This is a genomic window from Croceibacter sp. (genome assembly GCF_002716225.1).
Classification (GTDB): Bacteria; Bacteroidota; Bacteroidia; order Flavobacteriales; family Flavobacteriaceae; genus Croceibacter; species Croceibacter atlanticus.
The window spans coordinates 1-57,671 of record NZ_PAZX01000004.1 but is presented as its reverse complement, the minus strand read 5'-3'; the positions used below and the strand labels follow the sequence as shown (position 1 = coordinate 57,671).

51 protein-coding genes (1 of these 51 running past the window's edge) are annotated in these 57,671 nt (G+C 33.0%); 29 read left to right on the top strand and 22 right to left on the bottom strand.

Going from position 1 to position 57,671, the window contains the following annotated elements:
• The 11 genes from secDF to CL818_RS01270 all read right to left on the bottom strand — a co-directional run.
• Nucleotides 1-2,088: the 5' portion of a protein translocase subunit SecDF gene (gene secDF, locus CL818_RS01320; protein WP_272974298.1), read on the bottom strand. 918 nt of this gene lie to the left of the window's left edge; only the first 2,088 of its 3,006 coding nucleotides appear in the window; its start codon is at nt 2,086-2,088; its stop codon lies beyond the left edge, outside the window.
• Between the two features lie 182 nt (nt 2,089-2,270).
• On the bottom strand, nt 2,271-3,197 hold the full coding sequence (mdh, locus tag CL818_RS01315; RefSeq protein ID WP_013187494.1) for a malate dehydrogenase: 927 nt from the start codon (nt 3,195-3,197) through the stop codon (nt 2,271-2,273).
• 197 nt (nt 3,198-3,394) lie between these two features.
• Entirely contained in the window at nt 3,395-5,074 is a 1,680-nt protein-coding gene (locus tag CL818_RS01310) for a hypothetical protein (RefSeq protein WP_286971215.1), read from the bottom strand.
• Nucleotides 5,062-6,285: a DUF4249 domain-containing protein gene (locus CL818_RS01305; RefSeq protein ID WP_272974300.1), complete on the bottom strand. Its 1,224-nt coding sequence runs from the start codon at nt 6,283-6,285 to the stop codon at nt 5,062-5,064. The genes CL818_RS01310 and CL818_RS01305 overlap by 13 nt, the downstream gene beginning before the upstream one ends.
• A 41-nt stretch (nt 6,286-6,326) precedes the next feature.
• Nucleotides 6,327-9,080 carry a TonB-dependent receptor gene (locus CL818_RS01300; RefSeq protein WP_272974301.1) on the bottom strand — a complete coding sequence of 918 codons (2,754 nt, stop codon included), beginning with the start codon at nt 9,078-9,080 and terminating at the stop codon, nt 6,327-6,329.
• Nucleotides 9,081-9,094: 14 nt separating this feature from the next.
• Nucleotides 9,095-9,814 (bottom strand): hypothetical protein, encoded by a 720-nt coding sequence (locus tag CL818_RS01295; RefSeq protein WP_272974302.1) that lies wholly within the window; start codon nt 9,812-9,814, stop codon nt 9,095-9,097.
• Nucleotides 9,815-9,907: 93 nt separating this feature from the next.
• Entirely contained in the window at nt 9,908-11,230 is a 1,323-nt protein-coding gene (locus CL818_RS01290; RefSeq protein WP_272974303.1) for a sugar MFS transporter, read from the bottom strand.
• Between the two features lie 6 nt (nt 11,231-11,236).
• On the bottom strand, nt 11,237-12,241 hold the full coding sequence (locus CL818_RS01285) for an isoaspartyl peptidase/L-asparaginase family protein (RefSeq protein WP_272974304.1): 1,005 nt from the start codon (nt 12,239-12,241) through the stop codon (nt 11,237-11,239).
• On the bottom strand, nt 12,241-15,171 hold the full coding sequence (locus CL818_RS01280) for a GH92 family glycosyl hydrolase (RefSeq protein WP_286971214.1): 2,931 nt from the start codon (nt 15,169-15,171) through the stop codon (nt 12,241-12,243). The genes CL818_RS01285 and CL818_RS01280 overlap by 1 nt, the downstream gene beginning before the upstream one ends.
• Nucleotides 15,172-15,307: 136 nt before the next feature.
• Nucleotides 15,308-15,766, bottom strand: coding sequence for a hypothetical protein (locus CL818_RS01275; protein WP_013187486.1), 459 nt, complete (start codon nt 15,764-15,766; stop codon nt 15,308-15,310).
• A 214-nt stretch (nt 15,767-15,980) separates the two neighbouring features.
• The gene (locus tag CL818_RS01270) at nt 15,981-16,331 is read right to left on the bottom strand and encodes a 4Fe-4S dicluster domain-containing protein (RefSeq protein ID WP_013187485.1); all 351 of its coding nucleotides are present in this window, start codon (nt 16,329-16,331) and stop codon (nt 15,981-15,983) included.
• A gap of 74 nt (nt 16,332-16,405) precedes the next feature.
• Here CL818_RS01270 and CL818_RS01265 point away from each other — a divergent pair, with 74 nt between their 5' ends.
• The 3 genes from CL818_RS01265 to CL818_RS01255 all read left to right on the top strand — a co-directional run bounded on the left by CL818_RS01265 (nt 16,406) and on the right by CL818_RS01255 (nt 19,583).
• The gene (locus tag CL818_RS01265) at nt 16,406-17,449 is read left to right on the top strand and encodes an acyl-CoA reductase (protein WP_272974306.1); all 1,044 of its coding nucleotides are present in this window, start codon (nt 16,406-16,408) and stop codon (nt 17,447-17,449) included.
• Between the two features lie 71 nt (nt 17,450-17,520).
• Entirely contained in the window at nt 17,521-18,588 is a 1,068-nt protein-coding gene (gene serC, locus CL818_RS01260; RefSeq protein ID WP_272974307.1) for a 3-phosphoserine/phosphohydroxythreonine transaminase, read from the top strand.
• 38 nt (nt 18,589-18,626) lie between these two features.
• Nucleotides 18,627-19,583 (top strand): D-2-hydroxyacid dehydrogenase, encoded by a 957-nt coding sequence (locus CL818_RS01255; RefSeq protein WP_272974308.1) that lies wholly within the window; start codon nt 18,627-18,629, stop codon nt 19,581-19,583.
• Between the two features lie 166 nt (nt 19,584-19,749).
• Here the strand turns inward: CL818_RS01255 and CL818_RS01250 are convergent, their stop codons facing one another.
• Nucleotides 19,750-20,472: a response regulator gene (locus CL818_RS01250; protein WP_013187481.1), complete on the bottom strand. Its 723-nt coding sequence runs from the start codon at nt 20,470-20,472 to the stop codon at nt 19,750-19,752.
• The gene (locus tag CL818_RS01245; protein WP_083798870.1) at nt 20,469-22,469 is read right to left on the bottom strand and encodes a sensor histidine kinase; all 2,001 of its coding nucleotides are present in this window, start codon (nt 22,467-22,469) and stop codon (nt 20,469-20,471) included. Before CL818_RS01245 ends, CL818_RS01250 begins: the two co-directional genes overlap by 4 nt.
• A gap of 155 nt (nt 22,470-22,624) precedes the next feature.
• Here CL818_RS01245 and CL818_RS01240 point away from each other — a divergent pair, with 155 nt between their 5' ends.
• From CL818_RS01240 to CL818_RS01215, 6 genes are all read left to right on the top strand, one after another.
• Nucleotides 22,625-23,257 (top strand): DUF937 domain-containing protein, encoded by a 633-nt coding sequence (locus CL818_RS01240; protein ID WP_013187479.1) that lies wholly within the window; start codon nt 22,625-22,627, stop codon nt 23,255-23,257.
• Between the two features lie 90 nt (nt 23,258-23,347).
• Complete coding sequence (locus CL818_RS01235) at nt 23,348-23,764, top strand: DUF6146 family protein (RefSeq protein WP_013187478.1); 417 nt, start codon at nt 23,348-23,350, stop codon at nt 23,762-23,764.
• A gap of 17 nt (nt 23,765-23,781) precedes the next feature.
• Nucleotides 23,782-24,084 (top strand): DUF6787 family protein, encoded by a 303-nt coding sequence (locus tag CL818_RS01230; protein ID WP_013187477.1) that lies wholly within the window; start codon nt 23,782-23,784, stop codon nt 24,082-24,084.
• Between the two features lie 8 nt (nt 24,085-24,092).
• A complete protein-coding gene (locus CL818_RS01225) occupies nt 24,093-24,413 on the top strand; it encodes a hypothetical protein (RefSeq protein WP_013187476.1) in 321 nt (106 codons plus the stop codon).
• 68 nt (nt 24,414-24,481) lie between these two features.
• Nucleotides 24,482-26,881 carry a TonB-dependent receptor gene (locus CL818_RS01220; protein WP_272974309.1) on the top strand — a complete coding sequence of 800 codons (2,400 nt, stop codon included), beginning with the start codon at nt 24,482-24,484 and terminating at the stop codon, nt 26,879-26,881.
• Nucleotides 26,882-26,981: 100 nt separating this feature from the next.
• Nucleotides 26,982-27,548, top strand: coding sequence for a type 1 periplasmic binding fold superfamily protein (locus tag CL818_RS01215; protein ID WP_272974310.1), 567 nt, complete (start codon nt 26,982-26,984; stop codon nt 27,546-27,548).
• A 120-nt stretch (nt 27,549-27,668) separates the two neighbouring features.
• Here the strand turns inward: CL818_RS01215 and CL818_RS01210 are convergent, their stop codons facing one another.
• From CL818_RS01210 to msrA, 3 genes are all read right to left on the bottom strand, one after another.
• Nucleotides 27,669-27,977 (bottom strand): hypothetical protein, encoded by a 309-nt coding sequence (locus CL818_RS01210; RefSeq protein ID WP_219359592.1) that lies wholly within the window; start codon nt 27,975-27,977, stop codon nt 27,669-27,671.
• A gap of 69 nt (nt 27,978-28,046) precedes the next feature.
• The gene (gene folE, locus CL818_RS01205) at nt 28,047-28,646 is read right to left on the bottom strand and encodes a GTP cyclohydrolase I FolE (protein ID WP_272974311.1); all 600 of its coding nucleotides are present in this window, start codon (nt 28,644-28,646) and stop codon (nt 28,047-28,049) included.
• 3 nt (nt 28,647-28,649) lie between these two features.
• Nucleotides 28,650-29,189 carry a peptide-methionine (S)-S-oxide reductase MsrA gene (msrA, locus tag CL818_RS01200; protein WP_219359594.1) on the bottom strand — a complete coding sequence of 180 codons (540 nt, stop codon included), beginning with the start codon at nt 29,187-29,189 and terminating at the stop codon, nt 28,650-28,652.
• A gap of 143 nt (nt 29,190-29,332) precedes the next feature.
• Between msrA and CL818_RS01195 the strand changes: the two genes are divergently transcribed.
• Entirely contained in the window at nt 29,333-31,765 is a 2,433-nt protein-coding gene (locus CL818_RS01195; RefSeq protein WP_272974312.1) for a DUF5916 domain-containing protein, read from the top strand.
• A 24-nt stretch (nt 31,766-31,789) separates the two neighbouring features.
• Nucleotides 31,790-32,458, top strand: coding sequence for an ABC transporter ATP-binding protein (locus CL818_RS01190; protein WP_272974313.1), 669 nt, complete (start codon nt 31,790-31,792; stop codon nt 32,456-32,458).
• Between the two features lie 7 nt (nt 32,459-32,465).
• On the opposite strand, the gene CL818_RS01185 is transcribed toward CL818_RS01190, so the two are convergent.
• Nucleotides 32,466-33,614 carry a cysteine desulfurase family protein gene (locus CL818_RS01185; protein WP_272974314.1) on the bottom strand — a complete coding sequence of 383 codons (1,149 nt, stop codon included), beginning with the start codon at nt 33,612-33,614 and terminating at the stop codon, nt 32,466-32,468.
• Nucleotides 33,615-33,714: 100 nt separating this feature from the next.
• Between CL818_RS01185 and CL818_RS01180 the strand changes: the two genes are divergently transcribed.
• Nucleotides 33,715-34,605, top strand: a complete 891-nt coding sequence (locus CL818_RS01180) for a hypothetical protein (protein WP_272974315.1) — start codon at nt 33,715-33,717, stop codon at nt 34,603-34,605.
• On the opposite strand, the gene CL818_RS01175 is transcribed toward CL818_RS01180, so the two are convergent.
• Nucleotides 34,602-35,156, bottom strand: a complete 555-nt coding sequence (locus CL818_RS01175) for a DUF8465 domain-containing protein (RefSeq protein WP_272974316.1) — start codon at nt 35,154-35,156, stop codon at nt 34,602-34,604. The two genes, CL818_RS01180 and CL818_RS01175, sit on opposite strands and share 4 nt — an antisense overlap.
• Entirely contained in the window at nt 35,146-35,346 is a 201-nt protein-coding gene (locus tag CL818_RS01170) for a hypothetical protein (RefSeq protein WP_013187465.1), read from the bottom strand. The genes CL818_RS01175 and CL818_RS01170 overlap by 11 nt, the downstream gene beginning before the upstream one ends.
• Before the next feature lie 85 nt (nt 35,347-35,431).
• On the opposite strand from CL818_RS01170, the gene CL818_RS01165 reads away from it, so the two are divergent.
• The 3 genes from CL818_RS01165 to CL818_RS01155 are packed head-to-tail and all read left to right on the top strand — an operon-like array spanning nt 35,432 to nt 38,079.
• Nucleotides 35,432-37,411 carry a DUF8693 domain-containing protein gene (locus CL818_RS01165; RefSeq protein WP_272974317.1) on the top strand — a complete coding sequence of 660 codons (1,980 nt, stop codon included), beginning with the start codon at nt 35,432-35,434 and terminating at the stop codon, nt 37,409-37,411.
• A 3-nt stretch (nt 37,412-37,414) separates the two neighbouring features.
• Entirely contained in the window at nt 37,415-37,687 is a 273-nt protein-coding gene (locus tag CL818_RS01160) for a DUF2752 domain-containing protein (RefSeq protein WP_013187463.1), read from the top strand.
• Nucleotides 37,688-37,743: 56 nt separating this feature from the next.
• Nucleotides 37,744-38,079: a CCC motif membrane protein gene (locus CL818_RS01155; protein WP_013187462.1), complete on the top strand. Its 336-nt coding sequence runs from the start codon at nt 37,744-37,746 to the stop codon at nt 38,077-38,079.
• Between the two features lie 75 nt (nt 38,080-38,154).
• On the opposite strand, the gene rocD is transcribed toward CL818_RS01155, so the two are convergent.
• Nucleotides 38,155-39,432, bottom strand: a complete 1,278-nt coding sequence (gene rocD / locus CL818_RS01150) for an ornithine--oxo-acid transaminase (RefSeq protein ID WP_272974318.1) — start codon at nt 39,430-39,432, stop codon at nt 38,155-38,157.
• A gap of 210 nt (nt 39,433-39,642) precedes the next feature.
• Here rocD and rlmD point away from each other — a divergent pair, with 210 nt between their 5' ends.
• The 3 genes from rlmD to CL818_RS01135 are packed head-to-tail and all read left to right on the top strand — an operon-like array spanning nt 39,643 to nt 42,272.
• Nucleotides 39,643-41,055 carry a 23S rRNA (uracil(1939)-C(5))-methyltransferase RlmD gene (rlmD, locus tag CL818_RS01145; RefSeq protein WP_272974319.1) on the top strand — a complete coding sequence of 471 codons (1,413 nt, stop codon included), beginning with the start codon at nt 39,643-39,645 and terminating at the stop codon, nt 41,053-41,055.
• 1 nt (nt 41,056) lies between these two features.
• On the top strand, nt 41,057-41,572 hold the full coding sequence (locus CL818_RS01140; protein WP_272974320.1) for a DUF6452 family protein: 516 nt from the start codon (nt 41,057-41,059) through the stop codon (nt 41,570-41,572).
• Complete coding sequence (locus CL818_RS01135; protein ID WP_272974321.1) at nt 41,538-42,272, top strand: DUF6048 family protein; 735 nt, start codon at nt 41,538-41,540, stop codon at nt 42,270-42,272. Before CL818_RS01140 ends, CL818_RS01135 begins: the two co-directional genes overlap by 35 nt.
• Here the strand turns inward: CL818_RS01135 and CL818_RS01130 are convergent.
• On the bottom strand, nt 42,269-43,432 hold the full coding sequence (locus CL818_RS01130; RefSeq protein ID WP_041240970.1) for a THUMP domain-containing class I SAM-dependent RNA methyltransferase: 1,164 nt from the start codon (nt 43,430-43,432) through the stop codon (nt 42,269-42,271). The two genes, CL818_RS01135 and CL818_RS01130, sit on opposite strands and share 4 nt — an antisense overlap.
• A 45-nt stretch (nt 43,433-43,477) precedes the next feature.
• On the opposite strand from CL818_RS01130, the gene CL818_RS01125 reads away from it, so the two are divergent.
• The 5 genes from CL818_RS01125 to CL818_RS01105 all read left to right on the top strand — a co-directional run bounded on the left by CL818_RS01125 (nt 43,478) and on the right by CL818_RS01105 (nt 50,169).
• On the top strand, nt 43,478-44,209 hold the full coding sequence (locus CL818_RS01125; protein WP_013187456.1) for a class I SAM-dependent DNA methyltransferase: 732 nt from the start codon (nt 43,478-43,480) through the stop codon (nt 44,207-44,209).
• The gene (locus tag CL818_RS01120; RefSeq protein ID WP_272974322.1) at nt 44,206-44,877 is read left to right on the top strand and encodes a ZIP family metal transporter; all 672 of its coding nucleotides are present in this window, start codon (nt 44,206-44,208) and stop codon (nt 44,875-44,877) included. The genes CL818_RS01125 and CL818_RS01120 overlap by 4 nt, the downstream gene beginning before the upstream one ends.
• Nucleotides 44,878-44,972: 95 nt before the next feature.
• Nucleotides 44,973-48,398, top strand: coding sequence for a DUF2135 domain-containing protein (locus tag CL818_RS01115; RefSeq protein ID WP_272974323.1), 3,426 nt, complete (start codon nt 44,973-44,975; stop codon nt 48,396-48,398).
• 74 nt (nt 48,399-48,472) lie between these two features.
• Nucleotides 48,473-49,948: a M28 family metallopeptidase gene (locus tag CL818_RS01110; protein WP_286971196.1), complete on the top strand. Its 1,476-nt coding sequence runs from the start codon at nt 48,473-48,475 to the stop codon at nt 49,946-49,948.
• Entirely contained in the window at nt 49,948-50,169 is a 222-nt protein-coding gene (locus tag CL818_RS01105; protein WP_013187453.1) for a hypothetical protein, read from the top strand. Before CL818_RS01110 ends, CL818_RS01105 begins: the two co-directional genes overlap by 1 nt.
• Before the next feature lie 63 nt (nt 50,170-50,232).
• On the opposite strand, the gene sucC is transcribed toward CL818_RS01105, so the two are convergent.
• Nucleotides 50,233-51,426 (bottom strand): ADP-forming succinate--CoA ligase subunit beta, encoded by a 1,194-nt coding sequence (gene sucC / locus CL818_RS01100; protein WP_013187452.1) that lies wholly within the window; start codon nt 51,424-51,426, stop codon nt 50,233-50,235.
• Between the two features lie 220 nt (nt 51,427-51,646).
• On the opposite strand from sucC, the gene lysA reads away from it, so the two are divergent.
• From lysA to CL818_RS01070, 6 genes are all read left to right on the top strand, one after another.
• On the top strand, nt 51,647-52,867 hold the full coding sequence (gene lysA / locus CL818_RS01095; RefSeq protein ID WP_286971192.1) for a diaminopimelate decarboxylase: 1,221 nt from the start codon (nt 51,647-51,649) through the stop codon (nt 52,865-52,867).
• 139 nt (nt 52,868-53,006) lie between these two features.
• The gene (locus CL818_RS01090) at nt 53,007-53,483 is read left to right on the top strand and encodes a heme-binding domain-containing protein (protein ID WP_286971190.1); all 477 of its coding nucleotides are present in this window, start codon (nt 53,007-53,009) and stop codon (nt 53,481-53,483) included.
• 157 nt (nt 53,484-53,640) lie between these two features.
• Nucleotides 53,641-54,870, top strand: a complete 1,230-nt coding sequence (locus CL818_RS01085; protein ID WP_272974326.1) for a DUF4856 domain-containing protein — start codon at nt 53,641-53,643, stop codon at nt 54,868-54,870.
• A gap of 76 nt (nt 54,871-54,946) precedes the next feature.
• Nucleotides 54,947-56,107 (top strand): imelysin family protein, encoded by a 1,161-nt coding sequence (locus CL818_RS01080; RefSeq protein WP_286971188.1) that lies wholly within the window; start codon nt 54,947-54,949, stop codon nt 56,105-56,107.
• 3 nt (nt 56,108-56,110) lie between these two features.
• Nucleotides 56,111-57,475 carry an HTTM domain-containing protein gene (locus tag CL818_RS01075; RefSeq protein ID WP_286971187.1) on the top strand — a complete coding sequence of 455 codons (1,365 nt, stop codon included), beginning with the start codon at nt 56,111-56,113 and terminating at the stop codon, nt 57,473-57,475.
• Nucleotides 57,476-57,479: 4 nt separating this feature from the next.
• Nucleotides 57,480-57,671 (top strand): hypothetical protein (locus tag CL818_RS01070; protein ID WP_286971185.1); only part of this gene is annotated, 192 nt, incomplete at its 3' end.

The following is a 57,671-nucleotide window of genomic DNA, read 5'->3' as shown; positions in this document are numbered from 1 at the left end:
TAAGCCTACAGCTATAATTACTGCAGAAATTACATAAGCAATTTTACGTTTTTTAAGGAAGTTTACATTTACGTTCTGGAACCATTTTTTAGTGATTGGTGTTGAGAATGCTAATGATTTTCCATTTTTACCATAACCGTCAATAAATAATCTTGTAATGAAAATTGCAGTAAATAATGATGTTGCAATACCTATTAATAACGTTGTTGCAAAACCTTTAATTGGTCCTGTACCAAATACTAATAATATAAGACCTGTTAGACCTGTTGTAATGTTTGCATCTAAAATTGAAGATAGTGCATTATTGAAACCATCTTTAATAGAGTCTTTCTGAGATTTTCCTTTTGCTAACTCTTCTCTAATACGTTCGAAAATAAGTACATTGGCATCAACCGATATACCTATTGTTAATACTATACCTGCAATACCTGGTAAGGTTAATACCGCTCCTAATCCTGCTAAAATTCCAAATATGAATAAAATGTTTACAACTAAAGCAACATCTGCATAAGCTCCTGCACGACCATAATAGAATATCATCCAAACTAATACAAATAACAATGCTATCACAAATGACATTAATCCACTATCAATTGCTTCTTGCCCTAATGATGGTCCTACTACTTCACTCTGTATAATATCTGCTGATGCTGGTAACTTACCTGCTCGTAAAACATTTGCTAAATCTTGTCCTTCTGCAACAGTAAAGCTTCCTGAGATCTCTGTACGACCTCCAGAAATTGCACCACTTGTAGATGATGGCGCAGAGTAAACCACATCATCAAGCACAATTGCTATTGTAGATTGTTGTTGGTAAGCACGACCAGTCATTTCTTCCCAGATCTTAGCTCCTTTTCCATTCATTTGCATAGAAACTGCTACTTGACCAGCTTGGTTATATACCTGTGCAGCATCTGTTACAACACCTCCACTTAGTTCTGGCTCATTATCACGGTTTCCTTTTACAGCGTATAACTGCACTAAACCATTCTCATCTTCTATTCCCCAAAGAAATTTAGTGTATTTCTGTTCTGCTGGTAATAATGCTTTTACTTGAGGTTTCTTTAAATAACTATTAACTTTAGCAGTATCCTTAGCGTTAAAAACAGCTATTACAGGACCACCTTGGTAACCTGGTGCTACTATAAGTTCTAATAATGGGTTATTACCTGATGCAACTTCTGTAGAGTCGTTTTCTTCAGCTAATAAATCTTCTAAATCATCTCCTGCAGCAGTTTCAGTAGAATCTGTTACTTGCTCTGCATTTTCAATTTCAGTAGAAGTTGTTTGAGTTTCTTTTATGTAAGCATCTGCATCAACTAAAAACTGACCAAAATTAGAGCCTACTAATCCATCCCAAAATTCCAATTGAGCTGTACTTTGTAATAGTGTTCTTATACGGTCTACATCTTTAGCTCCTGGTAATTCTACCAAGATACGTCCAGATTCTCCTAAACGTTGAATGTTTGGTTGTGTAACCCCAAACTTATCTATACGCTTACGTAATACCTCGAAAGCAGAAACAATGCTTTCATCAATTTTTTTCTTTAATACTGTTGCAACTTCAGCATTAGACATCTCGAAGTTAATCTCGTCGCTAAGTGTTTTATTAGCAAAGATATCTGGAGATGCTAATCTTGCATCTGGAATGTCATTAAATGCTTCAAGAAATAAATCGATATAATCGTCTTGAGCATCTTTTTGAGCTTCGTCTGCATTAGCCAAGGCTTGGTTAAATGCTGGATCTTTAGAGTTATTAGATAAACCTCTTAAGATATCTTTTACAGAAACTTGAAGAATAACGTTTATACCACCTTTAAGGTCAAGACCTTTATTAAGTTCTTTATCCTTAGATTCATTGTAAGTCATCCCTAAGAAACCTTCTTCGTTTCCTATAGAATCTAGATAACGAGTTTCTACCTCTTCACGAAGAGCAGAGTAGTTTTCTGTACTCTCGCTAATTTGTTGCTTTGCAAATGCTTCTGCATCGCTTTCTGTCTTGTTAGTAAAAAAAGTAAATGAAAGTTGGTACAGAGAGACCAACCCAAACAAAATGGCAAATACTCTAATTAATCCTTTGTTCTGCATTATTCGATAATTTATTGACTTTAGCCTAGTTGCACGGCTAAATGTGCTCTTATTTTAAAAAACGGACAAATATAGGGTTTCAGTTAGGAATAGCCAATAATTTCTTTGGTGATGTTATTCACAAAAAAACCTGCTATATATTACTATATAACAGGCTTGTATCTAAAATTATTAAGACTTGCTTAAAATTCTAATGTGCCATTTGTTTTCTTAACAGCTTCTGCGCTTTCTGTAAGTTTAGTTTTTTCAGCGTCACTTAAATCTATCTCTACAATCTTCTCAATACCGTTTCTACCTAATATAACCGGAACACCGATAGCGATATCATTTAAATTATATTCTCCTTCTAACAATGCAGAACAAGGAAACATTTTTTGTTGGTCGCAAGCAATTGCTTGTACTAAAGCAGATACTGCTGCTCCTGGCGCGTACCAAGCAGATGTACCTAAAAGACCTGTTAATGTTGCTCCACCAACTTTAGTGTCTTCCATAACTTGATTTAAGCGGTCTTCAGATAAAAATTCTGAAGCTAATACAGAGTTACGTGTTGCCAAACGTGTTAAAGGCACCATACCTTTATCACTATGACCACCTATTACCATACCATCTACATCACTAATTGGTGCTTCTAAAGCTTCTGCTAGGCGGTACTTAAAACGTGCACTATCTAATGCGCCACCCATACCAATAATTCTGTTCTTTGGTAGGTCTGTAGTTTTATGTACTAAATATGTCATCGTATCCATTGGGTTACTAACCACAATGATAATTACGTTTGGTGAATGTTTTATTATGTTAGAAGATACATCTTTAACAATACCAGCATTTATACCTATTAACTCTTCACGAGTCATACCTGGTTTACGAGGAATACCACTAGTAATTACAGCTATGTCACTATTTGCAGTTTTACTATAGTCACTTGTAGATCCTGTTATTTTGGTATCAAAATGGTTTAAAGATGCTGTTTGCATCAAATCCATCGCTTTTCCTTCTGCGTAACCTTCTTTAATATCTAAAAGGACAACTTCACTAGCAAAATCTTTTATAGCAATATACTCGGCACAACTTGCACCTACTGCTCCTGCACCTACTACGGTAACTTTCATATTATTATATTTTATTTGGTTATTTTAATTGTTCTGCAAAGGTATGGAAATCTGTTGTTTTGGAATATTCAAGACCTTATAAAGTTGTATAAATTTTATAGACAACTACCATATTAATTTTGTGAAGGTGACTATATTTATATCGAATAAAAAAATCCTACTCGTTAAAATAGGATTTTTAAAAAGATTAGGGTTATTTATTTTTCTTGCACCTCAACATAGATAACATTTTCAAAAGGCTCTCCATTCTTTAATAATCCTGAGACATTTATTTCATAGCGACCCGTTTTATCTGCCGTTACAACTTTAAATGTAGTAGGCTTTAAAGGAATTGATGGTTTCCAAAAAAGTTGAGCTCTAAAATCTGGTATATTCTTTTCTGAATTTTCTTTGTAGTTTGGTGTAAAGTATGACTTATCGTACTCCAATGCTTGTAATGTAATCTCTTTAGCTGAAGCATCTAAAGTATTTGGGTAAAAGTCTTTTTCTTTAGTAACTACAGACACCACACCATTATAAATTTGACTACCTCGTCTATATTGCTCTGGCACAATAGTTATATTTTCTATTGTATAAGGGTCTAAGTTAATTAAGGCTTTGGTATTGTATTGCTTAAAACCATCAATCAAAATTAAAGGTGGTTCTTCAGATTGGCTCACAGTTTCATCTTCATTGTCATAATTATATACAAGAAGGTTATAACCATCATCTGTTTTTCTAAAACCCGCAAGGTTTATAACCTCAATAAAAGTTTCTCTTACAGTACCAAAACGTGTATATTCATCTAACACAAAGGTTTCTCCCAAAGGCTCATAAAATTTATCTGAAAATTTAGGCTCTAAGATTGTGTCTTTCTTTGCTTCATAAAATGCATTCTCAATTTGTAGGTCTATACTTTTTTGAAGCAACCAAGAGTTTACAGTCTCACTTACAGCCACAGTATTATAATTTAACTGATTTTTAAATTTAAATGCTTTGTCATCTAAGTTGATTGAAGCATTTGGAAAACTAGCCTCATTTATACTTACCACAGCATTTTGAGATTTATATGGCGCATTTAACACGAAATAAAATTTTCCGCTAGTATTTGTGATAGCCTGTAAGTTAATAAAATCTTCGCCAGGCATAGATAAACTCACATTTACATCTTGTAAATTGCCACTTGGGCCAGAAACTGTACCACTTATAATTTCTCCTCTTAATTCTGGAATAGCGTTATAGTTTGTTATTGGTTGTATGTTATCGGCATTTGTATCTTCATTAACTTTAATTGGAAGATCTTCTCTAACTGAAAGTGATGCAAACAAAATATCATCTTTCTTAGGCATTACATTTATAGTAAGCTCATCTCTCTTATTTAATGTTGAAGTAGAAGTCTCTATTGAAACTACAGAGGTTTTTGAACCCTTTACTACAGAATCGTATGCTATAGTTGCTGTACTGCGCTCCGGTTTGTTATATGTTTTAAACGTATTTATGACATAAACATCCTTTTCTGCAAAAGGTTGTTTTGCATTATATTGAGATAACATAGTGTAGGCTACCAATTTATAATGTCCTGTAGATAAACTTGTAGGTATAAAGTAGTCTGAGTTTGCCTTACCGTTTGCAACTTGTAGCTTATGCTTAAAGATGCTTGTGTTTGTCTCATCAAATAACTCAACGTAAAGCACTTTACTCAAGTAACTAGTTTCGTTATTATTTGTTAATACACACGAGTATAACAGCTTTTCTCCTGCAAGAAAAGTCTGAGAATTACTAGTAAGGTGTACCGTTTCTTCTGGCCACTCTTTTGCTAATTGCTGTGCTTGTATTGTACTACTGCTAATTATAAGCAGCAAACAAAATTGTAATGTTGTTTGTATTATTCTTCCCAAAATTCTGGTATTTCGTTAGAGTTAGCTATAGTTGTACAGTCGCCACATTCTGGCCTTACAAGAGTTACTTCTGGAAACTGAAAGTTTACCAATGTATATAAATCTGAATTTACAAGCTGTATGATAAAGTTACGCTCATTACGATCGCCATCTTGAGCAGAGTTATCGTTGTAGCTTAATAATATCTCTTCACATTCAAAAAAGTAATCTGGACGTGTTAAATTAAAATCTTCATAGTTAAAGAAAATGCGACTTTCGGTGTAACTGGCAACTTCAAAAAAGCCAATAATATTTTCATCTTCATCTGCTTCATTATTAATATTTCCTACTACAAATCCTGGCTGATTTTGAGATAAGAAACTTTCTAAATTTCCAAAGTCGTTTAAAATTCTATAAAATGAATTCGCTTCTATACTTTGAGAATATTGTTTTACCAATATACTGTACCGCTCTCGTATTATAGGATCTGTATTTGCTATAAAGCGAACCGGAACATTGTTAACAGATGCGCCTGTAACATTTGAAGTAGATGAGATTCTAATACCGAATGAAGGTGCTGTATTATAACACACTCGCTCTTCCTGTTCTCTTTCTGTTATTACTATATCATACTCAAACCCATTAACTGTATTATCCAGGTTCTGAATATCTATATCTTGATCTGAATGGCTTGGAGCTATTACCTTATATGTCTCATCGTATTCATACCTAAAGTAATTTACTTGATCACTTGACCCTGTAGAGTTTACAAAAATTTGCAATCCTTGAACATCGTTCTTAACAGCTGGCTCCACAAAAACAGAATCTATTTGGGCTGTTGCTGGCAGTGATTGCGCAGAAGAAGTACAGGTCTTACCGTTTACATTTATAGTTAATGTATAAGTAAGGTCTTGCTGTGCTGCATAAGCTTCTGTAGAGACGTAAATACCATCTACATCATATGTATATGAATAACTTTGACCATTAGATGCTGTCACAACAACACTCGCATTATCTACATATGCAGACTCTTGAGAGTTAAGTTCAACTGTTTGAGAGAGTTTTATTTGTTGTATCTCATTTACATCGGTTAAGGTAGCTTCAACCACTAACAACGTTTCAAAGTCGAAGGTTTCTAATGGGATTTCATCTTGGCAACTAATTCCTAAGAAAAGTATTCCCAAAACTGCAATTAGCTTAAGTGAATTAGTATATGTTTCTTTTAATTTCATAAGATATATTTTTCCTGGTATGCTTTGTTTTAAAAACATCCTTAAAATTTAAAGTTGTAAGTAATTGTAGGTACTGGCACAGAGAAAATAGATGTTTGGTACGCTTTAATTTCCTTATTATCGTTTACAAAGTACACAGAATATGGATTGTTTCTACCCAATACATTGTATATAGATATGTTCCAGAAACTGTGAGCTAATTTCATTTTCTTATGATTACCTTCTATATTAAATCCTATATCTAGTCTAAAATAATCTGGTATTCTAAAGTCATTTCTATCACTGTACACGACTTGCTCTTCTCCTGCAAATTCAAATTTTCCTACAGGATATGTAATTGGTCGTCCTGTTTGGTAAGATGCATTAAATGAAACACTGTAACGCTGTGTTATTTTATAGTTTGCAACTAGAGAAAAATCGTGCGGCTTATCATAGTTTGCAGGAAAATACTCTCCATTATTTACACGCTCATCTGGATTTTCACTATCTAATTTTATGAAGGTTCTAGAATAAGTATACCCAAAATACCCATTTAAATTACCTTTTTTCTTTTTCAATAAGAACTCAACCCCATAAGCTTGACCTTCACCTTGCAAAAGTTCTGTTTCTATATTTTCATTTAATGTAAGGTTAGCGCCGGTTTTATAATCTAAGATATCATCTAAAGATTTGTAATAACCTTCTAAACTTACTTCCAAGTCTTGATCATCAAAGTTTCTAAAGACTCCTAAAGAAAATTGAGAGGCTTTTTGAGGCTTTATATTTAAGTCTGAAAGCTTGTAAGTATCTGTAGGAGATATTGTGGTGTTGCTAGACAGCAAGTGTATGTATTGCAATGTCCTATTATAACCAGCTTTTAAAGATAGCTCTGGCGTAAGGAAGTAACGTCCAGAAAAGCGGTATTCTAAACCACCATAGGTTTCTACAACTTCATTATCATCATATGTGTTTTCACTTACTACTGTACTTTCATTTTTAGGCGCTCCATCTTGGTATTCACGTTGTACAGATGGACCTAGGTTTGCATAGTGAGAATAACGTAATCCTAAATTTAACTGAAGCTTCTTATTAACCTCATACTCATCAGATAAAAAGATAGCAGACTCCACAGCCCGTTCACTTTGTATGGATAAAGGCTGAATTGTCGAGCTTTCTCCTTTACCTTCAATATTACCTGGATCTATATTATAGTATTTTGCAGCACCACCATATAATAAGGTATGCTTAGGATCTATTTTATGGTTAAGGTTATATTTTAACTGAGATTCATTTATGGTATAATCAAACAAGAAGTCTTTATCACTATTGGCATCAAAATCTATTTCGAATTGATAGTTACTGTGAGAAAGAATTAATTCGCCTTTCTTCTTATCATTCCATTGGTGTGTATAGTTTACTGAAGCTAATGCATTATTATACCTATATAAAGAATCTGATGTAATACTAAATTTATCATCACTATAATATACAGATGCTTTTACTTGGTGCTTGTCGTTAATTTTATCATTATAATTAATGATACCATCGTAAAATGAAGCTTCACTATCTTTTAAAGATTCTTCAGAAAGTGATCTTAATATCCAGCCAGAATAGGTTGCTCTACCTCCAACAAGTATAGACGATCTATCTTTTACAACAGGCACCTCTAATGTTAAGTTACCTGTTACTGGACCAATTGATCCTTCTCCAGAAATCTTTTCTTTATTTCCAGCTTTTGTTTCAATATCGAAAACAGAAGACAAACGACCTCCAAACTCTGCTGGAATGTTTCCTTTATAAATATCTACAGATCCTGTTGTAAACGGGTTAATTCCTGAGAAAAATCCTAAAAAGTGAGATGGTGAATAAATAACAGCATCATCTAATAAAATTAAGTTTTGATCTGCTCTACCTCCACGAACATTGTAACCTATAGAGCCTTCACCTGCTTTTTGTATTCCTGGCAATGTTACTGCTACTTTAAGTACGTCTCTTTCTCCCAATACTAATGGAATAGTTTTTATTTCCTTCAAGTTAATTCTGGAAATACCAACGGTTGCTTCTCTAATGTTTTCACTTTTATTAGACTCAATAATAACTTCTTTTAAAAGCTGAGCATCTTCAACTAAATTAAAATTTAAAGAACCACTACCATACAGTACTATTGTTTTAGACTCTAAACCATATCCTAATCCAGAAGTTTCTACCCTATGTTGACCTGCTGGTAACCTTAAGGTGTAAAATCCGTTAGCATCTGTAGTAGTATAAATAGATTTATCATTAGCAGAAATAACCAAATTATCTATACCTGCGTTTGTTTTAGAATCTCTAATATAACCTGTTAGCTCATACTCACTACCAACTCTAGCAGAAGATCTTTTTCCAATTGTAATAACATTTCCATCTGTAATGTCTTGGTTAAACTCTTCAGCAAAAATGGGGTTTGCTTGTGTGTTGTTTCGCTTTAAACTATCTACAACAAAGCCTTTAGGCAGTTCACTTACGATAGAGTTGTTTTTTATTAAAACAACTTTATCTTCCGAGTATTTGTAAAAGTTTAGTGGTGTATCATCTAAAACCTCTTTAAGTAATGCCTCTAAAGTATATGTGTCTTTTACAACACTTGTCTTTTGATCTTTTATCCAATCTTCAATCACATAAAACTGAACATTAAACTGTGCTTCAATTTCAGACAGAATGTCTAAAATTGGCTCGTTTACAGCGGTAAAGGTTATTTCTTTTTTGTCTTGAGCTTGTAGGTTAACAGCAAATGATATTACTAAAAACACTATAAGTTTTCGTAAAAACTGATTCATAAAGTAGTGGTCTGCTAATTAATTGTAGTGAGTCTTTTGTCTATAAACCTAGCTAGGTTTACTAGGTATGCCTTTTCATCAGATTTTCTTAAAGATTTGTTGGCTTTATTATAGTCTTTAATCTGCTTTTCTAAGTCTGGAAATAGTTTTATAAAATCACGATGGTTAGAAACTTCAATAAACTCATTATTGTAGTTTAATAAGAAGGTAAATCCTTCAATAAATTTATAACTCACTAAAGAACTGTTTCCTAAAACAGATTTAGGTGTTTTTCTTAGGTCTACGTAAAAATTATAGTGATTACCGAGATAAGCAACTTCATAAAACGAATTGCCATCATTTATAACAGGTAGCTTAACAAATGAGGTGTTGTGAATTTTAAATTCTGAAACCTTAGAAGGTATAAGCTTAAGGTCAAAATAAGAAAGATTATCTTTTGTGTTAACCAATAACACATCTTCTATTAAATCATACCTTAGGTAAACATCTTGATAGGATTGGTTGTTATAGGTTACTTCTCCCAACTGGTATTGTAATTCTTTAAAATACCTATGTTCATTTGCATTACTTCTATATTCATCTTCAAAATTAACACCTTCAAGCAGGTTAATATTTTGTTGACCTAAAAGTTGATCGTGTTGTTGTAATGCTTTGGTTCTTGTTGAAGAATTTTGGGCAGAAAGCGAACCAATCGAAAGAAAAATAGAGACTATTAGAGCGTAATTTATATTCACTTAATAAAGATTTTAGCTTTTTGAGAAAGTGAATATAGTTGAAAAACATATATTATCTACGAAGTGCAATTGTTTTAACTTATTTTAACAATTTCACACTATTCTTACAGAGACTTTACTTTTTATCCAGCCAAAGTAAAGAATATAAGCATAGCACAATACAATAAGGAGAAGTGCTAATTTAAAATGAAATTGATCTGTTAAGAAACCATATAAAGGCGGAATTATAGCACCACCAACTATTGCGGTACAAAGTAATCCTGACGCCTGAGGCTTTAAATCTCCTAATCCATCTAAGGTTAGAGTGAAAATTGTCGGGAACATTATTGAATTGAATAATCCTACAGATAAAATTGTCCACATTGAAAGTAGTCCTAACGTATTCATAGATATAAAAATCATAAGTATGGCAAGAAAAGAAAACACACCTAACACCTTACCTGGCGTAATTAATTTGGTTAAATATGCACCAATAAACCTACCTATCATTGCGCCACCCCAATAAAAAATCACAAATATCCCTAATAATGATTTAGAGTCTGAAACAGAAAGGTCTTTATTAAATACATTGGTAATGGTATTAGCAATTGCCATCATAGTTTCATTTTCTAATATTATAGGTGTTAACCTCATACTTTGAAAGTAGTTTACCAAATAACTTCCTATAGCAACTTCTGCTCCTACGTATAAAAATATGCCTAGAACACCCATTAATGCAAGCTTGTTTTTAAACAGCTTAGAATAGCCACCTTTTGGACTTTTCTCCATAATTGTTGGTAGTTTCACAATCATAAAAACCACAGCTAACACTCCAATAATAGCAGCAATAGTTAGGAACGGTGTCTGTACAGTTGCTGCCTCTGCAGTTAAATAACTTTCTTTTTCCTGAATACTAAGGGCGTTAATCTCTGTTGATGTTTTTACAGTCTCACTCAATAAAAAAAGTGCACCAATTATTGGCGCAATTGTAGTTCCTAAAGAATTAAAAGCTTGAGCCAAATTAAGCCTGCTGGAAGCACCTTGCTCACTACCCAATAAACTTACATAAGGGTTTGCAGCAACTTGAAGTACAGTTATACCTGCTGCTAAAATAAAGTACCCAAGTAAAAACACATTAAACATACGATACTCAGATGCAGGATAAAAGAGCAAGCATCCAAATGCCATAGTTAGTAAGCCAAGAATTATTCCTTTTTTGTATCCTATCCTTGCAAGTATAGATCCTGCAGGAATTGAGAATATGAAGTACGCAAGAAAAAATGCAAATTGTACCAAGCCAGCCTGAAAGTAAGATAACTCAAAAACATCTTTTAGTCTTGGTATTAATGAATCTACAAGGACAGTGATAAAGCCCCATAAAAAAAAGAGAGTTGTAATTATTGCAAATGCTCTTTTGCTTCCTGCGTTATTGCTCATCTTAAATTAATCGTTTAAAATATGTGAAGGTTGTACTCTAGTGTTTTCTTCATTTTCATACTTCTCGTAAGTAAAGCCTTTATGAATACAGGCACCACCAGTATTTCCTTGTTTATCTAAAGCAATATAAGCTACCTGAAAGTTTTTATAATTCGGATTTCTTTCAATAACACGTTTTACGGCTTCATCACAAGCTTCTTGAGGTGTTTTACCTTGCCTCATAAGCTCTACTATTAAAAAGCTACCAACTGTTTTCATTATTTCCTCTCCCATTCCTGTGGCTACTGCACCTCCTATTTCATTATCTAAGAAAAGTCCGCTTCCTATAATGGCACTATCTCCTACTCTACCTTTCATTTTGTAGCTTAATCCACTTGTTGTACACGCACCTGCAATGTCTCCAAATTTATCAATAGCCAACAGTCCTATCGTATCGTGATTTTCAATATTAATAATTGGTTTATATTTTGGGCTTTTAAGCCATTCTTTATACGCTTTTTCAGACTGCTCTGTTAACAAGGTGTCTTTTTTAAACCCATAACGCTCTGCCAATTCTTCTGCGCCTTCTCCAGCTAACATCACGTGTGGTGTTTCCTCCATTACAATACGTGCTAATTGTGCTACGTGCGCATAATCTTTAACATATACCACAGCACCACAATCTCCATCTGGATTCATTACGCAAGCATCTAAAGTTACTTCGCCAGATCTGTCTGGCGCACCACCTTTTCCTACAGTTGTGTTTCTAATATCATCTTCTTCTACTTGTACGCCGGCAATAACAGCATCTAAAGCAGGTTTTCCAGCATCTAAGAATTGACCTGCAGTTTTATTTGCATCAACAAATCCCCAAGTGCAAATAGCAATTGGTCCAGATTTTTTTAATGTTTCTTTTTGGGGTATACTCATTTCTTTATTCAAATTTTGTTCATCACAAGATATTGCTGCACCTGCAACTGCAAGTCCTACTGTTCCTAAAGCAGATTGTTGTATAAATTGTCTTCTTTTCATTATTCATTTATTAAAATCTCATCGGCAAATATCCAACTGGTGCCTTGATGTTCTGCGCCTAAATGCCACTCTGGTAATTCACCTAATGTTTTAGCGACTACTTTTAAGTATCTAAATGATGTTGGATTAGTTGTCTTAAAGTTAACCTTTAGCTTTTCAACTTGTTCATTTTCTTTAACAGAAATCTTTTTTGTAAAAATTTCTTTAAATGTTTTACCATCTTGTGAACTTAGGTAAGTTACCTGTGTAGGATAAAATATCCAAGAACGCTGGTCTTGTAAAAAGCCTGTAGATATTGTATTGATTTCTTTCTGCTTACCAAAATCGAGCGTTGCTATTAAATCTTGGTTTTGATAACCTTGCCATAATCCTGTTTGAAAATTTGTAGTTCCTGTTACACCATCAATCAACGCTAGGTTTCCGCCACCACTGTAGCGCTCTGGATAGGTTGTGCTTAGCGTGAGCTTTAAGTTTGGATCTATTTTTCTGAATTCTGAAATTAACTTAGGACTTTCTTTGCCATCCTTGCTACCATATATTTCCAAATTTGCTGTTTCTGAAATATAGAATGGAGTCTTGTAAGTTTTAAAAGTTTCTGAAGTATTTATTCTATACTTTATAGAAACATCTTTATCTGCTACTCCTAATGCAATTCTTGTTGAATCTTTAAATGCTAAATTTCCATTTGTAATATAAGGTGACTGTACAATTAAGTGGTCTTTAATTTCTGTAACTGGTACAGAATTAGTTGTTGTACCCCATTGGGATGGTGCGTTTGTCATTTTAAATACTAAGTTACCACCATTCATTATAGTATTATGATCTAGGTATGAGTTATTAAGTTGCTTTCCATTTAAAGTTGCGCTCTGTATATAAATATTTTCTTCTGAAAGTGATTCTGCAATCACTGTAAATTTACTACCGTTTTCTAGGTTTAGTGTTGCTTTTTCTACGTGAGGCGTCCCGATTATATAGGTATTTGATGCAGGTGTTACAGGATAAAAACCTAAAGCGCTAAATACATACCAAGCTCCCATTTGGCCACAATCTTCATTCCCTGAAATACCATCTGGTGCACTACTATATTGTTCTGTAAGAATTTGATGAACACGCTCTTGTGTTTTGTAAGGTGTATTTACAAAATTATAGAGATACGCCATATGATGGCTTGGTTCATTACCATGTGCATATTGCCCTATTAAACCCGTTATATCTGCCTGTTCTGCACCAGATGTTTCTTGACTAGCACTAAACAGTTTGTCTAATTGTTGCTCCAAAGCTTTTTTTCCTCCTAGCAGAGTTGTAAATCCTGAAACATCTTGGGGCACATAAAAACTATATTGCCAAGAGTTGGCTTCTGTATAGTTAAAGTTAACCTCATAGGGATCAAAATTAGTTGGCCAAGTATTTCTAAAACGGCCTTGCATAAATTTAGTGTCTGGATTAAATACATTCTTATAAAATTGCGCCCTTTGTATATAAGTTTTATAATCTTCAGATTTTCCTAAAGTTTTGGCCATTTGTGCAATAGCCCAATCGTCATACGCATACTCAAGAGTTTTAGACACAGAGCTTCCTTCAGCTTCAACAGGAATGTAATTGTTCTTCTTATAAGCATCTAACCCTAAATGATCTCGAGATGCAGCAAAAGTCATTGCCTGAAAAGCTTTTTCAACATCATAATCTTTAATTCCTTTTAAGTATGCATCTGATATTACAGGTATTGCATGATAACCAATCATGCAACCAGTATAATTATTACTCAAATCCCATATTGGCAATATACCGCCATGCTCATGTTTCTTTATAAATCCTTTTATAAAATCATTAGTTTTATCTTGCTCAATAAGAGTATAAAGAGGATGTGCTGCTCTGTAAGTATCCCAAAGTGAAAAGACAGTATATTGCTCAAAATCTTCAGCTTTATAAATGCTATCATTCATTCCTCTGTAACGCATATCCACATCTTGATGTAAGTGTGGCGCCAACATACTATGGTATAATGATGTGTAGAAAATCACTTTTTTATCTTCAACACGATCTTCAATCGTAATTTTCTCTAGTTGCTTTTCCCAAAGCTTTTCAATTTCAGATTTCACTTCATTAAAAGTCTTTGTTCCTATTTCTTTTTCAAGATTTAATTTTGCACCTTGTTCATCAACAGCACTTATTCCTACTTTCACATAAATAGGTTCGTTTTTAGGATTATGAAATTTTAATGCTGCTTTGGTTGAAGTTTTAAAGGTTGAAGACATTAATGTATCTTCTACTTTAAACGCTTTTGAAAATTGGATATTAAAAAACAACTTCTGATTTGTTGCCCAAGCTTTTGAAAACCTATAACCCGAAATTTCTGTATTTGATAATATATTAAGCTTTACATCATTTAGCTTGTCTCTGTGCTCTAAATCTAAAATAACAATTTGATTTTCAGCTGAAGGAAATTCATACTTATGCATTCCGCTCCTACGCGAAACCGTTAGTGAAACTTTAACGTCTGTATCTTTAAGTAATACTTCATAAAATCCTGGAGATGCATTTTCATCTTCATGTGAAAAGGTTGAGCGGTATCCTTTTTCTCCATCTGCACCATTATTAAATGTAGTTGTATTGGTTGGCATTAATAAAACATCTGCATAATCACTCACACCAGTACCACTTAAATGCGTGTGTGAAAACCCATAAATATGTTTGTCACTATAGTGGTAACCGCTACAGCCATCCCAACCTTCAAGACGTGTGTCTGGGCTTAACTGCATCATTCCAAAAGGAGCAACGGCACCTGGATAAGTATGACCGTGACCACCAGTTCCGATAAATGGATTTACATAGTTAATTAAAGGCTGATCTTTAACAGCTTCATTTATAGTTACAGTTTTGGTACAAGAAAATAGTAAAAGTGTTAAAGGTAAAAGTAGTAGGTTGCGCATATTTAATATAAAAGAGAGCTAATATATGTAAAATAGAAACCAAAACTTATTATACTAATTAGTTAAAAAAAACACCTAATGCAATACGAAACATTAGGTGTTTTAGAAAGTTAGCTTTAAGAGGTGAGCTAATTAATTATTTATCACATTCATAATAAGGTTGTAAACCGTCTTTTATAAATCTTACACTATCTACAAATACGTAGATTGAGTTTGAGTTTTCCATATAGAAATCACTTACACCACTACTTAATGCACCAGGCTTTAGGTCTGTTCTATGTGTTGTTCTTGCATTATTTGGTTCTCTGTTATAAACTTCATAGCTAAAGTGAATAACATCATTATATCTATTTCTAAATTGTACGCCCCAAATATGTTTTGAGCCGTCATAATTTTTTCCTCTAAGTTTAACCCTAAAATCTAATCCTTTATAGCAACTTGTGCTTTGCCAACTTCCCCAATTATTAATTGTAACTAAGCTGGTATAATCATCTGGCAGTACATTAGCATTTACTTTAGTATCTAAATTTACAGTAGCAATAAATAAGACAACACAAATGCAGGGCAACAAAAAGGTGAGTAACATTCGTTTCATAATATAGAGTATTTGTTAGAGAATTAATAAAGTGTCTGCAGTACAACCACAACTACAGAGCTTTACTATTTTTATACTATAAATTTATGAAATATGTGTTATAGAAAGAATACCCAATACTGGGTATTTTTTTGATTTTGAGATAACTACAAAAAAATAAACGCCAATTAATAATTTTAATTGGCGTTTACTAAGTGTTATAAAATTGTAAAATTTAGTCCTTATGCATAAATGCTTGCTTAGCTAGAAGGACCTCATCAGATTCTACATGATCGTCATCTGGTACACAACAATCTACCGGACATACTGCTGCGCATTGGGGTTCTTCGTGAAACCCTTTACACTCTGTACACTTATCTGGTATTATATAATAAATCTCATCACTTATTGGTTCTTGTGCTTCATTAGCATCTACCTCTTTACCATTTGGCAACACCACGTTACCTTCTAAATCTGTACCATCTGCATAACGCCAATCATCTGCGCCTTCGTAAATAGCAGTGTTAGGACATTCTGGCTCACAAGCTCCACAATTAATACATTCGTCTGTTATAATGATAGCCATAGCTCTTATTTATCTTAATTTTGTACAAAAGTAACGCCAAAGGTAGACAATACCAAAAAATACCAATTAGGTTTATGACCCTTAACGAACATATTGAAGCATTTTCGGAATTAGGAAAATTTCTTGAGCAGTTTTTTAATGACTCAAACACTAAAGACGACGAGTTTTCCCAAAGATTAGCAACAGAAATTGAAGCCGCTGTACATTACAATGGCTGGTTTACTAAAAACAATGTTAGGTTTTCTTTACAACAATGGCAGTTAGCATTAACAGAAGACAATTTATCTGCTTGGCTAAAGAATTATAATATTAATACTAAGGCACCTAAAACTATAGGTTTAATACTTGCAGGAAATGTGCCCTTAGTTGGTTTTCATGACGTGCTTTCTGTTTTGGTAACAGGACATAATGTGTTAATTAAGTACTCATCTAACGATCAGCGTTTATTACCATTATTATTAGAGAAACTAAAAGCTATTAATACTAATTATAATGAGAGAATTAAGACAGCTAAAGATCAATTAAAAGGTTTTGATGCAGTTATTGCTACTGGTAGCAATAATACGTCCAGATACTTTAATTACTATTTTAAGAATGTTCCAAGTATAATTAGAAAGAACAGACACTCTGTAGCTATTCTTACAGGCGAAGAATCTCCAGAACAAATACAACTATTAGCTAACGATATTTTTAGATATTATGGTTTAGGCTGCAGAAATGTATCTAAACTTCTCGTGCCTGAAGGTTATAACTTTAATACTTTCTTTGAAAATATAATGAATTGGTCTGAGGTTATAAATGACAACAAATACGCAAATAATTACGACTACAACAAAGCCGTATACCTTATGAGCGGTGCTAATATGTTAGACAATAATTTTGTGTTACTAAAAGAAGATAAAGGGTTTAGCTCACCAATAGGTGTTCTTTTTCAAGATAGTTATAAAAATCTTGAAGAATTAGAAGAAATCTTAGCTGAAGAAAAGGATAATTTACAATGCGTAGTTTCTAACAACTTACAACCGCATCATATTTATTTTGGAGAAACCCAACATCCCAAATTATGGGATTATGCAGATAATATAGATACTGTTGAATTCTTGTTGAAAGTTAATTAGTATTTCACACTTAAATTATAACCTTTCAACTCGATATTTAAGATATTTGTATATATAATTTAAACAACATCATGAAAAAGAAACATAATTTTAGTGCTGGACCTTGTATTCTTCCACAAGAAGTATTTCAAGAATCTTCACAAGCTATATTAGATTTTAATAATAGTGGACTTTCAATTTTAGAAATATCTCACAGAAGCAAAGATTTTGTTGATGTTATGGAAGAAGCAAGAAACCTTGCTTTAGAATTATTGGGTTTAGAAGGAAAAGGCTACAAAGCATTGTTTTTACAAGGTGGTGCTAGCACACAGTTTTTAATGACTGCCTATAACCTATTACAAAATAAAGCTGCTTACTTAAATACAGGAACTTGGAGTAGCAAGGCTATTAAAGAGGCTAAGTTATTTGGAGAAGTTTTAGAAGTAGCATCCTCTAAAGACCAAAACTTTAATTACATACCAAAAGGATATACAGTTCCTAAAGATGTAGATTATTTTCACTGTACGAGTAACAACACAATCTTTGGTACTCAAATGAAGAGTTTTCCAGATGTAGATGTTCCTTTGGTTTGTGATATGAGTTCAGATATTTTTTCACGTCAATTAGATTTTTCAAAATTTGACCTGATTTATGCTGGTGCTCAAAAAAATATGGGTCCTGCAGGAACGACTTTAGTTATAGTAAAAGAAGATATATTAGGAAAAGTAAACAGAGAAATTCCTTCTATGATGGATTATACAGTACATATTGGTAAATCTAGTATGTTTAATACACCTGCTGTTTTTCCTGTGTATGTCTCTATGCTTACGTTAAGATGGCTTAAAAATCTAGGTGGTATAGATAAAATACAAGAACAAAATGAAAAGAAAGCTAAGCTTATTTATTCTGAAATAGATATAAACCCTTTATTTAAAGGCTTTGCAGAGAAGGAAGATCGTAGTACTATGAATGCAACCTTTAGCTTAGTAAATGGCGATCTAACTGAAACTTTTAATGCTATGTTAGCTGAAGCTGGTATTAATGGTCTTAATGGTCATAGAAGTGTTGGAGGCTACAGGGCATCTATGTACAATGCAATGGCAAAAGATAGTGTTAGTACTTTGGTTGAAGTTATGAGTGATCTAGAACGTAAAGCTTAACTAATCCTTATTATTAAATTAGATTTTAAAAAATAGATATGAAAATTTTAGCAAATGATGGTGTTTCTCAAAGTGGAGTAGACGCTATGGAAAAAGCTGGTTTTGAAGTTATAACTACTAATGTAGCTCAAGATCAACTTAAAGACTACATAAATAAAAACGACATTTCTGTACTATTGGTAAGAAGTGCCACAACTGTAAGAAAAGAATTAATCGATGCGTGCCCTAGCTTAAAAATAATAGGTCGTGGCGGTGTTGGTATGGATAATATAGATGTTAGCTATGCAAAAGAAAAAGGCTTGCACGTAATAAATACACCTGCAGCATCATCCAGTAGTGTTGCAGAGCTCGTATTTGCTCACCTATATGGTGGCGTTAGATACTTGTACGACTCTAATAGAGCAATGCCACTAGAAGGCGATACAAACTTTAAGGCTTTAAAAAAATCTTATGCTAAAGGAAGAGAACTAAGAGGTAAAACCATAGGTATTATTGGTTTTGGTCGTATTGGTCGTGAGGTAGCTAAGATTGCCTTAGGTATCGGTATGAAAGTAGTAGCTAGTGATAACTATGTAGGTGAAGCAGAAATAGAATTAGAATTTTACAATCACCAAACCATAAAGATTCCTATTAAAACAGAACCCGTTTCAGATTTAATACAGCATTCAGATTTTATAACCTTACACGTTCCTGCTCAAAAGGATTATGTTATTGGTAAAGAAGAAATTTCAAAAATGAAAGATGGTGTTGGTCTTATTAATGCTGCACGTGGTGGTGTATTAGATGAAGTGGCATTGGTTGATGCTCTAAATGATGGAAAAGTATCTTTTGCAGCTTTAGATGTTTTTGAAAAAGAGCCTAAGCCAGAGATACAGTTATTAATGAATGAGAAACTTTCATTAAGTCCTCATATTGGCGCAGCTACTCTAGAAGCACAAGACAGAATTGGTGTTGAGTTAGCAGAGCAGATTGCAGATATACTACAACCTGCATAATTAACAAGATATATTAAAAGTAAAGGAGTGATTATTAACAAATCACTCCTTTTTTAGTATAAAACACCCATATAAACCCCAATTATCTATGGATATCTCAAATATATTAATTACTTGAATTGCATGTAAACTGATGTGACAAAACCTAAGTTATTTGTGACAAAATTTAGTTTACATCTAACACTTGAAAGACTTCATCTTTATAAACGCCACCCATAGGAAACTTCCTATCTCCTATAAAAACCTCTTTACCATTAAATCCAGTTATTTTATCCCTATTTAAAATATAGGATTTATGTACTCTCAAGAAATTTCCTGAAGCTACATGTTCAAATAATTCCTTAACTGTCATCCTTACCAAGTCTACTCCTCCAATTTTATGAATCTCAATGTAATTTCCTGCGGTTCTAAAAAATAATATATTATCAAACAACACTTTTGTATAAGTACCTTCTACTTTAAAAAACACAGACTTACCTTTACCTTGTGTAGATTGTTTTTCTTGTGGCTTCTCGTTTTTGTCTGAGTTATGTAGTGCTAACGTAAGTGTTGTAAAAAGATCTGTTTTATTATAAGGCTTAACCACATAGCCAGATGGCTCTGTTTCAACAGCACGCTCCACAGTGCGTTTGTCTGAGTTAGATGTTAGGTACACAATTGGCATTGGATAAAGAGATCTAATCTTTCTTCCTAACTCTATGCCATCTAATTCTCCTTTAATATTAATATCCAGCAAAGCTAAATCTACACTATTGTTTTCAAGTATTGTAAGTGCTTCTGAAGCTCTTATGGCAATACCTGAAACGTTATAATTTAAACGCTCTAAATTGTACTTAATATCTTCAGCAATTAAAAGCTCATCTTCTACTATGAGAATGTTTTTTTTCATTTGTCAGTTTTTGGAAACTCAATTGTATATGTTGTTGGTGATTTAGTTGAAGTATCTATATCAAGATTTCCTTCTAATTGTTTCACCAATATTTCTATTAATTTAAGACCTAAGGTCTTTCGTTTTTTCACTTCCTCAAGATTAAATCCTAAGGCATTATCTGAGATTACTAATTTATAATGATTTGTGTTCTTTTCGTTAAAATTTATAGACAACCTTAGCACATCTTTTTCACTATACTTTAAAGTATTTGTGACTACCTCATTAATTATTAAACCAAGAGGCACAGCTATATCTATATCTACTATTTCTTTAGAGTTAATAGTGTATTCTACTTTATTATCTACTCTATAAGTTGCTATTAAATTTTGCACAAGTTGGCCTATGTAGTCATTAAAAACTATATCCTTATAATTGTCTGTTTCATATAGCCTTTGGTGTACCAACGCCATAGATCTAACTCTTGCTTGCCCATCTAGTAAAGCCTCTCTTACAACGGTACTACTAATATTGTTACTTTGTAAACTTAAAAGACTGGAAACCACTTGCAAGTTATTTTTTACACGATGGTGTATTTCCTTTAAAAGTGTATCCTTTTCCTGTAGTGCTATATTAATTACCTTATTCTTTTCTGCTATAGTTTCAGTTAGCAGTTTAAATTCTTTGTTTTGAGCTTTTTGCTTCAAACTATTCAAACGATACCAAACTAGTAAGCAGGCTAAAAGTATTATTAAAAGTAAGCCTCCTATAATACTATAGTTACGCTTATTTAAGGTTACTTCCATTTCATTAGCTTTTACTTTAGAGGCAAGTAGCTCTGCTTCTTTTTTCTCTAATTCGAAAGCAGACTGTAATGAAATTGCTTCCTCAAGTTTTTCTGCAGCTTTGTTAGAATCTCTAAACTTTATTTGAGCGTTTAGGATTTCAATGGCTTTTACATGGTTTCCTTTTTGTTCTGCAATTTTTGCTTTAATGGCAAATAGTTTGTCTCTAAACTCTGGGTTTTGTAATCGTTCTGTAGCATTAGAAATACTATCAAACCTAGACAATACGCGTTCGGCTTTTGCTACATTATTAAGTTTAACATGACTTTCTGCTAACAATACAGAGCTTATTAATGCATTGTAGGGAAAATAGTCAAGAGACTTTTCTACATCGTCCTCTAATAATGGGATTGCTTCTTTATAATGCTCCATTAACATATAAGACTGCGCTACATTTCCTTGAACAAACGATCTATATTTATCTGTACTCTTAGAACCATTAAAACCCTCATAATCCAAATAAGACATTGCTTTATTAAAATAAACTAATGCACTATCTGGCTTGTTATAATTATTATAGTAAACACCTATATTATTAGCCCTATTAAATAGAAAGTAATAATCTTTAGGATACAGCTCCTTAAACTTTTCGAACTTAGATTTTGCTATGCGAATAGCATTTTTATAGTCACCTAGCTTGTTATAAGATAAATCACTTGACACTAAAAAATATATATCTGGTGCCATACCTGGCTCTCTTGTAGATGGTATATCATCTATAGAGTTAATAATCTGGGCATAGTTAATACTTTGTTTAAACAGCCCAAGCTCTGTAGTAGCAAGGTGGTACATAACAAAATAGTTAACACTGTCCTTTTTAGAAAAGCCTGATAACTTATCACTTATATTATTTAGACTAGAAAAAGCTTTACCAAATTCATTAGAGAGCCTATAAGATCTTGCCTTAAAAAGATAATAGTGATCCTTAAACACTGTAGAGTTCATTAGTTCTAAATCTGATTCTACATAATTAAAAAAACCTGTAAAAGATTCTCTGTGTTCTGTGAGTAAGTAATTATCTGTGATCTTATAAAAATAATTCTGTAATGCGTTTGGTGTAACTTCAATAGTTGTTACAGCATTAAACAAATTGTTTAAATCCTTATCATTCTCTTGCGCAGACATTTGCGTAAAGAATAGTAATAAGATAATATAAATGGGGCTATATTTCATATGCTTCAAACCTTATAAAGATATTAATATAGCTATACAAGATCATATACATGTGACGAAAGGCAATATTTTGTGATGAATTTATTTTCTGATTTTTAAATTAATTGACTAACTTTCAAATCTTAAAATTTTAACATTTCAACTAATTCTTTATTATGGCTTCAATTTTAGATTTATTAAATACAGACATTGGCAAACAGCTTATTAGTAGTGCTAGTGAAAAAACCAATACTAGCCCAGACCGTACAGCTTCTGTATTAAGCTCGGCTATGCCTCTAATATTAGGAGCAATGAAAAGGAATGCAGCTACTCCAGATGGTGCAGCAAGCCTAAATAGTGCCTTAGAAAATAATAAACACGATGGTTCTTTATTAGATAACTTAGGTGGTTTATTAAGTGGTGGCGGTCTAGATGATTTAATGAGTGATGGTGGTGGTATCTTAGGTCACGTTTTAGGTGGAAAGCAAGAACGTGTAGAGCAAACCATTAGTAAAACAAGTGGTGTAGATGCTGGTAGTGTAGGCCAAATCATAAAAATGGCTGCACCGATAATTATGGGAATATTAGGAAGCCAAAAGCGTAAGGACAATGTAAGCCAAAACGGTCTTGGAGATTTATTAGGTTCTGTTTTAGGATCGCAAAGTACAAATGATCAATCTTTAATTGAAACGCTTTTAGACGCAGATGGTGATGGTAGTGTTATAGATGATGTTGCCGGAATGGTTCTTGGCGGAAATAAGAAAAAAGGAGGCCTTGGCGGTATGCTTGGTGGCTTATTTGGAAAATAATTTTACTACCATATAAAGAAAACCAGTTGTCTTAAGGCAACTGGTTTTTTGTTTATATAAAATTGGAATCGTTTTTGTATCTTTTTAGTTATGAAAAAGATCATACCAACATTACTGCTTGCATTGTTAATTATAGCTTGTGCAACTACTAACACTACAGATGCAGCTCATACCGATAAAGAATCTAAAACTAAGTCTCTAGATACTGTACGCATTGCTAATGATAGTTTAGAATATGAAATTATAATTATCGAGCCAGGTTTTCAAAGTTGGCTAGTAACACAACCACCTCGCGGTTATTACATACAAAAGGTTTTAGAAAACAGAAATTTGTTTTCTGTTCAGGAATACAATAGGCGTGTATTAGATTCTCGATATAACAGAACTAACCTTTACGAACAACAAATAGATTACCAACCTGGTATAGATTATGGCTATGAAGTAAATTATCTTTTATTTAATTACTTCGAATTTTTTGAAGAAACTTACAATCAGAAACTAAGGTAAATTTGTAATTTTGCCGAATGAAAAAGCTTAAAGAACGTTGGGGAATTTCTTCTAACTGGCAAGTAGTGGTAATTTTTATAGTGTTTGGCATTACAGGATCTACATCTGCAAAAATTGCTGGTCCTATAGTCGAATTTTTAGGTATCACCCAAGAAAACACTAGCGGTTGGATTTACTGGCCTGTTAGGATTTTGTTAATTTTCCCTGTTTATCAAGTGCTTTTGATTATTTTCGGCTGGATATTTGGTCAATTCCAATTCTTCTGGGCTTTCGAAAAGAAAATGCTTAGACGTCTCGGTTTTGCAAAATTCTTAGATTAAAACATACATTGAAAACAAAGTTTTTTAAACATATTGCAATTATAGCTACCGCTGTACTCCTATTTCCATTAGGGGTTTCATTTGGTCATGCATTAGAGCAACATGAACATAAGCTTTGTGACAACCCTAGCGATACTCATTTTCACGAGAAACATTTAGACTGTAATTTTTATAAGTTTCAGTTAAATCCTGTTGTTGTTTTTAATGTCCCTAATTATGAAATTTGGTCGTTTGTATTACCACAAACCCAAAATTTCAAGATTAATGAAGGTGTGGTCTTAACATCTTCTACATCGGTCTCACTTAGAGGACCACCTTCTTTATCATAATTTCCATTCTTAATATCCTTTGCGTGTAAATGCAACAGGATAGTTTTCAATTTTAAAATTTTCACGACATGCAAAAATACCTATGGGTATGTGCTTGTATATGTACACTTTTTGTAAATGCGCAAGAATGTGAGTATACAATGCAAGGAACTATTGTAGATTTTCACGATAACTCACCTTTAGTTGGCGCTACACTTATTGTAGCTGGCTTAGAGAAGGCTGTACTATCAGACTTTGATGGTAACTATACTATAAAAGGGTTGTGTGATGGCAGTTACATATTGCAAGTTTCACATCCTGAATGTGATACCAAAGCAGTACCAGTAACTGTTTCTGGTAATACAACTTTAAATATTAAGCTAGAACATCATTTAGAAGAACTTGGAGAAGTTACCATTAAAGGTGCTGTATTCAAGAAAAACGTATTGTCTGCACAAGAACAGGTTTTAGATTCTGAAATTTTAGATGCAAAAACAAGCGGTTCTTTAGGTGATGCCTTAAAATCTATAAGTGGCGTATCTACCTTAAATACAGGAAATACTGTAGCTAAACCTGTTATACAAGGTTTACATAGCAGTCGTGTCCTTATTTATAATAATGGCACTAAAATGGAAGACCAAGAATGGGGAGCAGAACACGCACCAAATGTAGATTTAAATGCTGCTGGTAAAGTTGCTGTAATAAAAGGAGCCAATGCATTACAATATGGTGGTGGCGCAGTTGGCGGCATTGTAATTGTAGAACCAGAAAAAGCACCTTTAAAAGATACTATCTATGGAAAAACTATAGTTACAGGATCTACAAATGGTCGTGGCGGCACACTTACTTCTAACCTCACTAAGGCATTTAAATCTGGTTGGTATACTAGAGTTCAAGGAACGTATAAACGCTTTGGAGATTTTGAAACGCCCGATTATATTTTAAGTAATACAGGTCAAGATGAAAAAGATTTCTCTTTAGGATTTGGTCTTAATAAGTTTTCTTGGGGTTTTGATGCATATTACTCCTATTTTGATAATGAAGTAGGAATACTAAGAGCTTCTCACCTTGGTGGTGCAGAAGATCAAGTACGTGCTATAAATAGTGACAGACCGTTCATTATAGATGATTTTACTTATGATATAATAGCACCAAGGCAAGATGTGAATCATCATTTAGCAAAACTGAAGCTGTTTAAGAGGTTTGAAAATTTCGGTAAGATATCTGCGCAATATGATTTTCAATTAAACAATCGTTTAGAATATGATGTTAGAAGAGACAGTGAAGATAATAGACCAAGTGTAGATTTAGAGTTAGCAACACACCACTTTAATGCAGATTTGGTTTATGATGCTAAAATAGATTATGAAATTAAGACAGGTTTCTCATTTGGGTATCAAGATAATTTTGCAGACCCATCAACTGGAGTAAGACGGTTAATACCAGATTATGAACGTTACGATTTAGGAGCTTATGCTGCACTAACGTATAACCTATCTCCTACATTAACTGTAGAGTCTGGCTTACGTTATGACTTTCAAAATATAGATGCTTTTAAATTTTATAGGCTATCTAGATGGGAAGAGCGCGGTTATGATGAAACCTATCCAGAGTTTGAAATAGATAGAAATGAAAATCAGATCCTTACAAATCCGAATTTCGATTATCATAATGTTTCTGCAACTGCTGGCTTTAGTTTAGCATTAAATAATACATATAAGCTTCTTGGTAACTATTCATTAGCTTCAAGATCTCCAAACCCTTCAGAATTATTTAGTGAAGGTTTACACCATTCAGCATCTCGAATAGAAATTGGCGACTTAAGTTTTAATTCAGAAAGAGCTAATAAATTTAGTGTCACGTTAGAGCACGACACTAATCATATTTCATTTTCTGTAAGTCCATTTGCTAACTTCATTTCAGATTTTATCTTAATTGAACCAACTGGTATAGAGCAAACCATACGAGGTAATTTTCAGGTTTGGGAATACAGGCAAACTCAAGCAAGATTATTAGGAGTAGATGTTGATGCCAGGTTACAGCTTACTAAAAATTTTAGTACAAGCCACCAGCTTAGTATCGTTAAAGGAAGAGATACCTCTTTAGATCGTGCGTTAATAAATATGCCGCCAGTTAACACAACAAATAGTTTAACGTTTAAAAATGAAAAATTAAATAACCTAAGATTAGGTATTACAAGCCAATATGTTTTTAGACAAAATGAATTTCCAAATAACAATTTTGAAGTTTTTATTCCAGAGACCGAAACTACTGAAGTAGTTGATTTAAGCACACCACCAGATGCTTATCATTTACTAGGTTTTACAAGCAGTATAGACTTTTCTGTGTTTAATAAAAGCACTTTAAATGTTGGACTTGATGTCTCAAATATTTTTAATACAGAGTATCGTGACTACTTAAATAGACTACGTTATTATGCAGATGATTTAGGAAGAAACGTAACTCTAAGACTAAAATTAAATTACTAACAATAACTAACGATGATTGAGCCATTCGAAATCATCATACATAAATTAATATCAAAGTGGTTTCGATAGGCTCAACCACTACACACTAAAAAAGCAAACAATGAACACCTTAAAACAATTATCAACTTTAGCCCTTGCATCATTATTTATTTTCTCTTGTTCAAGTGATGATGATAGTGTTCCAGAAATAGTGAATGAAGAAGAATTAATTACTACAACTACAATTTCTTTAACTTCTGAAGGTAACCCAACAGTAACATTTACTGCTACAGATTTAGATGGTGATGGACCAAACGCTCCTGTGATAGATGATGTAAACCTATTGGCTAACACTACCTATACGGGAACAGTTACATTACTTAACGAAACAGAATCTCCTGCAGAAGATATTACCGAAGAGGTTGCAGAAGAGGCAGATGAGCACCAGTTTTTTTATCAAGCATCTACTAGCTTAAATGTTACTACAGATTATGCAGATGCAGATGCAGATGGAAATCCTGTAGGAATTAACTTTAGCTTAATAACCGGTGAAGCTTCAAACGGAACTTTTACAGTAACATTGCGTCACGAACCGAGCAAAGATGCTAGTGGTGTTGCAGAAGGCGACATTACTAATGCTGGTGGTGAAACAGATGTAACACAGACATTCAACGTGATTGTTGAATAATTAATACGCTTTAATTCGTATTGATTTGAATTTAAAAGAGCGGTTGTGGTTAGCCGCTCTTTTTTTGTATAAAAAAACCTCAAGAAAACTCTTGAGGTTATATATTGATTGCAAATGATTTTATGAAACTATCTCCACCTCAATTGGTTCTTGTACTACTTCTTTAGATGTACTCCAAACATAGGTATATAACCACATTAATGTAAATGTTGGAATAACATCTGTAAACGGTAAAATTTCTTCAAGAAAAGTAATTACAGATGCAATTTTCCCTTTTCTGCCAGGAAACATTTCTGTCATTTTCTTAGCTGCAATCGGCGCCCATAAGATATCTACAAACGGCCCTACAACAGGTATAGCCATTGTAGCCATACCTATAGCATCCATAAGAACACTTTTTCCTAATAATTTATAATTTCGGTTTTTCATGTTGATTAATTTAAATTGATGAATCTATATCTTAATAACAAAAAAGATGCCGAAATTGTTGTGTTCTCTCTAAGCTAAATCGCTACTAATAAGTTTAAGAAACTCATTTCTAGTCTCCTGAGCTTCAAACTGTCCTCTAAAACCAGATGTTGTTGTAGTGCTGTTTTGCTTTTGCACGCCACGCATCATCATACACATATGGCTAGCCTCAATAACAACAGCAACACCTTTTGGTTTTAATGTATCATTAATACATTCTAAAATATCGTGAGTTAAACGTTCTTGCACTTGTAAACGTCTTGCAAACACATCTACAACTCTTGGTAGTTTACTAAGTCCTACAATATGTCCATTAGGGATATAGGCTATATGGGCTTTACCAAAAAATGGTAACATATGGTGTTCACAAAGTGAATAAAGCTCAATGTTTTTTACTACAACCATATCATTATAATCCTCTTTAAACATAGCGCCTTTAAGGATCTCTGCAGCATCTATATCATATCCAGATGTTAAAAACTGCATTGCCTTTGCTGCACGTTCTGGTGTTTTTACTATACCTTCTCGCGCTACATCTTCTCCTAAGTTAGTTATGATAGAAGAAAATTGAGACTTTATTTCATCTGTTACTTCTATATTATATTCTTCAAAATTGTGGTATAATGCCATTCTTTAATTTAGTTTATCAGAAAAATACTTCTGTATTTTATTTATTTTAGGATCTATTACAAATTTACAATATCCATACTCAGGATGGTTATTATAAAAATTTTGATGTTCTTCTTCTGCCACATAAAATTCAGAAGCTTCAGTAACCTCTGTAACTATAGGCGCATTAAAAATGGTATCTGCATCTAACTCTTTAATAACAGCATTAGCCATTTCTTTTTGACTATTGGAATGGTAAAATATAGCACTCCTATATTGTGTACCAACATCTGCACCTTGCCTATTTAAAGTGGTAGGATCGTGTGTAGAAAAAAACACATACAAAAGCTCTTTAAAAGTAATAATATCTGGATTAAAGGTAATCTGTAAAGCTTCTGCATGACCAGTTCTTCCTGAAACAACTTCTCTGTAAGGCGGATTTTTAATCATTCCGCCAGTAAATCCAGACTGTACTTTGTTTACACCCTTAAAGCGTTGAAATACGGCTTCCGTACACCAAAAACAACCATTTGCAAATGTTGCTACTTCTGTTTTCTCTTTCATTTATGTAAAATTAGTGTAATTTTTGTTTATCTATTTCAATAAATTAATAAACAAAATTATTTAACATTTCCTTATGAAAAGAAAAGCATTGGAACAATAATTTTGTTTAGACATTCCCAATTTATTAAAACACCTCATTTTCAGTGAATTACTCCTTACCCTTATTTTTTAGTTTATTTTTTATTTCAATACTTACAGCTCAAACAGAGCCATCTAAAATTATCGTTGCAGAACGTATTAGCAATCCACCTAAAATAGATGGTATCTTAGACGATGCTGTATGGCAAACATTACCTATACATACAGATTTTAATATGCTACAACCAAGTAATGAAGGTAAAGCGCCAAAAACACACCGCACGATATTAAAAATGGCATACGATAATAGTGCCGTTTATTTTGCTGCATATATGTATGATGACAATCCTTCTTCCATAAGAAGACAGTTTAGCCAAAGAGACGAAATAAATGTTCAGGCAGATGTAATCTCGATTGCTTTAAATACTTACAACGATAGTATTAATGAAACTCGATTTTACATTACCAGTGCTGGTACCATAGGTGACTCTAAAGTATCTCAAAATAGGCAGGATTTTAGTTATGATGTTGTGTTTGATGCTAAAGCCACTATTAACGACCGTGGATGGTTTGCAGAGTTTAAAATACCTTATAACGCATTACGTTTTCCTGAGGAAGATATACAGGATTGGAGTTTAAATATGTATCGAAGTATTATAGATCGTAATGAAACTTATACCTATAATTATATAAATAGAGAAGTTGGTAGGGAGACTCAATATAATGCTACCATTAATGGCGTAAGAGATATAGAGCCACCTGTGAGGTTAACCTTTTTCCCTTTCGCACAAGGTATTGTCACTAATTTTGATGGTGTAACAGAGACAGAGTTTAGTGCAGGTATGGATTTAAAGTATGGCTTAAGTGACAGCTTTACATTAGATATGACTCTAATTCCCGATTTTGGACAAGTTGCGTTTGACAATGTTAGACTAAACCTAGGTCCTTTTGAACAAACTTTTGGTGAAAACAGACAGTTTTTTACAGAAGGTACAGAACTTTTTGACAAAGGTGGCATTTTCTTCTCAAGACGTATTGGTAATGGACCAACTAGAGGATCTCGTTTAAATGCCAATGAACGTTATATTGAAAACCCTCAAAAAGTAAACCTCCTAAACGCTCTTAAGATTTCTGGAAGAACCAAAGACAAATTAGGGATTGGTTTTTTAAACTCTATTACAGAAGAAACTAGAGCTATTATTGAAGATACAGTTACAAATACAAAAAGAGAAGTTGTGGTAGAGCCACTTGCTAATTATAATGTATTTGTATTAGACCAACAGTTTAATGGAAACTCATCTATTTCTTTAGTAAACACAAACGTTACTAGAGAAGGAGACTTTAGAGATGCCAATGTAAGTGCTTTTGTATTTGACACTGCAGACAAAAACAACAAATTTGGGGCTTCTGGTAGAGCAATTGTAAGCAATGTAATGGATACAGATGGCATTACCTCAGGCTTTTTATCTGAACTTGATATAGCTAAGATTGATGGTAATTTCAGATATAGAGTTGGTCATGACTTTGCCAACACAACTTATGATATTAATGATTTAGGTTTAGTTTTCAGAAACAATTTTAACAACTTCGTAGCTGCTGCAAGCTACCAAATATTTGAACCTACAAAACGTTTTAACAACTACAGTTTTTCTATAACAGCTAGGCATAACAGGTTATACAAACCAAGCGTGCAAACTAATAATAACATAAATGTAGATGCATATTTTAATACTATAGAGCGTTTTTCTTTTGGTGGTAATGTGTATTATGACTCAGACACACAAGATTACTTTGAGCCGCGTTTACCTGGCAGATTTGTTACATATAGCTCAAGTATTGGTGGTCGTGGCTGGATATCTTCAGATTATAGAAAGAAGTTTGCATTAGATTTAAGTCTAGGTTTCAGGCATTTTTATGAAGACCCTCAAGATAACCTTTCACTTAATGTTTCTCCAAGATATCGTTTTTCAGATAAATTTTTACTTGTAGTTAGTAGTAACTACGCTCAAAATGAAAAAGAGTTTGGTTATATAGATAATAATGGTGATGATGTTTTCCTAGGGCAACGTGATCGTACCTCTTTAGAAAATACTATTTCTGCTAATTTTAATTTTGATCCATTTAAAGCCCTTAATCTTAGGTTTAGAAACTTCTGGAGTGTGGCAGACTACACCGATGATGTATTCTTTAAACTTAACGAAGATGGAACTAGATCACAAATTGCTTATGATACAGAAGATTCTGAAAATAGAGACCCTAACACCAATTTTAATATTTGGAATATAGATCTTTCTTACAGTTGGAGGTTTGCACCTGGTAGCGTTGCTACGTTACTTTACAGAAACCAAATATTTAATCAAGATGACCAGTCTACTGTAGATTATACTGAAAGTCTTAATACGTTATTTGACCAACCAAGCCTTAATCAATTATCGCTACGTTTGGTATATTTTATAGATTATAATAATCTTAAAAACTCATTCGGAAATAAAGCATAGCTTTGTTATTCTTAACAGATGCCCATGATTATAGCAGAAAACATTCATAAACACTACGGTGATTTACACGTTTTAAAAGGCGTTGATCTCCATATTGCAGAACGTGAGATTGTCTCTATTGTAGGTGCTTCTGGTGCTGGAAAAACAACATTACTGCAAATATTAGGTACCCTTGATGCTTCAGACAACAACTCGAACACTCAAGGAAAGCTTATTATAAATTCAAAAGAGGCTACAAGCTTAAAAGGAAAATCACTTTCTAAATTCAGAAATGAACATATTGGGTTTATTTTTCAGTTTCACCAACTATTACCTGAATTTACAGCATTAGAAAATGTATGCTTGCCAGCGTTTATTAAAGGCACATCTAAAGTACAAGCAGAGCAAAGAGCTAAGGAGTTATTATCGTTTTTAGGTGTTGAAAAAAGAGCTCATCATAAACCATCTGAGTTAAGTGGTGGTGAGCAACAACGTGTTGCTGTTGCCAGAGCTTTAATTAATAATCCTGCCGTAATCTTAGCAGATGAACCATCTGGTAATTTAGATAGTGAAAGTGCTGAAAACTTACACCAACTATTTTTTAAACTTAGAGATGAGTTTGGACAAACCTTTGTCATTGTAACCCATAACGAAGAACTTGCAAATATGGCAGATAGAAAACTAACGATGGTTGATGGTAAGATAGTTAACTAATTAATAATTAGCTTTCCATAAAATTCTTAAGTACGCCAATCACATAATCTATTTCTTCTTTCGTGTTGTATTTTGAGAACGAAAATCTAACTGAAGGTCGCTTTAATTTATCGTCTTCTAAAATTGCCTGTAAAACGTGAGATGCTTGGCCACTACCACTTTGGCAAGCACTACCTTTAGAACAAGCAATACCATTTAAATCTAGTTGAAATAAAAGTAAAACTGCCTTTTCTTCTGCAATTGGTAAACACACATTAAGCAAGGTATAGGTGCTATTATCATTATCAGAGCAGCCTCCATTTAAAGAAGCTTCTGGAATATGTTCTTGTAGTTGGTCTTTAAAGTATTGTTTTAAAGATTTTATGTAGGCTTTCTCTTCCTCTAAATTTGCATAAGAAATATTTAATGCTTCAGATAAACCAACAATATTGTGTACGCTTTCTGTACCTGCTCTAATACCTCGCTCTTGGCTTCCACCTACAATCATAGGTTTTAAACCACTATTTTTTCTAATAAATGCAAAACCAACACCTTTTGGGCCGTGAAATTTGTGAGCACTTACAGCTGTAAAATCTACTGGTATTTCAGAAAAATCTAACTTAAAATGACCTACAGATTGTACTGTATCACAATGAAATAAGGCATTATGAGATTTACAAAGTTTAGCAACAGCTTTTATGTCCAGCATATTACCAACCTCATTATTAATATGCATTAAGCTTACCAATGTTTTTTCGGTACTATTACCTAGCAACTCTTCAAGGTGAGAACTATCTATGCTCCCACAATCTTTCAGGTTTACATAATCTACCGTAACATTATGCTTGTCTTGCATTTCCTGTACAGTATGTAAAACCGCGTGGTGCTCTATTCTTGAAGTTATGATGCGTGTAACCCCTAAATCTTTTACAGACGAGCAAATAGCCAGGTTATCTGCCTCTGTACCTCCAGAAGTGAAAATAATTTCGCCAGCAGAAACATTTAAGTGTTTCGCAACATCCTTTCGAGCCTGCTCTATTAAAGTCTTTGCGGCTCTTCCAAAAGCATGTGTAGATGAAGGGTTTCCATAACACTCACTCATTACCTGCGTCATTTTCTCAATGACTTCTTTTCTTACCTGCGTTGTGGCCGCACTGTCAAAATATACTTTTCTCATAATTGTTTGCTAGTAGCGGCAAAAATAGTAGAAATAAAATTATTCCCAAGCAGAAGCGTTATCAATAGGAATTCAATTAATTTTGTTGAAAATTTTGATAATGACTCGTACCCTATTTCTTTTTCTATTTATAGCTGTATTAGCGTCTTGTGACGATGGTGATATTATTGTAACCAGTTTTGATTTTGAAGATTCAGATCTCTCATTATGTGGTGAAGGCACAACTAAAGTGCTTTACAAAACTAATAATGATGACATTTTTGAATCTATTTCCCTTTCATTTGAAGATAATGATTTTACAGGTGAAGAATTAGGCGTTATAACAATAGATTTAAACACAAGCAACCAATTAGTGTACAGAACATTTGATAACTCTATTACAGGCAGCAGTTATTTTTGTAATGAAATACCTCCTACTTCTCCAAGAGTATTACAAGAATTTGTGAGTACAAATGGTGGAACAGCTACCTTAACCACAACAGCTATTCCAGATACTGAAGATGAAGATGGAGATGGTTTAACTAATGATGAAGAAAATGAAGATAGCCAGCAAGACACAGATGGCGATGGTATTTTAGATTATCAAGATATAGACGATGATGGTGATAATGTACCTACAAGTGCAGAGTTAGGAAATACTCCAGACACTATGCTGTTAGATACAGATGAAGATGGAGATCCAGATTACTTAGATCCAGATGATGATAATGATGGTATACCAACTAAAAACGAAGATGAAGATATGGACGGAAACCCAAGAAATGATATTGGTGCCAATAGCATAGCAAGATTTAAAGATGTTAATGAAACTGAAAGTTTTGATGTTCCTGAAGAAGTAAATATTGAAAACACCTACACAGTTGTATTTAGAACTTTGGTAAGGTTAACCAACTTAACGTTTAGTGGTCAAGATATTCAAGCTATACAAGGCACTTATGATTTAGGTATTCTTGAAGTTCCAGATGTAGAAATTACTATTGAAAGCAACTAAGCGTTTTGATATATATAAACTTCTGTAGCACCTAAACCATAGGTTTTATAATCTGCATCATAATACTTTAAGTTATCGTAGCGTCTAAGCATAGTTTCTAACTCAGCTTTTAGGACACCTTCACCTACACCGTGAATAAATACAAGTTTCTGAATACGCTTTTGTATAGCAAAATCTAACTTACGTTTAGCAGTATCTATTTGTAGGTTAAGCTTGTCATAAGCTGTTAGGCCGCGTTCAGACTTTGTAAGTTTATGTATGTGTAAGTCTACCTCCATTGCTGGAGCGTTTCGCTGTTTAGGCTTTACGCGTTCTTTAGGACCTCGCTTAACAGATGATTTTTCTTTTAATATCTGATCAAAATCAACGTGTTTGGTATCAATTTTATATTGAGGTTTTCCTATACGCACAATCTCATTCTCATTAAAGTGAAGTTCAAAACCATCTTCATCTTCAATAGTAATGTTATCATTCTCAATGTGTGTAATGTAACCTTCTAGATTATCATCTAAAACCGCTATCCTATCGCCAACGTTAAATTTATTGCTCATCCTCTATCTCAGATTGTTCTAAATCATCATTACGTTTTATTAATTTATAAATGCCGAACATTAAAAAGCAAATCCCCAAAAAACCTATGAGTTGCGAAGTACTGTTGTCTGAAAGATTATAAATTACGAGTATAGCACCAACACTAAGACTCAAATAACCAAGGTATTGTGTATTTTTATTAGACTTCATATATTATTAAAAATAATGTATATTTAACCTTATTGTTTATGACAAGTTAAGGCAAAACCTTAATTTTACCCCAAATTTACAAAGTATGAAGTGTATTATTACAATTCTTAGCATTTTAATAAGCGGTGCATCTTTAGCACAGTTATCGGTAAAGCCTACCAATACTGGAGATGACACATTTATTTATGTCATAGATGAAATCTTGTATGTAAAAGAAGATGTTAATCTTACAAAGAATGTAAACGATACATTAACCGAAGCCAGTATTTATTTAAGGCGTGAAGCACAACTAATACAAGGTGATGGCGGAGATCAATTAAACAAAGGTGACGGTTTGCTATCTGTATACCAAGAAGGTACAACCAACCAATGGGATTATAACAACTGGACATCTCCTGTTAGTGTAGCTGTAAACAGTTCTGGAGTTACTTTAGCTGATGGTAATGCAACATTTGGACCTTCGTCTACTTTATTTACACCTGTAGATAAAACCTATTCATCTCCTGTTAAATTAATTGGCGGGTATGAAAGTTCTGTTGGAGACGCTAGCGCTACACCAGACCCAGAACCACTTTCTTTACCAAGCTATTGGTTTTTCTATTACCCTACTGGAGATGATTATTTAGGATGGCAACAAGTTGGTGGTGATGATTATACTATACCTGCAGGATATGGCTTTACAATGAAAGGTGTTACAGGTGCAGATCCTACAGTTTCTGATGCAGGCGAAGGTGTTGTAAACAATTCTGGTAGCGCACAACGTTTTGATTTTAGAGGACGTCCTAATTCTGGAACTATAGAAATTGGAAGTATTACTCCTATAACTCCAGGACATTCTGTTTTTATAGGTAACCCTTATCCATCTGCTTTAGACCTTAGTTACTTCTTATTAGAACACTCAGTGAATTCTGATATAGATGATGACAATGATCCAGACACTCCAGATGTACCAGTAACATTAACATCGTGTGGCTCTATTACTAGAAAAGATAATACAACTGGTATTGCTTATTTTTATGACAGTGATCCTAGCGTTCAGTCTCATTTTCTTGTAGATTATCAAGCAGGTTACGAAGCTTTTGCTCCTGTTGATTGTGGCACTACAGGAATGTCTGTTGGCGCTACTTTCATTATGTATACAAATGATGGTGAGCCAATCGCAAATTCTGAAACAGGTGTAGAAGGTGATGCTAGAGATAGACGCTACTTACCAATAGCACAAGGTTTCTTTGTTGAGACGACCAGCAATTTAGACAACTCATTTACTTTTGAGAATAGGCACAGAGCTTATATCCCAGAAACAGCTTCTTCAAACTCTACTTTTCATAGAAATACTTCAGAAAATATTACTACTGAAAATTTTGATGAAGATGAACTTATAGTCATTCCTAAGTTAAAACTAAATATAGAGTTAAATCACGCTTATAATAGGCAGATTTCTATAGGTTTTTGGCATAACTCGTCTCGAGGTGTAGACTATGCAATGGATGCCAGACTTAGAAATTCATTAGCTTCTGATGCTGCTATTTTAAACAGTAATGACAAGTATTATATAGATGTAAGACCTTTTGATGTTACAGAAGAAATACCACTTTCGCTAGTTTTAGATTCTCAAATGGACGTGAAGTTTACAGCCACTAGTTTTGAAAATTTTAATACAGAAAATGTTTATATTTTAGATAGTGAAACAGGTGTTTATTATGATATTAATTACAACTCTTGGACTACTACCTTACAAGCAGGAAATTATGATGGGCGTTTCTTCCTAACTTTCCAAGAACAGGAAGTATTAGACACTAAAGACTTTGCAGCTGAAAACTTTGATGTCTTCCAGAACAATTCAGCTTCTCAATTAGAAATAAGAAACCCTAATGCTTTAGATCTAAAATCTGTTGTACTATATGATATTGCTGGAAAAAAAGTGATTAACGAACAAAACCTAGAAGGACAATCTGTGTATACTTTTAGTACTAGAAATCTTCAAGAAGCTATTTATGTTGTTAATATTACGACTAGTGATAACATAACATTTTCTAAAAAAATCACTGTTTCAAATAATAGATAGTACATGGAAGACTTCATGCTTCCTTGCTTAAATAAAAAGTTTTTTGGGGTTGAGTGTTTAGGCTGTGGCCTACAACGATCAATTTCGCTTCTTATTCAAGGTGAATTTACTGCCGCTTTTGTAATGTATCCTGCAGTATACCCATTACTTAGTTTACTCATTTTTGTTGGTGTAAACTTTTTTTACCCAGTTAAATTTTACGGAAAAATTGTAGCCATCTTAGGAGGTTTAACAGCTTTAGTTATGGTTGTTAGCTATCTTCTAAAATATTTATAAATTCAATTACTTACATTTACTATATTTAAACTACCTAATCAGAAACCTTAATCCACATGGAAAAACAAAATTTACCTAATTCAACTTTAATATTAATTCTTGGTATTCTATCTATAATAGGATGTTGCTGCTATGGAGTTATTGGTCTTATTTTAGCCATAATTACAATTGTCTTAGCTAAGAAAGCAACAGAAACTTATTTAGTAAGCCCAGAATTATACTCTGGATACCAAAATGTAAAAACAGGAAAAATATTAGCTTATATTGGTTTAGCACTTAGTGTTATCTATATATTACTAATCATCGGAATGTTAGTATTTTATGGTGGCATGGAAGGCTTACAGGAAATGCAACAAGAAATGCTGGAACAATACGGTGAAGGTCAATACTAAGTTACCTTTGTTGAAATCACAAAAAAAACCTGCTATAACTAGCAGGTTTTTTAATTTATAAGATGTTTTGTAACACTATTTTTCAAATGTTTTAAGTGTTTCTGTAATTATTGAAACACAGTCTAACAATTGTTCTTTAGTCATCACCAACGGTGGTGCAAAACGTATAATGTTTCCGTGAGTAGGTTTAGCTAAAAGACCATTTTCTTTTAATGCCATACACATATCCCAAGCTGTTGAGCTGTCTTCGGAATCATTAATTACAATTGCATTAAGTAAACCCTTACCTCTAACTAATGAAACAATATTTGAAGTTTCAATATATTTAGCCATTTCAGATCTAAATAATTCTCCTAATGTTCTTGCATTCTGAATTAAGTTTTCCTCTTGAACAACTTGTAGTGCAGCCATAGCAACTGCTGCTGCCACAGGATTTCCTCCAAAGGTAGAACCGTGTTGTCCAGGCTTTATAACATTCATAATCTCATCATCTGCTAAAACAGCAGATACTGGGTATGCACCACCAGAAAGTGCTTTACCTAATATTAAAATATCTGGTCTACTATATGTTTCTTGTCTTTCACAGTGGTTCTCACAAGAGCAGTTACCACATACTGCAAGTAAACCACCTGTTCTAGCTATACCAGTTTGTATTTCATCTGCAATAAATAATACGTTATTGTCATTACACAATTGCTTAGCCTTCTTCATAAAGTCATCTGCTGGTGTGTAAACTCCAGCCTCACCTTGAATAGGCTCAACTAAAAATCCTGCAACATTTTCTTGCTTTAAAGCGTTCTCTAAAGCTTCTGTATCATCGTAAGGAATTTTTATAAATCCTGGAGTGTATGGTCCAAAGTTTTTACGGGCACCTTCATCATTAGAAAATGAAATTATAGTAGTTGTTCTCCCGTGAAAGTTATTTTCACAAACAATTATTTGAGCGTCTGTTTCTTTAACACCTTTTTTCTCATAGGCCCATTTTCTACAAATCTTTATAGCAGTTTCAACAGCTTCTGCTCCAGTATTCATAGGTAAAAGCTTATCAAACTTAAAATAGTCTGATGCAAACTTTTCATATTTACCTAGCATATCATTATAAAATGCTCTAGAAGTAAGCGTAAGCGTTTCTGCTTGGCTATTCATAGCACCTACAATTTTAGGATGACAGTGTCCTTGGTTTACTGCAGAGTAAGCAGAAAGAAAGTCGTAATATTTTTTTCCTTCGACATCCCATACGTGTACACCTTCACCTTTTGCCAGTACTACTGGAAGTGGGTGATAGTTATGTGCACCATATTTATCTTCTAATTCAATGGCTTGTTTTGACGATGTAATAGTGTCAACAGTCATAGTATTTATTTTTTTTCTGAAACAATTATCTATTCCTACTTTGGGAGAGAAATCATCCGATATTCACAAAATTAAGGGTTTGAAAATAAATTTTTCATAAATATGGTATAAAGCCCCAATATTCATAATCATTATAAATTGACCATCTCACACCAATAAAATTAAGGGGTCTTGAATAATTAGTCGGCAATAAAAAATTACCTTTGCGCTATGGCAAGAAAAAAGAAAACCAAACAATTATTTGAAGCAGTAGAGATTACCGGCGCAGGATCTAAAGGCAAGAGTATTGCTAAAGCTCCAGATGGTAAAGTTATATTTGTTAAAAATGCTGTACCAGGAGATGTTGCAGATATACAGACATACAAAAAAAGGCGTGCCTTTTATGAAGGTGAAGCGGTAAACATTGTATCATATTCAGATAAGCGAGTTGAGCCAGAATGTCAACATTTTGGAACTTGTGGTGGTTGCAAATGGCAAAATATGGGCTATGAGCACCAATTAGCTTTTAAAGAAAATGAAGTTATAAATAACCTTAAACGTATTGGTAAAGTAGAGCTACCAGAGATTACCCCTATTTTAGGAAGTGAAGACATTTACTTTTATAGAAACAAAATGGAGTTTTCATTTAGCAACAATCGCTGGATGACGCTAGACGAAATTAAAAGTGATGTAGAAATTACATATAAAGATGCTTTAGGATTTCATATACCTGGAATGTGGGATAAAATTTTAGACATTAAAAAATGTCACCTGCAAGAAGATCCAAGTAATGCGATAAGAAACAGCGTTAAAGAATTTGCACTAAAGCATAATCTAGATTTTTTTGATGTAAGAAAACAAGAAGGTTTACTAAGAACTTTAATGATTAGAACAGCATCAACAGGAGAGATAATGGTGCTTATTCAGTTTTATAAAGATGAAAAAGAACAACGCGAGTTACTGTTAGATTATATAGCTGAAACATTTCCTGAGATAACATCATTACAATATGTTATTAATGATAAGGGTAATGATACAATATATGACCAAGACGTTATTTGCTATACTGGTCGAGATCATATCTTTGAAGAGATGGAAGGTTTAAAATTTAAAATAAATGCTAAATCTTTCTACCAAACTAATAGTAAACAGGCTTACAACTTATATAAAATTACGAGAGAATTTGCAGACCTTAGCGGAGACGAATTAGTTTATGACCTATACACTGGTACAGGAACAATTGCACAGTTTGTTGCTAAAAAAGCTAAAAAAGTAGTTGGTATAGAGTCTGTACCAGAAGCTATTGAAGATGCTAAGAAAAATGCACAATTTAACGAGATTAATAACGTTGATTTCTTTGCCGGAGACATGAAACATGTATTTTCTCAAGAATTTATAGAGAAACACGGCCAACCTGACATTATTATTACAGATCCTCCTAGAGATGGTATGCATAAAGATGTAGTAGCACAAATACTTAATATTAAACCTAAGCGTATTGTGTATGTAAGTTGTAATAGTGCAACACAAGCTAGAGATTTAGATCTTATGAATGCCTATTATAAAGTAACTAAAACACAGGCTGTAGATATGTTTCCACAAACACATCACGTAGAAAATGTGGTTTGTTTAGAATTAAGATAATATGAAACACTCATTTATTGCAATTTTGGTTTTGTTAGCTATAGGTTTTACAACCAATAGCTGCCAACGTGATGATATATGTCCAGAATCTACACCAACAACGCCTAAGTTAATTATTACGTTTTATGACATTAATGTAACTCCAACCGAGTTAAAAGATGTTCCTAGTTTATCTATAACTGCTGTTGGCGTAAACAACCCAGTAAGTTTAAATGAATCTGGAGAGATTGTAGCTAATACAGACTCTATAGCAATACCCCTAAATCCTGCAAGCACAGTTGTAGATTTTCTGTTTGTAAGAAACTCTGGTAATGATGAGCAGAATATTGATGAGCTACAATTTTCATATACACCACAAGATGAGTACATAAATAGAGCCTGTGGATTTAAATCTAATTATCTAGATTTAAACTTTAGTTTAAATGGAGAAGACACAGACTCTTGGATACAGAATATTGAAATAATAGAATCAAACATTACAGATGAGCTTACTACGCACGTTACTATTTTTCACTAGTATTTTCTGGTGTACCGCAAGTTTCTTTGCTCAAGAAACGCCTATAACTGTTTCAGACAGCATAAGTTTTAAAGAGAAGTATGGTGTTAGAGTTGGTGTAGATTTAAGCAAACCATTAAGAACACTTTTAGATGAAGATTATAGTGGATTTGAACTTCTTGGAGATTATAGAATCTTAAAGCATTATTTTATAGCAGCAGAATTAGGTAATGAACAATTTGATTATAACGAAACTAATTTAGAAGCCTTTACTAAAGGGAGTTATATTAAAGTTGGAGCAAATTATAACGCCTATGATAATTGGATAGGTATGAGTAATGAAATATTTGTAGGCCTACGATATGGTTTTTCTACGTTTTCTCAAGAGTTACAAAGCTATACCATTTATACAGACACGCCATTTTTTGACCCAACTGTTGTTAGTGATCCCGTTAATTATGATGGCTTAACAGCTAGTTGGATAGAGCTACAACTTGGTATTAAAGCAGAACTATTTAACAACTTATACCTATCTGTACATGTACAGCTAAAACGAAGAGTTAGTAATGACAGCCCAGAAAACTTTGATAATTTATTTATACCAGGTTTTGGAAAGACATATGATGGCAGTGAGTTTGGTGCAGGTTATGGGTATTCTTTATCCTACCTCATTCCTATTTTTAACAAAACTGAAAAACAAAAAAACTTTGCTAAAGATTAATCATCATTTAGCTTGTGTAATTTTTTAGTGCCTTCATAAACTTCGTATTTCAGAAATTTAGATTCTAATTTTCCATTATATACTTTTATCTTTCGAGACGGTCTTAAGCCCACAAATTTCATAGCTTCTAGATTTGAAGTTATAAACCAAGCTTCACTACCAGGATAATTTTGCTTTAAGGTATCTCCTATCTTGCCGTAAAATTCTGGTACGTTAACTTCAATACGTTCTCCATAAGGTGGATTAAATACCATATGTAAATGACCATCTACTTGCTTTTCAGAAGTAAAGAAATCTTGTCTATTAATTTTTATAAATTCAGCTAGATTAGCATTTTCTATATTTTCTTGTGCTTTTAAGATAATGCTTTGAGATTCATCTGCACCAGTTATCGTATAATCAAACCCTCTAATTTTTCTTAGCGCACTTTCTTCAATCTTCTCAAACAAATCTACATCCCAATCCTTCCATTTTTCAAAAGCAAATTGTTCTCTATTAATGTTTGGTGGTATGTTACAAGCTATCATTGCAGCTTCAATTAACATTGTACCACTACCACACATAGGATCGTGAAAATGTGACAAGCCATCCCAACCAGATTTAAGTAATAATCCAGCTGCTAATATTTCATTTATAGGTGCAATATTTGTGTACTCTCTATAGCCTCGTTTGTGCAGAGAATCTCCAGAGCTATCCAATGACACTGTACAATTAGTCTGATCTATATGAATGTTTATACGTAATGTAGGATGATCTAAATCTACATTAGGACGTATGCCTGTTTTCTCTCTAAATTGATCTACAATGGCATCTTTTGTTTTTAAGGCAACATATTTAGAGTGTGTGAAAATTTCAGAAAACACAGTACCATCAATTGCCAAAGTATCTGTTTCATTAAGATACTGAGACCAATCTATAGCATATATTTTTTTATAAAGATCATCTTCAGAAATTACCTTAAACGTTTCAATTGGTTTTAAGATTTTTACAGCAGTACGGCAGCATAAATTTGCTTTATACATAAAGCCCTTATCACCTTCAAACTCAACGTTTCGGTTTCCTTCTTTTACGTAACTGGCACCCAGTTGTTTTAATTCTTTTGCTAGTAGCGGCTCAAAACCAAACATAGTTTTGGCCACCATTTTGAAATTATTCATCATAAAATTCGACTATCTACGTGCAAAAATACATTAATTTTACAGCCTATGGCATTACCTACCCAAAACTGGTACGCATCGTGGTTTGACACGCCGTACTATCACATACTCTATAAAGATCGTGGTTATGATGAAGCTCAGGCTTTTATGAGAGCTTTAATGGCATATTTAAAACCAAAAGATTCTGCTAAAATATTAGATTTAGCCTGCGGAAAAGGACGTCATTCTGTCTTTTTAAACTCCTTAGGTTACAATGTAACAGGTGTCGATTTATCTAAAAACAGCATAAATCATGCAAAGCAATATGAAAATGAAAGCCTAACGTTTAAGGTTCATGACATGTGTAAGCCTACTAAGAACACGTATGATGTTGTTCTTAATTTATTTACAAGCTTTGGTTATTTTGAAGATGATGAAGATAATTTAAGAACTATTAAGGCTATAAAAGAAGATTTAAAACAAGATGGTGTAGCTGTTATAGATTTTATGAATGTTGCCAATGTTATTTCAAACTTGGTGCCTACAGAAGTAAAAACTATGAAGGGTATAGATTTTCATATAAAGCGATATGTAAAGAACAACCATATTTATAAAGACATTTCTTTTAAAGATAATGATGAACAGTTTGAGTTTACAGAAAAAGTAAAAGCCATTACTTTAGACGATTTTAAGACATATTTTAAAAAAGCTGGATTAACATTAATAAATACGTTTGGTGATTATCAACTTAATGACTTTAATCTTGAAACCTCTAAACGCTTAATATTAGTTTTTAAATGATAGTCTATTTACTTCCTATTCTTGCGGTTTGCATTGGCTTTGCAATTGCGTATTTCTTAAAACGCTCTCAACTAACAAGCATTAAACTATTACTAGCTTTTAGTGGCGCATATCTCCTATCTTTAACTGTTTTTGAGTTTTTTCCAGAAGTTTATACTCATGACAATAAACAGGTTGGCTTGTTTATTATGATAGGTATTTTACTGCAAATTCTTTTAGAGTTTTTATCTAAAGGTGCAGAACATGGCCATATTCATCATCACGAAGATCATAAGAGTTTCCCATTTGTATTATTTATAAGTTTGAGCATTCACTCGCTTTTAGAAGGATTCCCTTTACATGATCACGATACGCTTTTATATGGCGTTGTTATTCACAAAGTTCCGATTGCTATAATTTTAAGTACGTTTTTATTAAAAGCCAATTTTAGTAAAGTTAGAATTACATTGTTTTTAATTCTTTTTGCTTTAATGACACCATTAGGCAGTTTATTACAAGCTAAGGTTGCGTATTTCAGTACAATTGCTGTTTATATAAATGCTCTAGTTATAGGAATCTTTTTACACGTCTCTACCACCATTTTATTCGAGACAGGCAACAATCATAAATTTAATGCTACCAAGCTTGTAGCTATTATATTGGGTATTGGCATAGCATATTTGTTGTAAAAAGTACAGTTTACTCATTCGTTTGTAGTGTTTACTCAATTCAGATTTTTTTCTTCGTTGAAGTTTTACAAATTTGAATTTAAAATATCAAACCTATGAAACATTCCTTACTATTATTCCTGTTAATAACAACTCTCTCTACAGCACAGAGTATTCCCAAACTAGTAGTAAATGATTCTACAGACCTGAAGCTTTCTAAAGTCAAAATTGACGTTGAAATTATTGGAAATTATGCAACCACCACTTATGATTTACAATTCTTCAATAATACAAATGAAACTTTAGAAGGTGAATTAGCTTTTCCTTTAGCAGAAGGCCAAACCGTCACTAGGTTTGCATTAGATATAAGAGGTAAATTGAGAGAAGCTGTGGTAGTAGAAAAGGAACTTGCAAGAGTTGCTTTTGAAAGTACTGTTAGGCAAAATATTGATCCTGCCTTATTAGAAAAAACAGAAGGGAATAACTATAAAGCACGTGTTTATCCTATTAACTCAAAACAATTTAAACGTGTTATTGTAAGCTATGAAGAAATTCTTAATAAAAATGTAAGTGATTTAAAATATAGTTTGCCTTTAGCATTTAATACTAAGTTAGATTCTTTTAACTTAAATATTTCTGTTTATGGAAAAAATGATGAACCCAAGATATCTAATTCCTTATTTAAGGATCTAAGATTTAAAAATCAAAATTTAAATTATACTGCATCAATTTCTAAGCAAAATGTAAATCCAAACAAAACGCTTAACATTTTGATTCCTATTAAAAAACAGAATCAAGTAGCACTTAGTTATAAAGATTATTTTATAATAAACCCTCAAATTAATGCAACTCCGAAATTAAAAAATAAACCAAGTTCTATAACTATACTTTGGGACGCATCATACTCTATGCGAATAAGAGATTTGGATGCTGAACTAAATTTACTAGATAGTTACCTAGAATATTTAGGTAACGTTTCATTAGAGATAATTGTATTTAGCAACACATTTAATGAAAGAAGAGAATTTAATATTAAGAATGGAAGAACAAACAATTTTAAAAGCTACATAAAAACTATAAAATATGATGGTGCTACATCTTTATCATCTTTAGATGACGTTCATTTAAATTCAAGTGAAATTCTACTTTTTTCTGATGGTCTAATTAATTTTGGTGAATCTGAAAGAGATTTCAATCAAACAATTTATACAATAAACTCATTAACCTCTGCAAATTTCGAAAGTTTAAAAAGTCTTGCTAGTAAGAATTCTGGACATTTTATTAATCTTAAAAATGAATCCATCTCGTCTGCATTAGATCTATTAAAAAATACCCCTTTAAAATTTTTAGGTATTTCAAACAATAGTAATTTAATAGAAACCCTTCCCAAAAAAAATACACCGATATTTTCAAATTTTACATTTACGGGAAGATTTTCTAAAGATACTAGAGCTACATTACTATTTGGATATCAAAACACAATTATAAAAAGAATACCAATTACAATAAAAAAGAGTCAAGACTTACCTTTAGTTAAGCGATTATGGGCTAAAGAAAAAGTAAAATCTTTACTTAACAATAGAAAAGTTAACAAAGAAAAAATAATTGATCTTGCTGTACAAAATAGCTTAATTACAGATTATACTTCACTTATAGTTTTAGATAGGATTGAAGACTATGTTCGTTATAAAATTGAGCCTCCTAAAGAATTAAAATCAGAATATAAATCAAGGATTGCAGAAATTAAAAATGATGAGAAAGATTTTAATGCAAAAATTAGAAAACGTAAAAAAAATATTTTTTCAGAATACGATGATATTAATTTTTGGCACGCTACTAAATTTCCTAAAAAAGGAGCACTTATCAAGTCTAATCCATCAGTAGAATCAGAAGAATTAGAAGAAACTGAACCTGGACAGCTACTAGACAATCAAAATTTAGTAGAAAACCAAGCCAACCCTTCAAATAATGTTCAAGCTAATTTAGATTTAAGCAAGAGGACTATTTCTGGTGTAATAAAAGACGAAAATGGTTTGCCACTTCCTGGAGTTACTATAATTATTAAAGGTACTAGGGTTGGCACTCAAACAGATTTTGATGGTAATTACATTATAAATGCTGAGCAAGGTGATGAACTTGTCATTTCTTACATAGGGTATTCTACCAAAAATCACACAGTCGCAAACTTAAACACTATCGATATATCTTTAGATGAACCAAGTGAACATTTAGATGAAGTAGTTGTTACTGCTATGGGTGTAGAAAGAAATAATTCTCAAGTATCCACAAGCACTCAAACAATTGTTTCCGAGAATTTAAATGGAAAAGTTTCAGGTTTAGATATTAATTCAAATAAACCTAGTAGAATTAGTATTAGAGGTAATAGAAGCATTTCTAGCAATAATGAAGCTTTAATTATATTAGATGGTGAAATTGTAAACTCAGATAAAATATCTCAATTAGATCCATCTATTATAAATTCTGTTGATGTAATTAAAGGTGCAGATGGAGCAGCTTTATATGGTAGTAGAGGCACAAATGGTCTAATAATTATTTCGACTAATAATGGAATGCAAAATAAATCTAAAGCAATTCAAGATTTAGACGATAATATAAAAGATAAAGTGAAGATTAAGGCTTGGAATCCAAAAATGCCTTACATTGAAACACTTAAGAATAGCGCTTCAATTGAAGAAGCTTACAATGCATATCTTAAATTAAGGATTTCACACACTAATCAACCCTCATTTTTTTTAGATGTTTCAGATTTTTTTAAAGAACATAATAAAAAAGAAATCTCACTAAGAATACTAAGTAACTTACTAGAACTTGAGTTAGACAATTATGAATTACTAAAAGCAGTGGGTTATAAATTGGAGGAAATAGATGAATATAAGCTTTCTATAATACCATTTAAAAAAGTCTTAGAATTAAGGCCTGAGGACCCTCAATCTTATAGAGATTTAGCATTAGCTTATCAAAATGCAGGATATTACCAAAAAGCATTTGATCTATTATATAAAATAGCATCTGGAGGTTTACTTGAAAAAGATCCTGAAAATCGTTTTGAAGGAATTGAGGCTATAGCTTTTGTAGAGTTAAATCATCTATATTTTAAATTTAATAACTATCTCGACTTAGATAAGGAAGAAATTAACTTTGTTAAAAATAACTTTCCTGTTGATATTAGAATTGTTATAGATTGGAATCATAATGATACAGATTTAGATCTTTGGGTAATAGATCCAAATAAAGAAAAAGCTTTTTATAGTAACACTGAAACAAAAATTGGTGGTAAAATTTCTAAAGATATCACAGAAGGATTTGGTCCTGAAAGCTATATGATTAATAATGCTATAGCTGGAGACTATAAAATTGTAGTTGATTATTTTAATGACAATGTTCAAAAAATATCAGGACCAACAATCTTAAAAGCAACAATTATTACCAATTATGGTAAAATAAATGAAGAGTCTAAAACTAAAATTTATAAGCTAGATGAAAGCGAAGGAGAGCTTGAAATTGGGACATTACATTTTTAAGAATTTTTAAATTTTGCTGAAGGTTATTATTTATAATATCTTTCCATAGCTAATTAAAAACCTACTTATAAGTTATGAAACATCTACTCCATTGCCTTACGGTATTATTTATTACCTCTTGTTTTGCGCAAGACACAAAAACACAGATTGAAACAACAATNACNTCAGATGTTATTAAAGGNCACATCTATTTTTTAGCAGACGATTTACTNAAAGGTCGTGAAACAGGAACACCNGAAAACAAAATTGCGGCAGCATATCTAGCTAATCAATTACGAACATACGGTGTAAANCCTAATCCTGAAACAGGTGATTTTTATCAAGAAGTAAAACTTCAAAAAGAATCTGCTCCAACTACTTTAGAGCTTAAACTTAATGATGTATCTATTAAAAACCTAGTAGCCCTATCATCTACAAACGTAGATTTTAGCGGCAATGCAATTTACTTGGGGTATGGTTTAGAAGAAGACTACGCTGGACAAGATACCAAAGGAAAAGTATTACTAATAAAAGCTGGAAGCGAAGACACTAAAGACGCTAGAGCATCTTTTAGGTTACGATCCCAAAAAGAAGAACTGGCTCAAAAACATGGTGCTTTAGCAATTATAGAATTTTTAGATGCTAAAGATAACATGTGGTCTTTTATAGACCATAACTTTAATGAACCGCGATTAAGCGTTGCAAAAAACAATGCTTCAGAAGACAGTAAAGAACTAACATATATTTGGGTTCAAGATTTAGGAGCCGACTTAATTTCTGAAGTTTCAATAAATAAAAAATCACAAGTAACTTTAAAAACCTCCACTAAGGTATTGAGTGATGTTACTTCACAAAATGTTGTGGGAATTGTTGAAGGTACAGACCCACAACTTAAAAATGAATACATAATATATTCTGCTCATTACGATCACGTCGGTATCGGCACTCCAGACGAAACAGGCGACACCATTTATAACGGTGCTAGAGATAATGCTGTTGGCACAACAACNGTTTTAAGTATGGCAGAACATTTGGCTAAGCATCCTACAAAGCGTTCTGCATTATTTATATTATTTACAGGAGAAGAAAAAGGATTATTGGGTAGTCAATATTATGTAGATAACCCTATACTGCCACTAANCCAAATGGTATATTGCTTTAATAGTGATAATGCTGGTTACAATGATAAAAGTTTAGCAACTATTATTGGTTTGCCTAGAACAACAGCAGAGCAGCACATTAAAAATGCAGCTAAAACATTTGGTATTACAGCTGTAGATGATCCTGCTCCAGAGCAAGGTTTGTTTGACAGAAGCGATAACGTACACTTTGCAAAAAAAGGTATTCCATCACCAACATTTTCTTTAGGATTTACAGCATTTAATGGCGATGTAACAAAGTATTACCACAGACCAGGTGATGAGGCAGATTCTTTAGATTATGATTATTTAGAACAATTTTTTAGAGCTTATGTAATGGCTGGCGTACTTATAGGTAATGATCCTGTAACACCAACTTGGACTAAAGGAGATAAGTATGAAGAAGCAGCAAAGGAATTATATGGTAATTAATGGATAAGTATTTAACAAACTTTTGGTTAGATTATCCTATTCATAAAGGATTACTCCTAATATTAATTTCAATTGCTTGGATCATAATAAAAACCTACAGAAATAAATCTTTTAATATGGAAGATTATACAGCAGGTGAATGGAAAGCAATCATTAATTCTTGGTCCATTATCCTTTTGCTTATTATCTCAGGAGCATTCTTAATTTTCAGAAATATTTAAAAATTAAAAAGCCCTTTCAGAATTACTGAAAGGGCTTTTTTTTTATAAACGTTGCTTAATGTACTATGCTAATACAGCTTGTACTTTATCTGCAGCTTCTTTAAACTCGATAGCACTTTGTACTGGTAAACCACTATTGTCTATAAGTTCTTTTGCTATGTCTGCGTTTGTTCCTTGTAAACGTACAATGATTGGTACTTTTACAGCATCTCCCATTGCTTTGTAAGCATCTACAACACCTTGTGCCACACGGTCACAACGTACAATACCTCCAAAAATGTTTATTAAGATAGCTTTTACTTCTGGATCTTTTAAGATTAATCTAAAAGCAGCCTCTACTCTAGCAGCATCTGCAGTACCTCCAACATCTAGGAAGTTAGCAGGAGAACCACCAGCTTGCTTAATTAAATCCATAGTTGCCATTGCCAATCCAGCACCGTTAACCATACAGCCAACATTACCATCTAGATCTACATAGTTAAGACCAACTTCTTTAGCTTCAACTTCTGTAGGGTTTTCTTCTCTTATGTCACGCATTGCTGCATAATCTTTATGACGGAACAATGCATTCTCATCTAAAGTTACTTTTGCATCAACAGCAATAATTTTATCGTCACTAGTTTTTAAAACTGGATTAATTTCAAACATAGAAGAATCAGATTCCATATATGCTTTGTATAATGCAGTAACAAACTTTGTCATTTGTTTAAATGCCTGTCCTTTAAGACCTAGGTTAAAAGCTATTTTACGAGCTTGAAAACCTTGTAGTCCAGTTGCAGGATCTATCTCTTCTGTAAAAATTAAGTGTGGTGTTTCTTCGGCTACAGTTTCAATATCCATTCCACCTTCTGTAGAATACATTACCATATTTTTACCTGTTGCTCTATTTAAAAGCACACCCATATAATATTCTTCTGGTTCACTATCGCCAGGATAGTAAACATCTTCTGCAACTAATACTTGGTGTACCTTTTTACCTTCTTTAGAAGTTTGGGGAGTTACCAAATTCATCCCGATGATATCATTAGAAATGCTTTCTACCTCTTGAAGGTTTTTAGCCAACTTAACACCGCCACCTTTACCACGGCCACCAGCGTGAACCTGTGCTTTAATCACGTGCCAACCTGTTCCGGTTTGCTCTGTTAATTTCTTAGCTGCCTCAACAGCTTCTTGTGGAGTTTGTGCCACAATACCGCGTTGTATCTCAACGCCAAAACTGCTTAATATTTCTTTTCCTTGATATTCGTGTAAGTTCATAGTGGTTGTCCTAAAATTTTAGATTGCAAAAATAAAAAAAGGGAGTCGATTACCCTAATCTATCTTATAAAGGTTTATCAAAAAAAGAGAAAGCTTGTTATTTAGGAGATTTTATAATACAAAATTTTAAGGTTAAGCGTATTTATTAGAGTTTCTTTAAGAGATATACTCAAAGAGTTGTTTAATTTTACGCCCTTATTTTAATTTCAATTATTTAACAATGAAAAATCAAGACCTTTTAAACATTACTGAGGCATACGGTAGTCCCGTATATGTGTACAATGCTGAGACAATTGAATCTCAGTACAAACGCTTAACCAGTGCATTTAAAAAGGTCAAACAGGTGCGTATTAACTACGCAGTTAAGGCATTATCTAATTTAGCAATACTTCAACTAATGAAGCGTATGGGCGCAGGTCTAGACACCGTTTCTATTCAAGAAGTAAAATTAGGCTTAGCTGCTGGCGTAGATCCTAAGAAAATTATATACACTCCAAATGGAGTGTCTATGGAGGAAATAGAAGAAGTTGCAGCACTTGGTGTTCAAATAAACATAGATAATCTTTCTGTTTTAGAGCAGTTTGGAACTAAACATCCTAAAATTCCTGTTTGTATTCGTATAAACCCACACGTAATGGCAGGTGGCAACACTAACATTTCCGTAGGACATATAGATAGTAAATTTGGAATAAGCATTCACCAAATTCCGCATATACTAAGAATTGTAGAGCTTACTAAAATGAATATAAATGGTGTGCATATGCATACGGGTAGCGATATTTTAGATATTGATGTTTTCTTATATGCTTCCGAAATTTTATTCGACACGGCTAAAAACTTTAAAGATTTAGAGTTTATAGATTTTGGTAGCGGATTTAAAGTACCTTATAAAGAAGGCGATATTGAAACTAATATCGAAGAGTTTGGAGACAAGCTTTCTACACGCTTTAAAGAATTTTGCAAAGAATATGGTAAAGACCTAACCTTAGCGTTTGAGCCAGGTAAATTTCTAGTAAGCGAAGCTGGTAAGTTTTTAGCCAAAGTAAATGTTGTAAAGCAAACAACATCTACAGTATTTGCTCAAATAGATTCTGGTTTTAATCACTTAATAAGACCAATGCTTTACGGTTCTCAACATGAGATTATGAACATTTCTAACCCTAACGGGAGACAACGTTTTTATTCTGTAGTAGGCTATATCTGCGAAACAGATACTTTTGCAAACAACAGACGTATAAACGAAATTAAAGAAAATGACATTTTAGCCTTTAGTAATGCAGGAGCCTATTGCTTTAGTATGGCTAGTAATTACAACTCAAGATTTAGACCACCAGAAGTACTTTGGTACCAAGGTAAGGCACATTTAATACGCGAACGTGAAACCTTCGAAGATTTACTGAAACACCAAGTTCCTATGGAATTTGAACCAGTAACTGCCTAACTATAAAGACAAAGCCGAGCATAATGCTCGGCTTTATTTATTTAACTTAAATTTTAGAATCGCAAAATATTTTTACAAAAAGCTAAATAGAATAATTCTAAATAAATTGTAGTTTTGTGCAACATAATATCTAGACACTATGAAGTTTATAAAAACTATCCTTATCATTCTTTTAGTAGCACTTGTTGTTATTCAATTTATTCCTGTCGAAAAAAACATACAAGACAATTACACTAGCGTTGTTGCTATTGAGGCAGAAACAAATATGCCAGAAAACATTAAAGCTATAATGCGTAAGGATTGTTATGATTGTCATAGTAACCAAACGGTTTATCCTTGGTATGCACAAATTGCACCTGCAAATTTCTTTTTAGCAGATCACATAGAAGAAGGTAAAGAACATTTAAATTTTTCTGGGTGGAATGAATATAGCGCAAAACGTAAAGACCATAAATTAGATGAACTTATTGAAGAAGTTGAAGAAGGAGAAATGCCTTTGGAATCTTATACTTGGGTTCACGGCACTATTACCGAGGAAGAAAAAGAAAGCCTAATCTCTTGGGCAAAACTTGCAAGACAAGTATATACACCTCAATTACAGACTACAAAACAATAGAGCATACTTCCCCAAGTTTAACTAAATGTTAAACTTTAATTTTATTTAGAATAAATACAGATAACCTTGTTTAGATTGTATCTAGATAGTATATTTGCACGCAGATATAATTATCTATTTATAATAAATCTAAATAAACACAACCAAAGACTCCATTATGAGACACCTTATGTTATCTGCAATAGTTGCAACAAGTTTAGCAACTGTATCATGTTCATCAGATGATGATTCTAATGTAATAGACCAGCCTTCAGAAATAAATGTTCCTTCAACGTATAGCTTTTCAAGAGGTGGCGAGTCTACCGTAAGTTATAGTGGCCAAACTACACGTATATTAATGAGTGAAGAAATTGTATCTTCATTTAGTGATTTTGACAATGCTACAGAAGCTTCAATCGATGCAATGTTTGCTCACGAAGAAGGCGCAAACGATTTTTCTTCAGAAGACTTAAACGCTTCAAACAAAAGTGTACGTAGTAAAGTTGCTGCAAGTAGAGATTTCTTTAGCACTAACACTACAGAAAGTGCAGAAATTAAAGCAGATTTTGATGGTTTTATTGCAGACCAAGTTAACATTGTATTTCCTAATCAAAACACAGCTGCGCAACCTGGTGTTGCAGGACAGATTGCAGACGGAACTTCAACACGTTATGTAAATGAAAGCGGTATAGAGCTTAACCAATACTTTGCTAAAGGTTTAATTGGTGCATTAATGACAGACCAAATCTTAAACAACTACTTAAGTACTGCTGTTTTAGATGAAGCTGACAACAGAGACACTAATGACAATGATATAACAGAAGAAGGAAGTGCTTATACCACAATGGAGCACAAATGGGATGAGGCTTATGGTTACTTATTTGGTGCATCTGCAACTGCAGACAATCCTGTAGCTACTATTGGTGATGCAGATTCATTTTTAAATAAATATGTTGGCCGTGTAGAAGGAGATGCAGACTTTGCAGGCATTACACAAACTATTTTTGATGCCTTTAAATTAGGTAGAGCTGCAATTGTAGCTAAAGATTATGAGGTAAGAGATGCGCAAGCAGAAATTATAAGAACAGAAATCTCTAAAGTTATTGGTATAAGAGCTGTTTACTACTTGCAACAAGGTAGTGTAGCCATTACTAACAATGATATGGGAGCTGCTTTTCACGATTTATCTGAAGGTATAGGATTTGTTTATAGCCTTCAATTTACAAGACAACCAGGCACAAATGCTCAACTATTTACAAGAGCAGAAGTACAAGCACTTATCGCTAATTTATTAGACGATGGTGAAAACGGACTTTGGAATATAACTCCTGAAAGCTTACAGGAAGTTTCTGAAGCTATTGCAAGCAAGTTTAGCTTTACAGTAGCACAAGCAGGAAGCGCACAATAAGTGTTAATTTTTTGAATTGGTAAGCGACCGGTTGCTTAAAACAATCGGTTGCTTTTTTTAATAAATTTGCAAACTAATGAGTATAGAAATCACAAGAATGACAAAAGGTTTAAACTGGGTATTATCGCTGTTAACTATTGCAGTTATAGTTAGCTGTTCTTCAGATAGCGGTTCAGATGATGGTACAACTACTGGAGGAAACAACCAAGACAACTTTAACCGTGAAACTATGCTCATAAACTGGGCAGATAATATCATTATTCCTAGTTACATTTCTTTTAAGGCAGATGCAGATGCAATGGTTACTGCAACTACAACCTTTACAACAACACCAAATCAAGCTAATCTTGAAAACTTAAGAGCTGCTTGGGAAACAGCATACCTTTCGTTTCAAAATGTATCTATGTTCGAAATTGGCAAAGCCGAAGAAGAACGCTACAGAAACAGATTAAATGTTTATCCTACAAATACAACAGAAATAGAAGACTTTATTGCTTCTGGTTCTTATGACCTATCCTTACCATCTACTATAGATACTCAAGGTTTTCCTGCTTTAGATTATTTAATTTACGGTGCAGCCAATACAGATACAGATATTATTGCACTTTACTCTACAAATGCTAATGCAGATAATTACAAACAATACTTAAATGAGCTATCTCAAACTATAGCTACATTAACAGATATTGTACTAACAGATTGGCAAACTAACTTTAGAGATACGTTTGTAGCAAACACTAGCTCATCTTCAACAGGATCTGTAGATAAGCTTGCAAACGATTATATTTTATATTACGAAAAAGGTTTGCGTGCAGGTAAAATTGGTATTCCTGCAGGTAATTTTTCTAATGAAACTCTACCAGAAAATGTAGAAGGTTTTTATAGAAAAGATTTATCTAAAGCTTTATTTAATGCATCTTTAACAGCTACTCAAAATTTCTTTGAAGGAAAGCATTTTAATAGTAATACAGAAGGCGAAAGCTTTAAAAGCTATTTAAATTTCTTAAACACCATAAAAAATGGTGATGATTTAAGTACACTAATTGTTAATCAATTTGAAGCTTCAAGAACACAAGGAAATTTATTAAATGATGATTTCACTCAGCAGATTGAAACAGATAATTCTGTTATGCTGTTAACTTTTGATGAATTACAACGCAATGTTATTCTTTTAAAAGTAGACATGTTGCAAGCTTTAGATATTAATGTAGACTTTGTAGATACAGATGGCGATTAATAAATGCTAAACAACATTACAACATATCTAAATAAAAATACAGAGACCGCACCGTTAGCGGTCTTTCGTATTTTTTTTGGGGTAATGATGTTGGCTAGTATTATTAGATTTTGGGCTAATGGCTGGATTTATAAATTATATATTGAGCCACAGTTTTTCTTCTCATATTTTGGATTTAGCTGGGTTAAACCTTTAGGGTCTTACACTTACCTCCTATTTGCAATTTGTGGCTTGGCTGCTTTGTTTGTGGCACTTGGCTTAAAGTACAGAATTGCCATTATAACGTTCTTCTTAAGCTTCACCTATATTGAGCTTATGGATAAAAGCACTTACTTAAACCATTACTACTTTATAAGTTGCCTAAGCTTTTTAATGATATGGCTACCAGCTAACAGGTATTTTTCTTTAGATACCAAATACAACCCCAAATTAAAACTTAATCAAGTCCCAAATTGGACAATTGATGCGATTAAGGCATTACTATTTATCGTATACTTTTATGCAGGTTTAGCTAAATTAAATTCAGATTGGTTAGTAAAAGCTATGCCTTTAAAAATTTGGCTTCCTTCTAAATATGATTTACCACTTTTAGGAAATTTAATGCAACAGGAATGGATGCATTATGCTTTTAGCTGGAGTGGCGCGTTATATGATTTGGCAATTCCTTTCTTATTACTGTGGAGACGAACTAGATTTTTAGCATTTATATTAGTTGTTGTATTTCACGTACTTACTAGAGTATTGTTTCCTATAGGTATGTTTCCATATATCATGATAGTTAGCGCACTTATCTTTTTTGATTCGGGTGTACATCATAAAATATTAGCAGTAATTTCTAAACTTTTTAAAATAGAGACCTCTAGCCTTAATGTTGAAGAAGCTAAATCGCCTAATAAATATAAAGGAAGCTTTAACAAAGGTTTAGTGGGCGTATTCCTTGTTATTCAATTACTTTTGCCGTGGCGTTATTTAGCATATCCTGGAGAGTTGTTTTGGACAGAAGAAGGCTATCGTTTTTCTTGGCGTGTTATGCTAATGGAAAAAGCTGGCTATGCTCAGTTTAAAGTGGTTAATACAGAAACCGGCAAACAATTTTACGTGGATAACAGTGATTTTTTGAGTCCGTTACAAGAAAAGCAAATGAGCACACAACCTGATTTTATTTTGGAGTATGCGCAATTTTTAGGACGTCATTTTAAATCTCAAGGCCATCAAAACATACAGGTGTTTGTAGAGAGCTATGTTGCCTTAAATGGTAGAAGAAGCCAACCCTACATAAACCCAAAGGTCGATTTATTACAACAACGTGATAATTTTAATCACAAAACTTGGATTTTAGATTTTAAAGATGATATTAAAGGATTATAATATTTTGAGAGTTAAAAGTATCAGTTTAATAAAAAGCATCCTAAACCACACTAAAGATTTAGAGGGTAATGAACTTAAAAATTTCAAGTCATTCTCTCTAACTATTTTGTTTTCAGTTTTACTTTCTACTGTTTCATTTTCTCAATACACCTTTTCTGGCCAAGTAAATTCAGAAGACAGAAACTTACCTATTGCA

Bases quoted from the DNA above. Each gene is read 5' to 3' on its own strand.
- CL818_RS01250 (WP_013187481.1), bottom strand. From the start codon at position 20,472: ATGAAAAAAAACATTCTCATAGTAGAAGATGAGCTTTTAATTGCTGAA.
- CL818_RS01215 (WP_272974310.1), top strand. From the start codon at position 26,982: ATGAACACCTTAAAACAATTATCAACTTTAGCCCTTGCATCATTATTT.
- CL818_RS01270 (WP_013187485.1), bottom strand. From the start codon at position 16,331: ATGGCTATCATTATAACAGACGAATGTATTAATTGTGGAGCTTGTGAG.
- CL818_RS01135 (WP_272974321.1), top strand. From the start codon at position 41,538: ATGAGCTTACTACGCACGTTACTATTTTTCACTAGTATTTTCTGGTGT.
- CL818_RS01125 (WP_013187456.1), top strand. From the start codon at position 43,478: ATGGCATTACCTACCCAAAACTGGTACGCATCGTGGTTTGACACGCCG.
- CL818_RS01240 (WP_013187479.1), top strand. From the start codon at position 22,625: ATGGCTTCAATTTTAGATTTATTAAATACAGACATTGGCAAACAGCTT.
- CL818_RS01085 (WP_272974326.1), top strand. From the start codon at position 53,641: ATGAGACACCTTATGTTATCTGCAATAGTTGCAACAAGTTTAGCAACT.
- CL818_RS01075 (WP_286971187.1), top strand. From the start codon at position 56,111: ATGCTAAACAACATTACAACATATCTAAATAAAAATACAGAGACCGCA.
- CL818_RS01275 (WP_013187486.1), bottom strand. From the start codon at position 15,766: ATGAAACGAATGTTACTCACCTTTTTGTTGCCCTGCATTTGTGTTGTC.
- CL818_RS01300 (WP_272974301.1), bottom strand. From the start codon at position 9,080: ATGAATCAGTTTTTACGAAAACTTATAGTGTTTTTAGTAATATCATTT.
- CL818_RS01180 (WP_272974315.1), top strand. From the start codon at position 33,715: ATGACTCGTACCCTATTTCTTTTTCTATTTATAGCTGTATTAGCGTCT.
- CL818_RS01170 (WP_013187465.1), bottom strand. From the start codon at position 35,346: ATGAAGTCTAATAAAAATACACAATACCTTGGTTATTTGAGTCTTAGT.
- serC (WP_272974307.1), top strand. From the start codon at position 17,521: ATGAAAAAGAAACATAATTTTAGTGCTGGACCTTGTATTCTTCCACAA.
- CL818_RS01210 (WP_219359592.1), bottom strand. From the start codon at position 27,977: ATGAAAAACCGAAATTATAAATTATTAGGAAAAAGTGTTCTTATGGAT.
- CL818_RS01245 (WP_083798870.1), bottom strand. From the start codon at position 22,469: ATGAAATATAGCCCCATTTATATTATCTTATTACTATTCTTTACGCAA.
- CL818_RS01235 (WP_013187478.1), top strand. From the start codon at position 23,348: ATGAAAAAGATCATACCAACATTACTGCTTGCATTGTTAATTATAGCT.
- sucC (WP_013187452.1), bottom strand. From the start codon at position 51,426: ATGAACTTACACGAATATCAAGGAAAAGAAATATTAAGCAGTTTTGGC.
- CL818_RS01285 (WP_272974304.1), bottom strand. From the start codon at position 12,241: ATGAAAAGAAGACAATTTATACAACAATCTGCTTTAGGAACAGTAGGA.
- CL818_RS01190 (WP_272974313.1), top strand. From the start codon at position 31,790: ATGATTATAGCAGAAAACATTCATAAACACTACGGTGATTTACACGTT.
- CL818_RS01175 (WP_272974316.1), bottom strand. From the start codon at position 35,156: ATGAGCAATAAATTTAACGTTGGCGATAGGATAGCGGTTTTAGATGAT.
- CL818_RS01120 (WP_272974322.1), top strand. From the start codon at position 44,206: ATGATAGTCTATTTACTTCCTATTCTTGCGGTTTGCATTGGCTTTGCA.
- msrA (WP_219359594.1), bottom strand. From the start codon at position 29,189: ATGAAAGAGAAAACAGAAGTAGCAACATTTGCAAATGGTTGTTTTTGG.
- mdh (WP_013187494.1), bottom strand. From the start codon at position 3,197: ATGAAAGTTACCGTAGTAGGTGCAGGAGCAGTAGGTGCAAGTTGTGCC.
- CL818_RS01130 (WP_041240970.1), bottom strand. From the start codon at position 43,432: ATGATGAATAATTTCAAAATGGTGGCCAAAACTATGTTTGGTTTTGAG.
- CL818_RS01230 (WP_013187477.1), top strand. From the start codon at position 23,782: ATGAAAAAGCTTAAAGAACGTTGGGGAATTTCTTCTAACTGGCAAGTA.
- CL818_RS01140 (WP_272974320.1), top strand. From the start codon at position 41,057: ATGAAACACTCATTTATTGCAATTTTGGTTTTGTTAGCTATAGGTTTT.
- CL818_RS01265 (WP_272974306.1), top strand. From the start codon at position 16,406: ATGACCCTTAACGAACATATTGAAGCATTTTCGGAATTAGGAAAATTT.
- CL818_RS01185 (WP_272974314.1), bottom strand. From the start codon at position 33,614: ATGAGAAAAGTATATTTTGACAGTGCGGCCACAACGCAGGTAAGAAAA.
- rlmD (WP_272974319.1), top strand. From the start codon at position 39,643: ATGGCAAGAAAAAAGAAAACCAAACAATTATTTGAAGCAGTAGAGATT.
- CL818_RS01105 (WP_013187453.1), top strand. From the start codon at position 49,948: ATGGATAAGTATTTAACAAACTTTTGGTTAGATTATCCTATTCATAAA.
- CL818_RS01080 (WP_286971188.1), top strand. From the start codon at position 54,947: ATGAGTATAGAAATCACAAGAATGACAAAAGGTTTAAACTGGGTATTA.
- CL818_RS01160 (WP_013187463.1), top strand. From the start codon at position 37,415: ATGGAAGACTTCATGCTTCCTTGCTTAAATAAAAAGTTTTTTGGGGTT.
- lysA (WP_286971192.1), top strand. From the start codon at position 51,647: ATGAAAAATCAAGACCTTTTAAACATTACTGAGGCATACGGTAGTCCC.
- CL818_RS01305 (WP_272974300.1), bottom strand. From the start codon at position 6,285: ATGAAATTAAAAGAAACATATACTAATTCACTTAAGCTAATTGCAGTT.
- CL818_RS01155 (WP_013187462.1), top strand. From the start codon at position 37,744: ATGGAAAAACAAAATTTACCTAATTCAACTTTAATATTAATTCTTGGT.
- CL818_RS01255 (WP_272974308.1), top strand. From the start codon at position 18,627: ATGAAAATTTTAGCAAATGATGGTGTTTCTCAAAGTGGAGTAGACGCT.
- CL818_RS01165 (WP_272974317.1), top strand. From the start codon at position 35,432: ATGAAGTGTATTATTACAATTCTTAGCATTTTAATAAGCGGTGCATCT.
- CL818_RS01280 (WP_286971214.1), bottom strand. From the start codon at position 15,171: ATGCGCAACCTACTACTTTTACCTTTAACACTTTTACTATTTTCTTGT.
- folE (WP_272974311.1), bottom strand. From the start codon at position 28,646: ATGGCATTATACCACAATTTTGAAGAATATAATATAGAAGTAACAGAT.
- CL818_RS01115 (WP_272974323.1), top strand. From the start codon at position 44,973: ATGAAACATTCCTTACTATTATTCCTGTTAATAACAACTCTCTCTACA.
- CL818_RS01090 (WP_286971190.1), top strand. From the start codon at position 53,007: ATGAAGTTTATAAAAACTATCCTTATCATTCTTTTAGTAGCACTTGTT.
- CL818_RS01290 (WP_272974303.1), bottom strand. From the start codon at position 11,230: ATGAGCAATAACGCAGGAAGCAAAAGAGCATTTGCAATAATTACAACT.
- rocD (WP_272974318.1), bottom strand. From the start codon at position 39,432: ATGACTGTTGACACTATTACATCGTCAAAACAAGCCATTGAATTAGAA.
- CL818_RS01220 (WP_272974309.1), top strand. From the start codon at position 24,482: ATGCAAAAATACCTATGGGTATGTGCTTGTATATGTACACTTTTTGTA.